47 protein-coding genes and 1 tRNA gene (2 of these 48 only partly in view) are annotated in these 57062 nt (G+C 60.4%); 23 read left to right on the forward strand and 25 right to left on the reverse strand.

Going from position 1 to position 57062, the window contains the following annotated elements:
- Positions 1-149: the 5' portion of an RtcB family protein gene (locus H4317_RS07615; RefSeq protein WP_185889529.1), read on the reverse strand. Its footprint begins 1282 nt before the window's first position; only the first 149 of its 1431 coding nucleotides appear in the window; it begins with the start codon at positions 147-149; its stop codon lies beyond the left edge, outside the window.
- Between the two features lie 218 nt (positions 150-367).
- Here H4317_RS07615 and H4317_RS07620 point away from each other — a divergent pair, with 218 nt between their 5' ends.
- On the forward strand, positions 368-1966 hold the full coding sequence (locus H4317_RS07620) for a protein adenylyltransferase SelO (protein WP_185889530.1): 1599 nt from the start codon (positions 368-370) through the stop codon (positions 1964-1966).
- Between the two features lie 76 nt (positions 1967-2042).
- Here the strand turns inward: H4317_RS07620 and H4317_RS07625 are convergent, their stop codons facing one another.
- From H4317_RS07625 to H4317_RS07635, 3 genes are all read right to left on the reverse strand, one after another.
- Entirely contained in the window at positions 2043-2744 is a 702-nt protein-coding gene (locus H4317_RS07625; protein WP_185889531.1) for a pirin family protein, read from the reverse strand.
- A 1-nt stretch (position 2745) separates the two neighbouring features.
- Positions 2746-3252: a hypothetical protein gene (locus H4317_RS07630; protein WP_185889532.1), complete on the reverse strand. Its 507-nt coding sequence runs from the start codon at positions 3250-3252 to the stop codon at positions 2746-2748.
- A 133-nt stretch (positions 3253-3385) separates the two neighbouring features.
- The gene (locus H4317_RS07635) at positions 3386-4090 is read right to left on the reverse strand and encodes a dioxygenase family protein (RefSeq protein ID WP_185889533.1); all 705 of its coding nucleotides are present in this window, start codon (positions 4088-4090) and stop codon (positions 3386-3388) included.
- 248 nt (positions 4091-4338) lie between these two features.
- Here H4317_RS07635 and H4317_RS07640 point away from each other — a divergent pair, with 248 nt between their 5' ends.
- Together H4317_RS07640 and H4317_RS07645 are read left to right on the forward strand one after the other, a co-directional pair.
- A complete protein-coding gene (locus H4317_RS07640) occupies positions 4339-5847 on the forward strand; it encodes an NCS1 family nucleobase:cation symporter-1 (protein ID WP_185889534.1) in 1509 nt (502 codons plus the stop codon).
- Between the two features lie 64 nt (positions 5848-5911).
- Positions 5912-7249: a protein kinase gene (locus tag H4317_RS07645; protein ID WP_185889535.1), complete on the forward strand. Its 1338-nt coding sequence runs from the start codon at positions 5912-5914 to the stop codon at positions 7247-7249.
- 119 nt (positions 7250-7368) lie between these two features.
- Here the strand turns inward: H4317_RS07645 and H4317_RS07650 are convergent, their stop codons facing one another.
- On the reverse strand, positions 7369-8286 hold the full coding sequence (locus H4317_RS07650) for a pirin family protein (protein WP_185889536.1): 918 nt from the start codon (positions 8284-8286) through the stop codon (positions 7369-7371).
- A 186-nt stretch (positions 8287-8472) separates the two neighbouring features.
- On the opposite strand from H4317_RS07650, the gene uvrA reads away from it, so the two are divergent.
- From uvrA to H4317_RS07670, 4 genes are all read left to right on the forward strand, one after another.
- Positions 8473-11016 (forward strand): excinuclease ABC subunit UvrA, encoded by a 2544-nt coding sequence (gene uvrA / locus H4317_RS07655; protein WP_185889537.1) that lies wholly within the window; start codon positions 8473-8475, stop codon positions 11014-11016.
- 31 nt (positions 11017-11047) lie between these two features.
- Positions 11048-11470 carry a nucleoside deaminase gene (locus H4317_RS07660; protein WP_185889538.1) on the forward strand — a complete coding sequence of 141 codons (423 nt, stop codon included), beginning with the start codon at positions 11048-11050 and terminating at the stop codon, positions 11468-11470.
- A gap of 80 nt (positions 11471-11550) precedes the next feature.
- A complete protein-coding gene (locus H4317_RS07665; RefSeq protein WP_185889539.1) occupies positions 11551-12342 on the forward strand; it encodes a HipA family kinase in 792 nt (263 codons plus the stop codon).
- Positions 12329-12706: a DUF3037 domain-containing protein gene (locus H4317_RS07670; protein WP_432805909.1), complete on the forward strand. Its 378-nt coding sequence runs from the start codon at positions 12329-12331 to the stop codon at positions 12704-12706. The genes H4317_RS07665 and H4317_RS07670 overlap by 14 nt, the downstream gene beginning before the upstream one ends.
- Before the next feature lie 87 nt (positions 12707-12793).
- Here the strand turns inward: H4317_RS07670 and H4317_RS07675 are convergent, their stop codons facing one another.
- Positions 12794-14896 carry an ExeM/NucH family extracellular endonuclease gene (locus H4317_RS07675; RefSeq protein WP_185889540.1) on the reverse strand — a complete coding sequence of 701 codons (2103 nt, stop codon included), beginning with the start codon at positions 14894-14896 and terminating at the stop codon, positions 12794-12796.
- Positions 14897-15363: 467 nt separating this feature from the next.
- On the opposite strand from H4317_RS07675, the gene H4317_RS07680 reads away from it, so the two are divergent.
- The 3 genes from H4317_RS07680 to H4317_RS07690 are packed head-to-tail and all read left to right on the forward strand — an operon-like array spanning position 15364 to position 16307.
- On the forward strand, positions 15364-15633 hold the full coding sequence (locus H4317_RS07680) for a hypothetical protein (RefSeq protein ID WP_185889541.1): 270 nt from the start codon (positions 15364-15366) through the stop codon (positions 15631-15633).
- An 18-nt stretch (positions 15634-15651) separates the two neighbouring features.
- Positions 15652-15993 (forward strand): hypothetical protein, encoded by a 342-nt coding sequence (locus H4317_RS07685; protein WP_185889542.1) that lies wholly within the window; start codon positions 15652-15654, stop codon positions 15991-15993.
- A gap of 38 nt (positions 15994-16031) precedes the next feature.
- Positions 16032-16307, forward strand: coding sequence for a hypothetical protein (locus H4317_RS07690; RefSeq protein WP_185889543.1), 276 nt, complete (start codon positions 16032-16034; stop codon positions 16305-16307).
- 94 nt (positions 16308-16401) lie between these two features.
- On the opposite strand, the gene H4317_RS07695 is transcribed toward H4317_RS07690, so the two are convergent.
- A complete protein-coding gene (locus tag H4317_RS07695; protein WP_185889544.1) occupies positions 16402-16884 on the reverse strand; it encodes a DinB family protein in 483 nt (160 codons plus the stop codon).
- Between the two features lie 195 nt (positions 16885-17079).
- Between H4317_RS07695 and H4317_RS07700 the strand changes: the two genes are divergently transcribed.
- Together H4317_RS07700 and H4317_RS07705 are read left to right on the forward strand one after the other, a co-directional pair.
- A complete protein-coding gene (locus H4317_RS07700; protein WP_349772193.1) occupies positions 17080-17892 on the forward strand; it encodes an alpha/beta fold hydrolase in 813 nt (270 codons plus the stop codon).
- Positions 17889-19082 carry a sensor histidine kinase gene (locus H4317_RS07705; RefSeq protein WP_185889546.1) on the forward strand — a complete coding sequence of 398 codons (1194 nt, stop codon included), beginning with the start codon at positions 17889-17891 and terminating at the stop codon, positions 19080-19082. Before H4317_RS07700 ends, H4317_RS07705 begins: the two co-directional genes overlap by 4 nt.
- A 247-nt stretch (positions 19083-19329) precedes the next feature.
- Here the strand turns inward: H4317_RS07705 and H4317_RS07710 are convergent, their stop codons facing one another.
- Together H4317_RS07710 and H4317_RS07715 are read right to left on the reverse strand one after the other, a co-directional pair.
- The gene (locus H4317_RS07710; RefSeq protein ID WP_185889547.1) at positions 19330-23604 is read right to left on the reverse strand and encodes a fibronectin type III domain-containing protein; all 4275 of its coding nucleotides are present in this window, start codon (positions 23602-23604) and stop codon (positions 19330-19332) included.
- Positions 23605-23919: 315 nt separating this feature from the next.
- Positions 23920-24270 carry a hypothetical protein gene (locus tag H4317_RS07715; RefSeq protein WP_185889548.1) on the reverse strand — a complete coding sequence of 117 codons (351 nt, stop codon included), beginning with the start codon at positions 24268-24270 and terminating at the stop codon, positions 23920-23922.
- A 299-nt stretch (positions 24271-24569) separates the two neighbouring features.
- On the opposite strand from H4317_RS07715, the gene H4317_RS07720 reads away from it, so the two are divergent.
- Positions 24570-25481, forward strand: a complete 912-nt coding sequence (locus H4317_RS07720; RefSeq protein ID WP_185889549.1) for an alpha/beta hydrolase — start codon at positions 24570-24572, stop codon at positions 25479-25481.
- 217 nt (positions 25482-25698) lie between these two features.
- On the opposite strand, the gene H4317_RS07725 is transcribed toward H4317_RS07720, so the two are convergent.
- Positions 25699-26715, reverse strand: a complete 1017-nt coding sequence (locus tag H4317_RS07725) for a J domain-containing protein (protein WP_185889550.1) — start codon at positions 26713-26715, stop codon at positions 25699-25701.
- Between the two features lie 231 nt (positions 26716-26946).
- The gene (locus H4317_RS07730; RefSeq protein ID WP_185889551.1) at positions 26947-27849 is read right to left on the reverse strand and encodes a histone deacetylase family protein; all 903 of its coding nucleotides are present in this window, start codon (positions 27847-27849) and stop codon (positions 26947-26949) included.
- Between the two features lie 717 nt (positions 27850-28566).
- Between H4317_RS07730 and H4317_RS07735 the strand changes: the two genes are divergently transcribed.
- Positions 28567-30093: a TROVE domain-containing protein gene (locus H4317_RS07735; RefSeq protein WP_185889552.1), complete on the forward strand. Its 1527-nt coding sequence runs from the start codon at positions 28567-28569 to the stop codon at positions 30091-30093.
- Between the two features lie 717 nt (positions 30094-30810).
- On the opposite strand, the gene H4317_RS07740 is transcribed toward H4317_RS07735, so the two are convergent.
- Entirely contained in the window at positions 30811-30990 is a 180-nt protein-coding gene (locus tag H4317_RS07740) for a hypothetical protein (protein ID WP_185889553.1), read from the reverse strand.
- Between the two features lie 373 nt (positions 30991-31363).
- On the opposite strand from H4317_RS07740, the gene H4317_RS07745 reads away from it, so the two are divergent.
- Positions 31364-32767 (forward strand): RtcB family protein, encoded by a 1404-nt coding sequence (locus H4317_RS07745; RefSeq protein WP_185889554.1) that lies wholly within the window; start codon positions 31364-31366, stop codon positions 32765-32767.
- A 560-nt stretch (positions 32768-33327) separates the two neighbouring features.
- Here the strand turns inward: H4317_RS07745 and H4317_RS07750 are convergent.
- Positions 33328-33555, reverse strand: coding sequence for a PID-CTERM protein-sorting domain-containing protein (locus H4317_RS07750; protein ID WP_185890107.1), 228 nt, complete (start codon positions 33553-33555; stop codon positions 33328-33330).
- Between the two features lie 91 nt (positions 33556-33646).
- A complete protein-coding gene (locus H4317_RS07755; protein WP_185889555.1) occupies positions 33647-38017 on the reverse strand; it encodes a DUF4394 domain-containing protein in 4371 nt (1456 codons plus the stop codon).
- Positions 38018-38463: 446 nt separating this feature from the next.
- On the opposite strand from H4317_RS07755, the gene H4317_RS07760 reads away from it, so the two are divergent.
- Both H4317_RS07760 and H4317_RS07765 read left to right on the forward strand, forming a co-directional pair.
- Positions 38464-39558, forward strand: a complete 1095-nt coding sequence (locus H4317_RS07760) for an NHL repeat-containing protein (protein ID WP_185889556.1) — start codon at positions 38464-38466, stop codon at positions 39556-39558.
- A 52-nt stretch (positions 39559-39610) separates the two neighbouring features.
- Positions 39611-40408, forward strand: coding sequence for a DUF2490 domain-containing protein (locus tag H4317_RS07765; RefSeq protein WP_185889557.1), 798 nt, complete (start codon positions 39611-39613; stop codon positions 40406-40408).
- A 53-nt stretch (positions 40409-40461) separates the two neighbouring features.
- On the opposite strand, the gene H4317_RS07770 is transcribed toward H4317_RS07765, so the two are convergent.
- On the reverse strand, positions 40462-40989 hold the full coding sequence (locus H4317_RS07770) for an MOSC domain-containing protein (RefSeq protein WP_185889558.1): 528 nt from the start codon (positions 40987-40989) through the stop codon (positions 40462-40464).
- Between the two features lie 276 nt (positions 40990-41265).
- Here H4317_RS07770 and H4317_RS07775 point away from each other — a divergent pair, with 276 nt between their 5' ends.
- Positions 41266-41952: a Dps family protein gene (locus tag H4317_RS07775; RefSeq protein ID WP_185889559.1), complete on the forward strand. Its 687-nt coding sequence runs from the start codon at positions 41266-41268 to the stop codon at positions 41950-41952.
- Positions 41953-42038: 86 nt separating this feature from the next.
- Here H4317_RS07775 and H4317_RS07780 read toward each other — a convergent pair whose 3' ends face one another.
- Entirely contained in the window at positions 42039-42515 is a 477-nt protein-coding gene (locus H4317_RS07780) for a low affinity iron permease family protein (protein WP_185889560.1), read from the reverse strand.
- Positions 42516-42786: 271 nt separating this feature from the next.
- Between H4317_RS07780 and H4317_RS07785 the strand changes: the two genes are divergently transcribed.
- Positions 42787-42868 (forward strand) — tRNA-Leu (locus H4317_RS07785).
- A 96-nt stretch (positions 42869-42964) separates the two neighbouring features.
- Here the strand turns inward: H4317_RS07785 and H4317_RS07790 are convergent.
- Entirely contained in the window at positions 42965-44554 is a 1590-nt protein-coding gene (locus H4317_RS07790; protein WP_185889561.1) for an NFACT RNA binding domain-containing protein, read from the reverse strand.
- A gap of 94 nt (positions 44555-44648) precedes the next feature.
- On the opposite strand from H4317_RS07790, the gene H4317_RS07795 reads away from it, so the two are divergent.
- Positions 44649-45131, forward strand: a complete 483-nt coding sequence (locus H4317_RS07795; RefSeq protein ID WP_185889562.1) for a hypothetical protein — start codon at positions 44649-44651, stop codon at positions 45129-45131.
- 18 nt (positions 45132-45149) lie between these two features.
- On the opposite strand, the gene H4317_RS07800 is transcribed toward H4317_RS07795, so the two are convergent.
- The 3 genes from H4317_RS07800 to H4317_RS07810 all read right to left on the reverse strand — a co-directional run bounded on the left by H4317_RS07800 (position 45150) and on the right by H4317_RS07810 (position 50538).
- Positions 45150-45920, reverse strand: coding sequence for an MBL fold metallo-hydrolase (locus H4317_RS07800; protein WP_185889563.1), 771 nt, complete (start codon positions 45918-45920; stop codon positions 45150-45152).
- Between the two features lie 94 nt (positions 45921-46014).
- The gene (locus H4317_RS07805) at positions 46015-46392 is read right to left on the reverse strand and encodes a response regulator (protein ID WP_185889564.1); all 378 of its coding nucleotides are present in this window, start codon (positions 46390-46392) and stop codon (positions 46015-46017) included.
- Positions 46393-46458: 66 nt separating this feature from the next.
- The gene (locus H4317_RS07810) at positions 46459-50538 is read right to left on the reverse strand and encodes a PAS domain S-box protein (RefSeq protein ID WP_185889565.1); all 4080 of its coding nucleotides are present in this window, start codon (positions 50536-50538) and stop codon (positions 46459-46461) included.
- A gap of 143 nt (positions 50539-50681) precedes the next feature.
- Here H4317_RS07810 and H4317_RS07815 point away from each other — a divergent pair, with 143 nt between their 5' ends.
- Entirely contained in the window at positions 50682-51821 is a 1140-nt protein-coding gene (locus H4317_RS07815) for a glycosyltransferase (RefSeq protein WP_221899188.1), read from the forward strand.
- Complete coding sequence (gene miaA, locus H4317_RS07820; RefSeq protein WP_185889566.1) at positions 51818-52732, forward strand: tRNA (adenosine(37)-N6)-dimethylallyltransferase MiaA; 915 nt, start codon at positions 51818-51820, stop codon at positions 52730-52732. The genes H4317_RS07815 and miaA overlap by 4 nt, the downstream gene beginning before the upstream one ends.
- A gap of 126 nt (positions 52733-52858) precedes the next feature.
- Here the strand turns inward: miaA and pfkA are convergent, their stop codons facing one another.
- Positions 52859-53830, reverse strand: a complete 972-nt coding sequence (gene pfkA / locus H4317_RS07825; RefSeq protein WP_185889977.1) for a 6-phosphofructokinase — start codon at positions 53828-53830, stop codon at positions 52859-52861.
- A 250-nt stretch (positions 53831-54080) separates the two neighbouring features.
- Here pfkA and H4317_RS07830 point away from each other — a divergent pair, with 250 nt between their 5' ends.
- On the forward strand, positions 54081-54518 hold the full coding sequence (locus H4317_RS07830) for a tellurite resistance TerB family protein (RefSeq protein ID WP_185889567.1): 438 nt from the start codon (positions 54081-54083) through the stop codon (positions 54516-54518).
- A gap of 104 nt (positions 54519-54622) precedes the next feature.
- Here the strand turns inward: H4317_RS07830 and H4317_RS07835 are convergent, their stop codons facing one another.
- From H4317_RS07835 to H4317_RS07850, 4 genes are all read right to left on the reverse strand, one after another.
- Positions 54623-55837: an aspartate aminotransferase family protein gene (locus H4317_RS07835; RefSeq protein ID WP_185889568.1), complete on the reverse strand. Its 1215-nt coding sequence runs from the start codon at positions 55835-55837 to the stop codon at positions 54623-54625.
- Positions 55838-55926: 89 nt separating this feature from the next.
- Positions 55927-56403, reverse strand: a complete 477-nt coding sequence (locus H4317_RS07840) for a hypothetical protein (RefSeq protein WP_185889569.1) — start codon at positions 56401-56403, stop codon at positions 55927-55929.
- 34 nt (positions 56404-56437) lie between these two features.
- Positions 56438-56899: a hypothetical protein gene (locus tag H4317_RS07845; RefSeq protein WP_185889570.1), complete on the reverse strand. Its 462-nt coding sequence runs from the start codon at positions 56897-56899 to the stop codon at positions 56438-56440.
- A 101-nt stretch (positions 56900-57000) separates the two neighbouring features.
- Positions 57001-57062 carry the 3' portion of an RNA polymerase sigma factor gene (locus H4317_RS07850; RefSeq protein ID WP_185889571.1) on the reverse strand. Its footprint extends 481 nt past the window's final position, so only the last 62 of its 543 coding nucleotides appear in the window; its start codon lies beyond the right edge, outside the window; it ends in the stop codon at positions 57001-57003.

Raw genomic sequence — 57062 nt, forward strand, 5'->3', positions numbered from 1 at the left:
TTAATTTTCTGGAGCAACGCCAGCGCGCTGCCTTTATCGAGGGTTTTGAGTTGGCGGTCTTCCAGAATGTTGAGTGCCAGCGTGGTGGCGCGGCCTTCGGGGAAGCCTATTTTGCGTAAGTCGTTGCCGCGCAGTTTGGAGGTGGCCATGGGAGAACAGGGGAGGGTGGAGCCTGTTGTAGCGCTGATTGGCGGCCCGGGGTTATGGACGAGCTACTCACCGGCCGCCCGCGCCGGCTGGCGCAAACCCAACCGAAACAAGCACCCTCGTTCTGCGTTGTCGAACTTGCGGCATAGCTTATCAGCCGTGGCCCATTGGCCGACCGGCGGCTGTGCCCGCATCAATCCTCTCGTTTTTTATGCCTGATATGTTGCAGTCTCTCGATAAAGCTTTGTTTCAGAACTCCTTCGTGGAGGAAATGCGCGGCGAAGCATCCATGGACCAAAGCCCACGCCAGGTGCCGGGCTACCACTATTCGCGGGTGCTGCCCACGCCCGTTGCTGATCCGCAGCTGCTGGCCTGGTCTGAGGAGCTGGCGGCTTTTCTGGGGCTGGAGCGGCCGCCGGAACGCGGCCCGGCTGTGGATGCGCTGGCCGGCAACCTCGTGACGGACACCATGAAGCCGTTTGCCGCGCGCTACGGCGGGCACCAGTTCGGTAACTGGGCCGGCCAACTCGGCGACGGCCGGGCTATGTCGCTGGGCGAGCTGACGGCTACTGATGGGACGCCGTGGGAAATTCAGCTGAAGGGAGCGGGCCCCACGCCCTACTCGCGCCGCGCCGATGGGCGCGCCGTGCTGCGTTCCTCGGTGCGCGAGTTTCTCTGCTCCGAGGCCATGCACTACCTCGGCGTGCCCACTACCCGCGCCCTAAGCCTGGTGCGCACCGGCGACATGGTGGTGCGCGACATGTTTTATGATGGCAACGCCCGTCCTGAGCCCGGGGCCGTGGTGGCGCGCGTAGCGCCCACGTTCGTGCGTTTCGGCAACTTCCAGATTCTGGCGGCCCACGGCGAAAAAGAGAATCTGCAGGCGCTGGCCGACTACGTTATTCGGCGCTATTACCCCGAACTGGGCGCGCCTTCGCCGGCCGTGTATGTGCAGTGGCTGGAGGAAGTGTGCCGCCGCACCGCCGTGATGATAGCGCACTGGCAGTCGGTGGGGTTTGTGCATGGCGTGATGAACACCGACAACATGTCCATCCTCGGCCTCACCATCGACTACGGCCCCTACGGCTGGCTGGAACCCTACGACCCCGACTGGACGCCCAACACCACCGATTTTGGCGGGCGGCGCTACGCTTTTGGGCAGCAGCCGCGCGTGGCCCTCTGGAACCTGATGATGCTAGCCCAAGCTCTGATTCCGTTGGTGGAGGACGTGCAGACGCTGCGCACCGCACTGGACCAATACGTGACTACCCTGAACGAAACCCAGCACCGCATGATGCTGCGTAAGCTCGGTCTTACCGCAGCAGCAGAAGCGGCCGAAGCAGATGGCGCGCTGCTTAGTGCCCTACCCGAAGCCCTGGCGGAAGCCGAAGCCGATATGACCCTGTTTTTCCGCCATCTGTCCCACGCGGCTCCGTCCTTGGTTACGCATCCAGCTATAGAAGAAGCCGTGCTGCAGGAACTGCTAGAAGCCACTTCTTATACCGAAGCGCCGGAGAAGCACCAGAAGCTGCGGGAGTGGCTGGGGCAGTATACGCTACGACTCCGGCAGGAAACCGCGCCGCCGGAAGAAATACGGGCCGGTATGCTTGCCGCCAACCCCAAATATGTATTGCGCAACTACCTCGCCCAGCAGGCTATTGAGGCCGCCGGAACCGGCGACCTGACGCTACTGAACCGCCTGATGCTGGTGCTCAAAAAGCCCTTCGCTGAGCAGCCCGAGCACGACGACCTAGCTGCCAAACGCCCGGACTGGGCCCGCGAAAAGCCCGGCAGCGCTACGCTTTCGTGCAGCTCGTAAACAGGCAGTAGCTACACAAGAGAAAGGCCCTGGCAATGCCGGGGCCTTTCTCTTGTAAATCAGGATGAATTACAGGTTACTGGGTGTTGTTTTTCAGCTCCAGCAGCAGCACCAGCGCATTGTTGCTCAGCGCTTCCAGCTCCACTTCTTCGGTGTGCCACAGCGCCAGCCCGTCTTTTTCGTGCAGCAGCCGGCCTTCCACCTCGAAAGCGCCGGCAATGACGAAGGTGAACAGCTGCGCCTTTGCGTCAAGCTGGTAATCGGCCTCATGGCGTCCTGCAAACCGGCCCAGGCTCAGCGAAAACAAGCGGGTGTCGGTGGCCGGAATTACCGTTGCAAGTTGGTTTTCCAGCTCCGGCAGGCTGAACGCAAAGGTTTGAGCCGCCTCCGGGGCGGCTGAGTCCCCATTCAGCCAGATATGCAGGAAGGTAATCTGCTCCTCGCTGTAAGGATTCGTGAAGCAGATGGTGCTGCCGGCGGCCACACGCAGCAGCTGAATTTCCTCTACCTGCACCTGTGTCTGCCGGCGCCCCACGCCAGCGCTGACTGTGCCGGTGATGGGCAGAATAAGTACCTGGGCATCCTGCTCCGCTGTGATTTTCAGGTGGCTGCCGCCGGCCAGCATTTCCTCGTTCAGCGCATGCAGGCGGCCAAACGGCCCTTTGTGCTCGTGGGCATACGGCCCGAAGCTGAAGGTGCTGTAGCGCCGGAACTGGCTGGTTTCGAGCAGGCCGCGCTGCTCCGCCAGGAAAATCTTGCCGGGTGTCTGCCGAATCATGCTATGCGGCCGGGTGAAGAGCGTGAATGGAAAGAAAAGGCTGGAGCTGCACCAGATGCGTTGGCACCTCCTGGCCCGCCGCCGTAAGCGCCTGCTCCGACACCAGCAAGTGCGTGCCGATGGTTTCGTGCCACACCAGCGGGTCGGAGTAGAAGTTGATGGCTACCTGGTGCCGGAATTTATCGGCGAGGTCGGAGTTGATGATTTCGAACTGAAACCGGCTGAATTTCAGAAAGTGCCGGCCCAAATTATCCGTCACGTCCGGCACCAGCCCCTGCAGCTGCGGCAGGTAGCCGCGCACCGCTGCACTCACCAGAAAATGCAGCTTTTCGGCACCGGGTGCATGCTGCAGCAGCTGCCCAAACGTGCGGTACTGCCCCTGCTGATTGAAGTATTGCGCCTGCATCCGAAATTCCGCGTACGTGTCCTCAAACACCAGCTTGTCCCACGGCTTGGTGGAAGCGGTATCAATGATTTTGCGGTAGCACAGCGTGATGATGCGGTTCATGAGGTAGAATTGCGGAATGGTGAAATGGTGGGCTGGTGGGGAGGAGGCTGGGTTCTGGCTTTTATAGGGACAAGCGAGAAGTAAAGCCTCCGCCTTTTCTATCCCGTCAACTCACCACTTTACCATGCTGTCTTTATGCCGGCACAGCCAGCGAAATCGACAGTTCGAAGCCGGCGCTGGTGCTGCCCGTGACGGTAGCCAGTTCCTGCGCTACCCCGTCGCTGAAGACGTTGTCCTGGGCGTTGGTGGTGTAGCCGTTCAGGCCTTTGGTATAGCCGTTTACAGCCGCTACAGCCGTGCCGGTGCCCTCAGGGAAGGCAATCTGCGTCACTTTCAGCGACTGGCCGCTGGCCGAATACACGTGCACATGAATGTGGGTGGCGCGGCCCGAGTACCAGCCGGGGAAGATGCTCGTGAAAGTTACCAGGCCATTAGCATCGGTGGTCTGGCGGCCGCGCAGGAAGTGCACGCTCTGGTAGTTGGTGCTCTGCATGCCGGTGCCGCCGTACTCCGAGTAGTTTCCTTCGGCGTCGCAGTGCCAGATATCGACCAGCGCGCCGGCCAGCGGAACGCAGCTGCTGTTCGTGATGGTGATTTTGGCGGCCATAGCGTAGCCCGACTTGTTGTCGCGGATGTCGCTACGCACGTAGGAGGCGGGTACTTTGGTCGGGAACGGACCTTCTGTTTCGGTAGGTGCTACGGTGCAACTGCCGGAGCCGGTGCCGCCTGTAGTATCGGGGGTAGGCGTCACGTCATCTTCTTTGCCGCAGGCAGAAAGCAGAACGGGCGTAGACATAGCGCCGACCAGCAGGCTTTTTAAAAAGTGCTTTCTTTCCATGAGAGTGAAGGGTTAGGTGTTGGAGTGAGTTGCTGTTCGAATTTGCGCCTATCCATCCGCACTACACCCCTGCAATCGACCAGCCGGCAGTTTGTGCCGATAGATGCCGTGCTTTTTTCGCCAGGCAAAGGGGCAGAATATCCTGCTATGAGCCAGCGCAGGCCGCAGCGGGAAGTTTCCGGCTGGTTGAGGGCCAAATACTTGCGCATTCTGCTTTATTTACTACCTCAACCCTTCGCGCCTCTGCCATGAACTCAACCCAGGACCTGGTGACCGACCAGCAGAGCGCCGGCCTGCTCAGCCCAGATCTGGCCCCCATTCCCACCGCCGGGCGCACCTGGACCACCGCCAACTATGCGGCTCTCTGGATCAGTATGAGCCTCTGCATCCCGACGTATATGCTGGCCAGCTCGCTGATTGAGGGCGGCATGAACTGGTGGCAGGCGCTGCTTACCATCTTCCTCGGCAACACGGTGGTGCTGGTGCCCATGCTGCTCAATGGTCACGCTGGCGCCAAATATGGCATTCCGTTTCCGGTGTTTGCGCGGGCCAGCTTTGGGGTGCGCGGGGCCAACGTGCCGGCCCTGCTGCGCGCCATCATTGCCTGCGGCTGGTTCGGCATCCAGACCTGGATTGGGGGCTACGCGCTGTATCAGATGGCAGTGCTGTGGTGGCCGGGGCTGGCTACGCTGCCGGCTGTGTTTCCGGCGGCCTGGGGCCTGGCAACGGGGCCGGCCGTTACGTTCGTGCTGTTCTGGGCGCTGAACATGTACGTGGTATATCTGGGCGTGGAAAGCATCCGGAAGCTGCTGGTATTCAAGGCGTTTTTTCTGCCCATAGCCGCCGTGGCGCTGTTGTGGTGGGCTATTTTGGCCGGCAATGGGCTGGGCCCTATTCTGGCGCAGCCGGCCAAATTTGCTTCTTCCGCTGAGTTCTGGGCGTTTTTCTTTCCGTCGCTCACAGGCATGGTGGGTTTCTGGGCTACGCTTTCCCTCAACATTCCGGACTTCACGCGCTATGCCACCAGCCAGCGGGCCCAGGTGCTGGGCCAGGCCATCGGGCTGCCGACTTCCATGACGCTGTTTTCGTTCGTGGGCGTGGTCGTGACGTCGGCGACGCTGGTTATCTACGGCCAGACCATCTGGGACCCGGTAGTGCTGGCCGGCAAGTTTGAGAGCCGGCTACTGGTGAGCGTGGCCATGCTGGCCGTGGCGCTGTCTACGCTGGCCACCAACATTGCGGCCAACATCGTGAGTCCGGCCAACGACTTCGCCAACCTCAACCCGGCGCGTATCAGCTTCAAAACCGGCGGCTACATCACCGGCATCATTGGCCTGCTCATTTTCCCTTGGAAGCTGATTGCCGACCCTTCCGGCTACATTTTCACGTGGCTGGTGGGCTATTCGGCGCTGCTGGGCCCCATCGGCGGCATCATGATAGCCGACTACTACTTGCTGCGCCATCAGCAACTCGACGTACCCGATTTATACCGCCACCAGGGCCGCTACACCTACCACAACGGCGTCAACTACCAGGCCATGCTGGCACTGGGGCTGGGCATTTTGCCCAATATTCCCGGCTTCCTGCAGGCGGTAGGAGCGTTGCCGGCCGGCTCGGTGTGGCCGTGGCTGGCCGGCATCTACAGCTATGCCTGGTTTGTGGGGTTCCTGTTGTCGGGTGGGCTGTACGTGTTGCTGATGCGGGCCCAGCACCGAAGCGCGCCGGCTTCGTCACGGGCTTCGGTGAAGGCAGTCTGAGCGGGAAATCTTCAGTATCAACTTAGCTGATGCTGTTTCGGGCGGTCCTGCCGACCTTTGGGGCATGCATACCCTTGAAGAGCTGCGGGCCGGCAAGTTGACCGGCACCACGCGCCTCGACCTTTCCGCCGGCCTGACTGAGTTTCCCGCCGAAATATTCGACCTGGCCGATTCGCTGGAAATCCTCAACCTCTCGGGCAATGCCCTGGCTGCGCTGCCCACTGACTTCGGGCGGCTCCGCAAGCTGCGCATCCTGTTTTGTTCCGATAACCGGTTTACGGAAGTGCCTGCGGTGTTGGGCCAATGCCCGGAGTTGAGCATGGTGGGTTTCAAGGCCAACCAGATTCGGACGCTGCCGGCCGCCGCATTGCCGCCGGCTCTGCGCTGGCTCATCCTCACCGACAACCAAATGGAAGCTCTGCCGCCCGAAATCGGGGAGTGCCGGCACCTGCAGAAGCTGATGTTGGCCGGTAACCGCCTCACGCATCTGCCCGAAACTATGATGGGCTGCACACAGCTGGAGCTGCTGCGCATTGCCGCCAACCGCCTCCCGGAGCTGCCCGCGTGGCTACTGCAGCTGCCGCGCCTGTCGTGGCTGGCGTATGCCGGCAACCCGTTTTCGGAGCAGGCAGAAGCCGCGGCGCTGGAACGGCACCCGATAGCCACTATCGACTGGGCACAGCTGGAGTTGCGGCAGCAGCTTGGCGAAGGGGCCTCGGGCATCATTTCGAAGGCGCGCTGGCACAATGAGAATGGCCGACCCGAACAAGAAGTAGCTGTGAAGCTGTTCAAGGGCGCCGTAACCAGTGACGGACTGCCGCACAGCGAAATGGTGGCCTGCATCAGCGCCGGCCGCCACCCCAACCTGATTACGGTGGAGGGCAAGATTGCGCACCATCCGGCCGGAGCCGAGGGACTGGTACTAGAGCTAATTGACCCGATTTTCGGCAACCTGGCCGGGCCACCCAGCTTCGCCACCTGCACCCGCGACGTCTATACTGCCGGCACCACGTTCAGCCTGCAGGCGGCTGTGCGCATGGCCCACGGCATAGCCTCAGCTGCCGCGCACTTGCACAAGCAGGGAATCCTGCACGGCGACCTGTACGCCCACAACATCCTCAACACGTCCGACGGCGCCTGCCTGCTCGGCGACTTCGGGGCCGCCTGCTTCTTCAATCCGGAGGAGAAGGAAACTGCGCTGGCGCTGCAGCAGCTAGAAATCCGCGCGTTTGGCTGCTTGCTGGAAGAACTGCTGGCGCACTGCAACGTGCCTGCCGGAGCGGAAGCTGCGCTGAGCGGCATGCAGGAACTGCAGCGCCAGTGCGTGCAGCCGGACACGGCGGCACGGCCCCTGTTTGCAGAAGTGGAGCGCAGGCTTGCCGCCATCCATCAGGGAATGTAGAGACGCGTATTCGCGTCGTGTCGTTAGCTCCGCTGACTTTCGGTTGTTGAGGTTGTTTGTGTAAACGGCGCTGTGTCAGTCGTTCAACGGCAAGAGGCGAGTACACGCCTCCATAGCAGCTACGACAGCGCCTGCGGGGGCGGGGAGGAGCCGGCGGGGCGCGAACGGTCTTCGGGCAGCGGCACAAATTCGGCGTTGTCGTTGGGCGGGAGGGCGATGCGGCCCGCCTGCCAATCGGCCTTGGCCTGCTCGATACGCTCCCGCCGCGACGACACGAAGTTCCACCAGATAAACCGTTCCCCCAGCGGCTCACCGCCCAGCAGCATCAGCGTGGAAGGCTCGTGCGCTACGATTATGGGATCCTGGCCGGCCGTGAATACCAGCAGCTGGCCTGCCGGATACACGCGCCCGGCCACTTCCACGCTGCCCTTGGCCACGTAGGCGCCGCGCTCCGGATAGCCCTTCGGCAGGCCAAACCGGGCGCCGGCCTGCAACACCACGTGCAGGTAGAACAGGGGCGAATGGGTTTTTACGTCGTTGCGCAGCCCGAAAGCGTCGCCGGCAATCAGACGCATCCACACGCCCGCGTCGGTGAAGATGGGCAGCTGCTCGGGTTGGTAGTTGGCGAAGCTGGGCGCGCTTTCCTCGGCGGCTTCGGGCAGGGCCACCCAGGTTTGCAGCATCTCCAGCTGCCCGCCCACCAGCGCATTTGGGTCCTCGAACCGCTCGGAATGCGCAATGCCGCTGCCGGCCGTCATCCAGTTCACCTCACCCGGCCTGATAATCTGCTCCACGCCCAGACTGTCGCGGTGCGTGACCTGGCCGCCGAACAGGTAGCTGACCGTGCTGAGGCCAATGTGCGGGTGGGGCAGCACGTCCATGCTGGCGGCCTGCGCGGGCGCCACGTGCACCGGGCCGGCGTGGTCCATGAAGATGAACGGCCCCAGCATGCGGCGCAGCCGGTAGGGCAGAATCCGGCGCACTTCGAAGCCGGGACTAAGCGCGGCCTGGCGCGCTTCAATGACCATGTCGAGCATAAGCAGAGAGGAAAACGGGAGCTGTGGTGCCGGGCGTAAGGTAGCAACTGCTGCGGGCAGAAGCGCCACCGTTGCCCGCCCGGCCCGGCGGGAAGCCGAAGTTTTTGAGGGTCTGGAATAGTTGCCGTGCCGCCGGCTGCGTATGCTGGTGCTAGTTTGCCGTTCCGAAATCTGCTCTTTCCCCACATGCCAACTCGTCCTTCCCAGCCTTCCTCCTCTGATTTTACCGGTTTCGTGCGGGTGCGCGGCGCCCGGGAGCACAACCTCAAAAACGTCGATGTAGAAATTCCGCGCGATGCGCTGGTGGTGTTTACCGGCGTGTCGGGCTCCGGCAAGTCGTCGTTGGCATTCGGTACTTTATATGCCGAGGCCCAGCGCCGCTACCTGGAGTCGGTGTCGCCGTATGCGCGGCGGCTGTTTCACCAGATGGCCGTGCCCGAAGTGGACAGTATAGAAGGCTTGCCGCCGGCCGTAGCGTTGCAGCAGCAGCGCGGCACGCCCACCACCCGCTCGTCGGTGGGCTCGGTTACCACGCTGTCGAACCTGCTGCGCATGCTCTACTCGCGGGCCGGCGACTACCCGGCAGGCCAGCCCATTGTGTACGCCGAAGGTTTTTCGCCGAACACCCCCGAAGGTGCCTGTCCCACCTGCCACGGCCTGGGCCGCACCTACGAAGTGACCGAGCAGAGCATGGTGCCCGACCCCACGCTTACCATCCGGGAGCGGGCCATTGCGGCGTGGCCCCAGGCCTGGGGTGGCCAGAACCAGCGCGACATCCTCGTGACCATGGGCTTCGATGTGGACCGGCCCTGGCAGGAGCTACCCCAGAAAGACCGGGACTGGATTCTGTTCACGGAGGAGCAGCCCGTGGTGCCGGTGTACCCCGGCTACTCGCCCCAGGAAACCCAGCGCGCCCTCAAGCGCAAGGAGCCGCCGAATTACATGGGCACGTTCACGGGCGTGAAGCGGCACGTGCTGCACACCTTCGCCACCACGCAAAGCCCGCTCATGAAAAAGCGTGCCTTGCAGTACATGATTAGCACTGAGTGCCCCACTTGCCACGGCAAGCGCCTGCGCCCTGAGTCGTTGGCCGTCACGTTTGCGGGCCTCGACATTGCCGATATGGCGCGGCTGCCGCTCAAGCGGGTAGCTGAGCTGTTGCGCCCCTTCGCCGACGGTACCGCCAAAGGCCTCCAACAGCACGACGCCGAGCACCCGGAGCAGGCCGAAGTAGCCCGCCGCATTGCCGCCGACCTGGTGGCGCGGCTGGCCGTGCTGCTGGACCTGGGGCTGGGATATCTGGCCCTGGAACGCAGCACGCCCACCTTATCGCCGGGCGAGCTGCAGCGGCTGCGGCTGGCCACGCAGCTGTATTCCAATCTGTTTGGGGTGGTGTACGTGCTGGATGAACCGTCTGCCGGCCTGCATCCTTCCGACACTGAAGCCCTGCTGCAGGCGCTGGCGAGCCTCAAGAAAGCCGGCAACTCGCTGTTCGTAGTCGAGCACAACCTGGACGTGGTGCGGCAGGCCGACTGGCTGGTAGACGTGGGCCCGGCCGCCGGCGAGCAGGGCGGCGAAATCCTCTACAGCGGTGCCCCGGCCGGCTTGGCGAAAGTGGAAGCCTCCCAGACGCGGCGCTACCTGTTCAACGATACCAGCAAGCCTACTTCCCGCACGCCGCGCACGCCCACGGGCTGGCTGAAGCTGGCCGGCGTCACGCGCAACAACCTTGAAAACCTGGAAGTAGCGTTTCCGCTGGGCGTGCTCACCACCGTCACGGGCGTGTCGGGGTCCGGCAAGTCCAGCCTTGTGAGCCAGGTGCTGGTAGAGCTGGTAGCCGAGCATCTGGGCCAGGCCGTGGAAGCCGAAGAGGAGCCGGACGCTGACCCCTTGACGCAGGCCGCCCCAACTGAAACCGGTGGCCGAATTGTGGCCGGCATGGAAAATATCAAGCGGCTGGTGCGCGTGGACCAGAAGCCGATTGGGCGGACGCCGCGCTCCAACATGGCCACCTACACCGGCCTGTTCGACCACGTGCGCAAGCTGTTTGCCGCCACGCCCGCCGCCCGCCAGCGCCGCTACGATGCCGGCCGGTTTTCCTTCAACGTGGCCAAGGGCCGCTGCGAAAATTGCCAGGGCGAAGGGTTCGTGATGGTGGAGCTACTGTTTCTGCCCAGCGTGTATGCGCCCTGCCCGGTCTGCCACGGCACCCGCTACAACGCCAAAACCCTGGAAGTCACTTATCAGGACAAGAACATTGCCGAGGTGCTGGGCCTGACCGTGGACGCGGCCTGGGAGTTCTTTGCCGAAGAGCCGGCCGTGCACCGGGCCCTGACGGTGCTGCGCGAAGTGGGCCTGGGCTACCTGCGCCTCGGCCAGCCCGCCACCGAGCTGAGCGGCGGCGAAGCCCAGCGCATCAAGCTGGCTACCGAGCTGCAGCGCATCGGCCGCGGCAACTCGCTCTACGTCCTCGACGAGCCCACCACCGGCCTGCATCCGTCCGATGTCGAAAAATTGATGACGCAGCTCGAAGGGCTGGTGGAAGCCGGCAACACAGTTATCGTGGTGGAACACGACATGCGCGTGGTAGCCGGCTCCGACTGGGTGCTGGATATGGGCCCCGGCGCCGGCGACGAAGGCGGCCGCATGGTGGCGCAGGGGCCGCCCGCCGAAGTAGCGAAAGTCAAGGCCAGCAAAACTGCCCCGTATCTGGCGCGTTTTCGGCGGTAGATACAAGGCTTGCCTTACTTATCTTGTGCTTATGGAAAAAAGCTCCGATGCCGTGTTCATGGCTAGGTGCCAGCAACTGGCAGAGCACGCAGCCGCGCAGGGAGAAAGCCCGGTGGGCGCGCTGCTGGTCTGCGGCGGCAAAATAATAGCGGCTGAGTCGGAGGCTACGCGTCGGCTGGCTGCCATTACGGCGCACGCTGAGCTACTAACGTTGCAGGCCGCGCGCCAGAAACTGGGCCGCATCGACCTGTCGGACTGCACGCTGTATTCTACACACGAACCATGCGTGATGTGCGCCTACGCTATTCGCTACCATCGTGTCCGGCGGGTGGTGTTTATGCAGCCGAGTTCCTACCTGGGGGGCACTTCCGCCGTGGGGTCGCTACTGACTACTCCGCACGTACCGCCGACCTGGGCGGCACCGCCGGAAATAGAGCAGTGGCAGCCGCAGTAACAAAACCCAATGCACACGTGTAGCGCGAAACTGGCCGCATTGTACGTCCTTTGCGGCACTCATTTTTGATTCTGGTGCCTATGCCGGCTGATGCCCTTTCGCTGAGAACTGTAGATGTAACGCGCTACGTGACGCCCCTGCGTGAGGGTGGTTCGTTGCCTGCGCTGGTAGAGGCCAACGACGACTTTCTGTACGTGGTGAAGTTTCGGGGCGCCGGGCAGGGCCCCAAGGCTCTGATTGCCGAGTTGATTGTCGGCGAGCTGGCCCGGGTGTTGGGGTTGCGCGTGCCCGAGCTAGTGTTTATTGAGCTGGACGAAGCCTTCGGCCGCACCGAGCCCGATGAGGAAATCCAGGATTTGCTGCGCGCCAGCACTGGCCTCAACCTGGCCCTGCACTACCTGGCCCGCGCCAGCACCTTCGACCCGCTCGTGACCACCGTGGACGCGCGCCTGGCTTCGCAGGTCGTGTGGCTCGATGCTCTTACCCTCAATGTAGACCGCACCGCCCGCAACACCAACATGCTGCTCTGGCACAAGGAACTGTGGCTGATTGACCACGGCGCCGCCCTCTATGTGCACCACACCGCACCCAACTGGGCCGAGCAGCAACGCCGACTTTTTCCGCAGATAAAAGACCACGTGCTGCTGCCCCAGGCCTCCGAGCTGACCGCCGTGGATGCTGATAGCCGCGCCCTGCTCACGCCGGAGGTTATCCGCGCCATTGTGGCACTGGTGCCCGATGCGTGGCTGCTGGAGCCGGACTTGTCGGTGGAGGCGCAGCGTGAGGCCTACGTGCGGTTCCTGGAAAGCCGGCTTGCTGCGTCAGAAACCTTTGTTCAGGAAGCCAATGCTGCCCGCCATGCACGTGTTTGAGTATGCCGTGGTGCGGGTGGTGCCGCGTGTGGAGCGGGAAGAATTCTGCAACGTGGGCGTAGTGCTTTACTGCCGCGACCAAGGCTTTCTGCAGTGCCGCTTCGGGCTAGATGAAGCTCGTCTGCGCGCCCTAGGTGGCCCCGACCTAGACCTAGAGGAGCTGCAAGCCCGCTTGCAAGCCTTCGAAAGAATTTGCCAGGGCCGACGGCAGGGCGGCCCCATCGGACAGATGGGCATAGCCGAGCGGTTTCGCTGGCTCACGGCTACCCGCAGTACCGTCGTGCAGACCTCCGCCGTGCACCCTGGCCTGTGCACCGATGCCGCCGAAACGCTGGCGCGCTTGTTCAGCCAACTCGTAGAGTAGATGTTGATCCGGTAGTGTAAAAACGAACAGGGCTCCGGTACTACCGGAGCCCTGTTCGTTGAGCGGCGCTTGTGCGGCGTCCACTGCCTATTGCTTCATGACGCGCTGCGTTTTGTCGAGGCCGCGGCCCTTGATGCGCAACACATAAATGCCGGGCGCCAGATGCGAAGTGTAGCGGTTGAGCTGGCTTTGCAGCAGCGGGCCAGAGCCCTGCAGGCGCAGAATAGGAGCCCCCTGCGGCAGGTTCACTTCCAGCGAAACCGGACCAACATTGGCCGGCAGCTCGGGCAAGCTGAATGCCCGTGCGCCACCCTCCGGATTGGGGTACATATACAGCCGCGCCGAAGCGGCGTTGGAAGGTGCCAGCCCCGAGAAGTTGATGCCGATAAGTACCGGGTCATGGTCGGAGGAGCGGAAAGGGCTAGCTACGTCGGTGGCAGCGCCAGCCGCGTCGTACTGCAGAAACGGAGGCTCTCCGGAATTGATGTTCCACTTGTGCACGTCGATGATACCCACCATGTTGGGCGTCACGATGCAATGGTCGAGAGAGCCGGTAAGGCCTTTGAACACGTACGAGGCGCTGGTTGGCGGCGTAACAGTCACTAGGCCGGCAGCCCGCAGAATATCGATGGGGTCTTCCTCATAGTTGGCGTTGTAGTCGCCGATGCACACCACGTGGCGGGCTCCGGCAGGCTTCACCTTCTGGTTGATGAACTGCACCAGTTCCCGAGCCTGCTCGCGGCGGCGCTGGTTGGAGCCGCCCTGGCCGTCGTTTAGGTCAGCATTGGGGCCGCTGCCGCTTCCCTTCGATTTGAAGTGGTTAACCACCAGCGCCAGCGTGTCGGGGCGGGCCGAGCGGCGGGTGATAAAGAGCTGCCCCAGCGGGGGGCGTTCAAACACGCCCGGCGTCATATCAAGCAGCGCTGGGCCCAGCGGCGTTACAGCAGCTGGCTTATATAGAATAGCGCACCGAATCACATCGGTATTGTTAGGCTGCTTAGCAGAACCACCGTCATTTATTATGGCATACGTGCCAGCGCCCAGCAGCTGGTTGAGGCCGTTGGCCAAGTCCTGAAGCGCAGAGTTGTCGCCGTTGCCGTCGTTTTCCATTTCGCTGAGCCCAATGATATCGGGGTTCATGCGCGCCAGCCCGGCCATGATTTTACTGCGCTGGCGGGCAAAATCCTCTGCCGTTTTGGCTCCGCGCGGAGTAGGGTAGCCGCCTCCAGCCCCGTCGCCGTTGAAGTAGTTGAGCACATTAAAACTGGCAATTTTCAGGTCGAGGCGGCCGAAGGTGGGCACAGGTGGGCGCTTCACATCAAAGGAAGGAGCGTCCGAACCGGGCAAAGGCTGAATGCGCCATTTGTTGTAGGCGTAGCCCATGATGCCGCGCAGCTTCGGGATAGTGCTGCCTACACGAACGGTGCGCAGTTGTGGGTCGAGGAACGGAACGGGAGAGGGGTCGGAGGCGGCGCTGCCATCATCAAGCACCACGGACCGTTCTAGGTTAGCCGTCTGGTAGGCATTGATGGCGGCTAAATTGCTGGTGCCGGTGCTGCTGGTGCCAGTGGCCGGGTTGTCGTTCGGGTCGATGAACTGGGTGGGTTGGTAAAGCGTGCCGCCAGTGGTCAGAATCAACTCACCGCGGCGCTTGAGGCTGTATACATCGGCTACCGTGAGTGACACCGGAAACTGCACGCGCATGCCTTCAAAGTGCTCCAGATCAGCAGACGAATACTGGCCGGCCGGCAGCACAGAAAAGTCAGGTAGCTGATTTTTAGGCCACAATACCTCCACTTTGGGGTCTGTCAGGACTGCCTGCGTAAAGGAAGGGCCGGCGGCACTTTCCAGCACTGTACCTGTGATGCGCACATTGTCGCCGATGTTCACTTTGGCGTCGGGCTGCACCACGTAAAGCGCGTCGGAAGTGGCGGGGTTGCCATCGGAGGCCGAGGCTACCTCCTGCACGTAGAAGCCGGCCGGGCTAAGCCCAGGATATACGCCCGTCACTACTGCTTCGATGGTGTAGGTGCCAGGCGTAGCCGTGGCTCCACTGCCCTGAATAGCGCCGATATGGGTGAATGGTACCGCCGGAGCATCGGGGGCTGCCTGGGCGCTGGCAGGTGTGGTGTGGGGTAGAATGCTGAGCGTTAGAAGGGAGGTGCAGAGGGCGGCGGATTTTGAAGCCATGGATGGCGCGGGCAAGAGAGCAAAATGAGGAATAATGAATTATAAAAGTACCATGATCAGGCGTAATAATTACATGCCTTGAAAAGGGATTTTATCCGAACAAGGGGAAAAGCAGGATGAATGGGCCATGATACCCGGCAGGACTAGCGCTACTGGCCGCGCCGTGGCTGGCTTCGGCGCCGCTCAAAAGGAAATAACAGGGCATGCTGCTGGAAGTAAAAAGGAGAATGCCAGTTAATAATCGGTACTTGCAGCTGCGTACCGGACGCCCACCCCTGCCGCCAGCCCCGTGCGGCTCCGGTATCGTGGGTGGTGCCGGCCCGCGAATGAACTTAACCGTTCGGGCAATCCTTGACTGAAGTACCGATAGTAGTGGTAGCGCACTGATGACGGTTGCAGATGAGCCTTTCTGCGCCTAGTAGCTTACCGCATGGCGCTCTGCTTTGCGCCCTTCCCCGGTTCTTCCCATGTCTTCCTTCTACCAGCCATCTGCCGAGCTGCTGCACGCCTTTGGGTTTGTGCGGTTTGCTTCGCCGCCCGGCCAGGTCCGCTATAGCCGCCCCAGTGACTGTGGCCAGGAAACCATTGTGCTCTACGACGATGACGAGCTGACGCTGCTCGAAAATGTGAACAGCCAATTGCTCTACAGCTTTCAGGGCCGGCTGGCTTCGGAAGCCGAATTCCGAGTGTTGCTCCGGCAGGTAAACTGGCCTGCCGAAGTGCTGCGTTCCTCCTGATATTTTCTTCCCACTACCATGACAGATTCTTACCTGCGAAGCCTCGGCTTTGCCCCCACGGAACAGACCCAAAGTGCTATCCGGCCTGCCTTTAGTGCCGCGTGGCGCTACCAGCACGAACACATGGCCCAAGACGGAGCCTTGCTGTTTATCGAGCATCCGCTGGGCATTGATAGCTGCCGCCTGAGTGCTATGGAGGCGCCGCTGGCTGCCACTGATGTATTTGCGGCAGTGCCCCTACAGGACCAGCCGGCTCTGGAGCAAGCAGTAGCTTCCTACTTCACGGCGCATGGTGGCGTGGGCGAGGTTGTTCCGGCTTTTGTGCCGCATACCTACCTGCCTTACCGTCGGCAGCGTTAGGCGTCGGCCAGCGCATTTCACTCTTTTCTATTGTAGTTATGGACAAAGACTTACAACTCAGCCTCGCCAACAACGCAAAGGAATGGCTGGCTCTTTCGCTCTCCATTTCCTCGGCGGAGAAAATTTCTTTTGATAAGATCCACGACGGTTTTTTCTCTACCTACGGGGCTCACTTTATGGCGCATGTATACCGCGACACGTTTGAGCGGGTGCTGCAGAACACGCCGGAAGCTGAGCGCAACAAGCTCATTGTATCGTTTCGGGAATCGATGGACAAAGCTATTGACGACCACTACGCTACTAGCCAGGAATAACGGCTAAGGCGCAGAACCTTTCTATAAAACACAGCAAGGGGCCGTATCTGCCAGATACGGCCCCTTGCTGTGTTCTGAGCAGCGGAGCATGCTTCTACTCCCAGTCGTGTAGGAGGCGGCGCAGCAGTATAATCTGGCCGGTGTGGTACGCCGCATGGTCGGCAATCAGGTGTGCTTCGCGCAGGAGGGTCTGGCCAGTGCCGTGCGCAAGCGGAGCCAGTAAATCCTGCGTTTCGTCGTTGAGGAGCGCCAGAAAACGGGTGCGGTCTTGCCGGATGTGGGCAAGTGTTGCCTGCCACCGGGCGCTGCTAGCCGATTCGTGCGGAGCGGGCCAGTAGCCCTCAGGCCATTTCGGCGACTCGTGGTGTGCGTGCAGGCAGAACTCCACGATGTCCCACTGGGCAATGCGGACGTGCTCGGCCACTTGCCAGATAGTGTACGGCAGCCCTGGCACTTGCTTGTTGAGCAGTTCCGCCGGAACGTCGGTGCAGGCGTCCTCGAAGGGAACGTGGGCGTTGCCTTTGGTGAGCAGCTCCTGCAACTCATACACGAGGCGTTGGCGAGTGGTTGGATCCATAGCGAGGCTATACGGGAACAGGGCCGACATGGGGACGTTGCTTGCCGTTTGCTGGGGTAGCGCCGGCCGGTTTGGAAAATACAGCGGAAACTTCGTGCTACCGGGCACGGCCAGACTTGCTACCTTAGCAAAGTAGTAGTGCTCCCGGCTCGGCAGAGGGCCGGCCCCTGCGGGCTACTGCCAGATTAGATGGCTATGCATGTATTAGAGCGAAATAATGTAACGGTTACCGGGTTGGGAGGTCAGGCAATAGTGTTTGTACACGGCTTTGGCTGCAACCAGCGCATGTGGCGGCTGGTAGCACCGGCCTTTGAAGCGGATTACCGGGTGGTGCTGCTGGATTTGGTAGGCGCCGGCAACTCAGACCTGACCGCCTACGACCCCACCCGCTACAGCACGCTCCAGGCGCATGCCGAGGATATTCTGGAGGTGATGCAAACGCTGGAGTTGCACGAAGCCGTGTTCGTGGGCCACTCCGTGAGTGCCATGATAGGAGTGCTGGCGGCCGTGCAGGAGCCGGCGCGGTTTTCCCGGCTGGTGCTGGTGGCGCCGTCGCCGCGCTTTATCAACGATAAAAACTATACCGGCGGCTTCGAGCCAGCCGATATTGAAGAGCTGCTCGATGCCATGGACAGCAACTACCTGGGCTGGTCGGGAGCTATTACGCCGGTGATAATGGGCAATCCGGACCGGCCGGAGTTAACGCAGGAGCTCAGCAGTAGCTTTTGCAGCACCGACCCTACCATTGCGCGGCATTTCGCCCGGGTGACATTTCTGGCAGATAACCGCGCCGACTTGCCCCAGCTGCATACGCCGGCCCTCATCCTGCAATGCGCCCAGGATATGCTGGCCCCGCTGGCGGTTGGGCGTTACCTGCATCAGCAGCTCCCCGACAGCCAATTAGTGGTGCTGGACACATCGGGTCATTGCCCTCATCTGAGCGCGCCCGAAGCTACCATTGCGGCAATCAGACAGTTTCTGGAAGTCGCGCGTATGCCAGTAGTATGAGCGACGACAACCACGAGCTGCTGCCAGGCCTTGATTTGCGCCTGACCGAAAGCAACCTCGACGACCTCTACGACCTGGCACCCTGTGGGTATTGTTCCTGCCTGCCCGATGGTACGCTGGTCCGGCTCAACCAAACCTTGCTGAGCTGGCTGGGCTACCGCCGCGAAGAGTTGGTAGCCCAGCGGTGCCTGCAGGAGCTGTTTACGATAGGCGGGCGGCTGCACTACGAAACGCATGGCGCCCCACTGCTGCTACTCCAGAATCAGGTGCGGGAACTCAGCTATTTGCTGCGCCGCAAGGACGGCAGCACGCTGCCGGTATTGATGAACGCCGTGCTGGTGCGTACCGCCGAGGGCCAGCCGCTGGTTATCCATGCCACCCTGTTTGATATTACGGAACGCCGCAAATATGAGCAAGAGTTGCTGCGCACCAAGACGTTGGCGGAAGAGCAGCGCGAGCAACTGGCTCGCGCCAATGAGCAGCTGGTCAGCAAAAACGAACAGCTTACGCGCATCAATGCCGATCTGGACAGCTTCGTGTACACGGCCTCTCACGACCTGAAACAGCCCATCGACAACATGGCGGGCCTGTTTGAGGAATTGAAGGGCGCCGCGACCTTCCACGACCCCGAAGCTGCCCACATGATGACCATGTTTGAGGAGGCGCTACGGCAGATTCTGAGCACCATTCAGGGCCTGACGGCTGTGGTGCAGCAGCAGCGCCAACTTGAGCAGATGCCGGCCGAGGAAGTAGCGCTGCAGCCGTTTACGGAAGAAATAATTCGGAGCCTGCAGCCGATGCACGCCCCGCATGCCACCCCGTTTGTCCTCGATTTCAGGGCGCAGCCTACGCTTCGGATGGCTCGCTCCAGCCTGCACAGCATGCTCTACAACATGCTCAGCAACGCCCTGAAATATGCTATGCCCGGCCGGCCGCCACAGATCCGGATCAGCACGGAGCTGGCGGACGGCATGACGGTGCTGGTGGTGCAGGATAATGGCCGGGGCATCGATCTGACGCGCCATAGCAAGGAGCTGTTTCAGCTGTTCCGCCGCTTTCATCCGGACGTGGATGGCTCAGGCATGGGGCTTTACCTCGTCAACCGGCTCGTGCACCAAGTGGGGGGGCATGTGGAAGTAGAAAGCACCGTGGACCAGGGTACCACGTTCCGCATCTACCTGCCCCGGTAGCAGACAGCTAAACTTCCGAGCCGGCAGTCGGCCAGACGTAAGCACCGGAGCCAGAAGGATAAACGAAGCGGAAAATGCTGCCGACTGAGACTTCCAGAACCCGGGTAGCGTAGGCCGGAAACCTGTAAAACCTTGCTCGAAGACTTCGGCCTATAGCACAGAAAAGCCCCCACAACTACGGCTGTGGGGGCTTTTCTGTGTTGCTGCCTGCGGTACTGAGTGAGGGCAGATTACGGCAGGCAAGCTGCTATTCTACCACTAGCCGCTTGATAAGCACTCCTTCACTGGTAGTAAGATGCAGGGAATATACCCCGCTCGGTAGCTCGGCTACTTCGAATGCAACCTTGGTAGCCGTAGAAGTGGCTGGCAATGTGCGCTGCAGAAGTAGCTGGCCCACGCTATTGTGAAGCGTTACAGCCACCGGTTTGCGGGTGAGAGAAACCGGCACTTCCAGCCAGAACAGACGCTGTGCCGGATTGGGGTACACGCTTACTATATCGGCCAAGGCTGCGTGGCGGGAAGCCAGCGGCCCGGTGCTGAAGACCACGCTAGCCGTAGCCGGCGACGTAGCTCCCGCTGCACAATTGCTGGTAATAGTCAGCGAGTAAGTGGTGCTGGCGCTGAGGCCCGTAAGCGTTACGGGAGAAGCCGTGGGGGCCGGCGTAACCGTCGTGGCCGTGCCGCCTTGGGGCGTGTAGGTCACGGTGTAGCTCGTCGCCGTGGGGCTTGGCGTGAATGTGACCGTAGCTGTAGTGGCCGTGATGCCCGAAACAGCAGTGTTTGTAGGAGCTACGCACGCTACCGGCGTGGTAAACGTGACACATACGCCCGGCTGGGAAGCCCCGCTGCTGCAATTGGCCGCTACACACACCGAATACGTGGTGTTGGGTGCGAGGCCGGTAAGAGCCACCGGTGAGCTGGTAGGCGTTGGCGTTACTACCACTGGCAGGCCGCTTCCGGTCTGGTAAGACACCACATAGCTGGTGTTGCCGGCGCCGGGCGTGAAGCTTACCGTAGCCGATGAAGTAGTGATGTTGCTAACCAACACAGCCGTAACAGGCGGACAAGGTGCTGCCAGCGTAGTGAACGTGAGGGTTCCTACCGACGAAGTAGGATTGTTTGCGCCGCTACAGTTGTTGGTCACCGTCACGGTGTAGTTGGTAGCAGGCAGCAAACCTGTAAGAGCCACCGGCGAGCTGGTAGGAGCCGGGCTGATGGTAGTAGCCGTGCCGCCCTGCGGCGTATACGTCACCGTGTAGTTGTTGCTGATGCCGGCTGCCGGCGTGAAGGTCACGTTAGCCGACGTGCTGGTAACGGACGTAGCGGCCAGATTAGTAGGTGGGTTGCAGGGCGGGGCTGGCTGCGTGGTGAAGGTCGTAATGGCGGCAGGCGACTGGAACGGGCCACAGTTGGTGACTACACTCACAACATACGTGGCACCTGGTGTGAGGCCTGTGAGGTTTATAGGCGCTCCGGTAGGGTTGGGCGTCAGCGTGGTTGTGACGCCGTTGGTGGTGTAGCTTACGGTGTAGCTGTTGCCGTTGCCCAGGCCGAAAACCAGCTGTGCCGAGGTCATGGTAATGTTGGTGGCCGCCAGCGTGGAAGGTCCTGCACAGCCACTGGTAGTAAATGTCGTGACAGCTGGAGCAGAAGTTTCGCCGGGGGCGCAGTTGCTGGTCACACTCACCGTGTAGAGCGTACCCGGCGTGAGGCCGGTGAGGGCCACCGGCGAGGCCGTGGGAACAGGCGTGACAGTGGTAGCAGTGCCACCCTGCGGCGTATAGGTCACGGTGTAGCTGGTGCCGGCGCTGGGTGCTGCAAACGTCACGTTGGCCGAGGTAGGTGTAATCGTGGACACGGCCAGATTCGTCACGCTGGGGCAGGGTGGGTCGGTGGTGGCGCATACCGTAAACGCGCCGCCTGTGCCGCCGCCAATCTGCCACACGCGGGCATACACTGTGCTGCCAGGGGTGAGGCCGGCGGCCCGAACCTGAGAGTAGTTGTTGCCGCCAGAATTGTCGTTGCAGCCTAGCGAAGAGAGGCTGCCGCAAGTGCCGGAGTAGAGTTGCAGGCCAGTATCGGCTACGGAGCTACCACTGCTGGCGCCGGTGCTCACAATGACTACACCATTGGCGGGTACCACTGCGCTGAACCAGACGTCATTCACAATGCCGTTGCCGCAAGTAGGGGCGGGCACCGGCGCGGCCGAAGCCGTGGCTCCGAGAGTAGACGACGTAACCGGGGTGCAGCTAGCGCCAACAGTGAGGGCCGTAGGCGTGGCGCAATTGTCGTTGGCCGGTGCCGGGGCCAGGGTCGTGAAGGTGAGAGCCAGCGGCAGGCCGGACCCCGCCGGGCAGTTCGACTGAATAGTGGCCGTATAGACAGTATTCGGGGTGAGGCCGGTCAGGGCAACTGGTGAGGCACCGGGGTTGGGCGTAACCACCGTAACGGTGCCACCCTGCGCCGTGTAGGTCACGGTGTAGCTGGTAGCGCTGGCGCTGGGCGTAAACGACAGGCTGGCCGAGGTGCTGCTGATGTTGCTGATGGCTAGGTTGCTCACGCTGGGGCACAGCACATCCGTCTGGGCGCAGATGGTGAAGTCGCCGGTGGCGGCTGTGCCAAAACGCCACACGCGGGCATACACGGTGCTGCCGGGCGTGAGGCCCGTGCGGCGCAGCAACGAGAAGTTGCCATCCGGCGAGCTGTCATCGTCGCAGCCCAGCAGGGTGAGGGTACCGCAGCTGCCGGAATACAGTTCCAGGCCGGTATCCGTGAGCGTATTGCCGGCTACCCGGCCGGTTTCTACCTGCAGCGTACCACTAGCCGGCACTACCACGCTGAACCAGACGTCGCGGGCGACGCTGCCGGCGCAGCTGGACGCAAGTACTCCGCTCGAAAGCGTAGCGCCAGTGATGGTGCTGGTTATCGGCGCGCCGCAGGTGCCTATGCCTACACTGGTAATGGGGGTGGCCCCGGCGCAATCGTCGTTGGACGGTGTGCCGGCAGTAGCCGTGAAGATGCGGGTCAGAATGGAGCCTACGCCGGCCGGGCATACGCTCTGCAGCGTGACGGTGTATGTAGTGCCGGACGTGAGGCCCGTGAGCGTGGCCGGTGAACCCGTGACGGTGAGGGTGGTGGGAGTGCCGCCGATGGCCGGCACATACGTGACGTTGTAGCTGGTGGCGTTGCCGCTGGGCGTAAAGGTGAGGTCAGCGGTGGTGGTGCTGGTGCTGACGATGGCCAGGTTGGTAGGGTCGGGGCAGGCGGCGGCTCCCGTCACACAGATGGTGAAGGTGCCGCGGATGCTGTTGTCGTTCTGGCCGGCCACCAGCACATAATAGGTAGTGCTGGGCGTGAGCGTGGTGGAGCTGAGCGGCAGGGCCGGGCCGGTGGCACTTTGCGAGCAGCCAAGCTGAGTAAGTGGGCCGCTGCAGGAAGCAGCCGAGAACAGCCGGATCTGGCCGGCGGCATTGCCCGCTACGGTAATGGTGGCGCTGGTGCTGGCCCCACCCGTGGCGGGAGTCGTGAAGCTGTACCACACGTCAAGCGGGCTGGCGTCGAGGGCGCAGCCGGGGTTGGCGTAGCCGTTGGGGGTGGTGGTGCTGGCCCCGAAGGTGGTGCCGGAAGTGGGAGAGCAGGTGCTGGTGATGGGCAGCGCAATGGCGCCGCAGGGGTCATCGTTGAGCAGCGGCACCGTGAAGCTGAAGAAAGGCGAGGTGAGCGTGCTGCCGCCACACTCGGTGCGGACGGTGGCGAAGTAGGTGGTGCCGGGTGTAAGGCCCGTGAAGGTGGCGGGCGAGGTGGCGTTGTTGATGGTCTGGCCCCCGTTGAGCGTTACGGTGAAGGTGGTGTTGCCGGGGCCGGCCGTGAAGGCCACGGCGGCTGAAGTAGGCGTGGGGAACGTGACACCCAGCACGGCCGGGGCGCCGCAGGTGGGCGGGTCGGTGATGCAGATGGTGAACTGGCCCTGCGTATCGGTGGAGGTGTAGCCGGCGACCTGCACGTAGTAGGTGGTGCTGGGCTGCAGGGCCCCGGTCACGAGGCGGGGGGCGGCGGTGTTGCTGGCGTTGGAGGCGCTACAGCTGATCTGGGTGAAGGTGCCCGAGCAGGAAGCAGCCGAAAATAGCCGGATGAGGCCGGCCGGGTTGCCGGTGACGGTGATGGTAGCGCCCGCGCTGGCGCTGCCGGTAGCGGCCGTCGTGAAGCGGTACCAGACGTCTTTGGGAGTAGTGTTGTTGAAGGCGCCACAGGTATTGGAAACAGTGCCGTTGACGGTAGTGGTGGTGGCCCCGGTATTGGTTCCGACGGTGGGCACGGTGCACAGGCTGCCATTGAGCGTGAGCGGCTGGGCGCTACAGGGGTCGTCGTTGGCGGGGGCCTGCGCCCGGGCTGTGAGGGCCGCCAGGCAGAAGCCTGCCAGGAGCAGCACCCAATGACGCGGGGTGCGGGCGGGGGTGGCGGCAAGGCGGAACAGCCGCAGCAGCTTTGGTAGTAGCTGCGGAGCGAGTAGGAGTGGACGCATAGAGGGTGGAAAAGGTGGAGGAAAGGAATTAGGAGAAAAGGAGGTAACAGGCTGAGCCGTTGGGTGAATGTAAAAAAGTAAATGTATACTATCACAATTACTATATACCTAGATTTCGGGGTGCCTCAGGCTAGCACGGAAACGGCTTTTGGAGTAAGCACGAGAGGCTTCAGCACCAGCCGGCCAAAACGGTAGAGGCTAGCTGCGGGAGCTTTGGGAATAGCCGCCGCACTGGTCCTGTAGGGTTCGGTCGGGTTAGGTGTTTTCAGCACGGTGTTGGGTGGCGGCCTGCGGGACAAGCACCCATTACACTCATCACTGCAGCAGCCGGTCGAGGCCGTGGAGGATGATGAAGTCCTGGGGAGTCGGGGCGGGGTAGCGCACCATGACTTTCTGGCCCTTGATGAAGCGGCCGGCGCGGCATTTCTCGGAGCCGCGCAACGTGAACCACTGGCCCTGGGGTCCGGGAAACCGCACGATGGGGTACTCGTCGAGCCAGCGCAGGTCGTCGGTTTCGAGGCCGACGACGGTTCCCTGTACCACAATACCGGGGTGGCGCAGGCCCTGGCGGCGCACGTAGTAGCGGCGCAACCACACCAGCGCCCCGATAACAAGACCGAGGTGCACGAGAACGAGCAGGGTGGGCAGAACGTGGGAACTGTTCATCGGACAGATGCTGTAGCAGCCGGTGGGCCAGGCGTTGCTCCTGAATTGGGTAGCAATATAGGGCAACGCGGGTAGTCAGAGCTGTTCGCAAGTTGTTTCATGTGTGGGAGTTGCCGGAGGGAGCGGGGCTTTCTTTAGCCGTTGCGGCTGATACACGTTTGGTGTCGGCTGCTCAACGGCGGGCGGGGGCAAGCCCCGCTCCCAACAGTCACCACTTTGGGAGGTGATGAGGTAGCAAGCATGATGCGCGGTTACCGGGGCGGCGCACATCGGGCAGTGGTGCCGATATTTGCGGGCATATGGCGACACCTGTTGATTCTTCGGCTCCTGCCTCTTCTCCTGCTACGGCTACACTGGTAGCGGCTTTGCCACCCGGTATCGGGCTGCTGAGGCTGAAGTTCCGGCTGCTGGCGGCCTTCTCGACGGAGTTGGCGTTTGGGGCAGCATGGCGGCTATTCACGACGCCGCGGCAGCTTCCGCCGAAGCATTGGGAAGCGGAGTCGCTGGCCGGGGCCCGGCAGTTCTGGGTACCGACGCCGCGCAGCCAAGTGGCGGCGTACGAGTGGAATCCGGCTGGCGCCCACACGGTGCTGCTGGTGCACGGCTGGGAGCATCGGGCCAGTTTCTGGGGCTATATGGCGCGGGGACTGGCGGCGGCCGGGTTCCGGGTGGTGGCGCTGGACGGCCCGGCCCACGGGGCCTCGCCGGGCGAGCGGACCACGCTGCCGGGGTTCGGAGCGGCGGTGCAGGCGGTGGCCGATGCGGTGGGGCCAGTGCACGGCGTGGTGGCGCACTCGTTTGGGGGCGCGGCCACGGTAGGTATTCCGGTACGGTTCAATCAGGACGCCGATGGAACGCTGCCGCGTCTGGTGCTGCTGGCGGTGCCGGCCAGCACAACGGCGGTGGCGCAGCGTTTCGCGGAGCTGCTGCAGCTACCGGCGGCGGTGGTGGCGCGCATGAACCGCTACGTGCAGGAGCAGCATGGCCGCGACGCGGAAAGCTTTAGCCTGATTCATACGGGCCGCACGCTGCCGGTGGGCCAAGCGCTGCTGCTCCACGACCACGACGATGCGAGTATTCCGTTCGGGGAGGCCGTGGACATTGCGGCGAGCTGGCCGGGGTTGGAGTTCCGGCCGACGAGCGGGCTGGGCCACAACCGCATTCTGCGTGATGCAAGCGTGATAGAGCAGGTGGTAGCGTTTCTGACGTAGGAGCGTGCGGCCGTTTCAGGACGGTGTGCAGCATGAGAGGTGTAGAGACGCATAGGTGCGGCGCATCGTTGAACGGTACCAGTTATGATGGCGCGGCTATCAGATACAAGGCTGCCGAACCGACAAAAACAGATTCTTTCAACGGCCCACGGGTGTCGTTCAACGATGCGCCGCACCTGTGTGTGAGTCTCTATGCCTCTCATGCTGAGGACTAAGCCTAGACAGTTTCGTGGCCGGCGGCGGCGAGCTGGCGCAACACTTCGCGCAGGCCATCGGGCTCTTGCACGAGGTGGTGGATGTGGTGGAGGTAGTCGGCTTCGGCCCGGAGGTGGCGCTTGAGCTGGCGAATTTCCTGCTCGCGTTTTTTGCCGGTGCTGCCGAAGAAGCCGTTGGTGCCGAATTTCAACTCGTTGAGCTGCTGCTTGAGCTCCGTCTGCTGCTGGTGCAGGGCCTGGGTGTAGCGGGCCAGCACGGTGTCGTCGGCTTGGTCGGTGGGGGCGGCTTCAGAGAGGAGCTGAAGCAAGGTGTAGAGGTCATTGGCTTCGTAGGCTTCGGTGATGCGCTGCATCAGGGCCGTTTTGTGCTGCTGGGCGGTTGGGTCGCGCTCCAAGTCGGGGTGGTGGGTGCGGGCTAGCTGGCGGTAAAGCGTTTTGGTGTTCGACAGCAGGGCCTGCTGCTCTTCGCGGGCTTTCTGCTCGGCGGCGGCCTGGGCTTTTTCGGCTTTGGACTTGCGGCGGTTCTGGGCGTGGGCGGCGGCCTGCTCGTGCGGGGGCCGGCTGTCATCTCCGGAGCCTGGTGTCGGGGTAGCAGGTTCGTCGTTCCCGTTCCCGTCCTCGTCTACGCGGCGGCGCGGCGCGTATTTGCGCAGGATGTCAGCCGCATCTTCCCCAAACCGGTCCTGCAGCGCCCGTGCATTCCCGACGAGCAGGACCGTAATCTGCTGCTCTTCGAGGCGGTTGAAGTAGCGCAGGAGTAGGGCTTCTTCCAGGGGCGCGAACAGGGCGCGGCGGGCCTGCACCACGGTTTCGGCGGCGGGGCCCACCTGCTGCCAGTAACGGCGCCGGGCTTCGGCCTGCTCTGCCTGGGTTTCGCGCAGGCGCTGGCGTAGCCCTTCCACCTGCTCCACGGCCGCCCGAAACGCCTGCTGCGCGGGCGTGCCCGGCGCTTCACCCGACGAAGGAACGGGTAGAGAATTAGCGGCAGGCAGGTCGGTGGTGGGGTTGTGCAGGTTCATGGGGTAAAGGTAGGGGAGGTGATGTGGGGATGAAGTGAATGGGGTGAGTGGTGGTGGGAGATGGAAGACGTTATGCTGAGCGCAGCGGAGCGGAGTCGAAGCATCTCGCTAGTGGGTCATTACCATTGCAACCTCAGCACGCGAGATTCCTCGGCTACGGCTGCGCCTTCGCTCGGAATGACGTTCTTTTTAGCCCCTTATTACCAAACACCATTCACCTCATCCCCTTACTCACCCAAACACCTCATACGCCACCCGAAACGTATTGCAGTGGGCATCTACTATGTCGCGGAGCTGCTCGGAGTAGCCGCCACCCATACTGACGGCCACAGGCAGGCGGTGCTGGTGGCAGAGGCGCAGCACGTACTCGTCGCGCTGGCGGCAGCCGGCTTGCGTGAGAGCCAGCTTGCCCAGCTTGTCGGTGGCCAGCACGTCTACACCGGCCTGGAAGAACACGAAATCGGGCTGTACCTGCGCAATGAGGCCGGGCAACGTGTCGTGCAGGATGCGCAGGTAGGAGGCGTCATCGGTGCCCAAGTCCAGCGCAATATCCAGGTCCGACTGCTCTTTGCGCAGCGGGTAGTTGGCGCCGGCGTGCATCGAGAAGGTGAATACGCGGGACTCCTGGTGGAAAATGCTGGCCGTGCCGTCGCCTTGGTGTACGTCCAGATCTACTACCAGTACTTGTCGTGCCAGGCCATAGTGCAGCAGGTGGGCAGCGGCCACGGCTATGTCGTTGAGCACGCAGAACCCTTCGCCCCGGTCCCGAAACGCGTGGTGCGTGCCGCCTGTTAGGCTCATACCAATACCGTCTCGCAGTGCCCGTAGCGCCGACTGCACCGTGCCGGCCACGCTGCTCAGGGAGCGGCGCACCAGCTCGGGGCTCTGCGGCAACCCCAGGCGGCGCACTTCGGCGGCCGAAAGCTGCAGGTCACGGACCCGGTGCCAGTAGTCAGGGGAGTGTATGCGCAGGATGTCCTCTTCGCTGGCCAGGCCGGGGTCGTAGAAGTCGTGGGGCGGCGCGATGCCCTGCCACAGCAGCTGCTCCCGAATCAGCTCGTATTTGGCAATAGGAAAGCGGTGGCCGCTGGGCAGGCTGATGCTGTAGCGTTCGGAAGTGGCAAGGCAGGGCATAGGCTGTGCAAGTACGCACCGCAGCGCCGGAGGGTGCGCATCCTTCCAGATGCTTATATACTTTGTAGAAGTGTGTAATGTGCCACGTGTTAATTGTCGGTGGTGGTAGACGGTGATATTGTTCGTGTTTCTGCTTTATAAAGCAGGATGCTATTTGCTTGAGTAACGTCGCTGAAAAAAAATATTTATAAAAATTTATTAAATAATTTGGTGACTAAAAAAACTTCTTTCATATTTGTCACACCAAACACAACAACTCCATGCTGCGCCACATCAATACCACCTTTAAGCAAGACGATTCGAAGCCGAGTGCTTCGGGTTTGGTTCGGTATAGCTAAAGTAGCAGCAGATTCTCTCTGACACTTCCGCAACCCGAACCCAGAAGGTTCGGGTTGTTTGTTTTACAGCCATTTACACCCTTCGGCCATGCATCTGCCAGCAGATTGCTTTATGCTCCAACTCCAGAACAAACGGCGTGTCAGCCGCGAGTGGGATTGGTATGGCCGGGATTTTTTGTCGGAAGATTCGCGTAGGTAAATTCCTCGTGTTGTATCCGTGAAAAAGCCCGGCTTCCCCTCAGGAGTCGGGCTTTTTTCATGTTAATTATCTGATTGAATAAATTAATTTTTATTCGAAACAGGATAGATGTGTCTACTTATCACTGACTGAAAATTAATTAGTACTTTGCTTTTCTTCATTACCATTAAATTAATTTTTATGCGCTTCAATTTACCCTTCCGCAAAACACAGCCCACCACAACCAACCACGAAGGGGCAGCGGCTTTCACGCTTACTCCAGAGGTGGAGCTGTATGCTGCCGTGGCAACTGCAGCACTATCAGATCAGTTTTATGAGTCGGCGGAAACGCGGCTGGTGCGCCTGCGGGAATTGGTGGCCCAGTGTGAGCCGGTATTTGTAGCCCGGCTTGCCGTGTACGCCCGTGAGCGGATGTACCTACGTTCGGTGCCGCTGGTGCTGGCCGTGGAGCTGGCCCGCCAGCACCGCGGCAACAGCCTTGTAAGCCGCTTGGTGGCTCGCATTGTGCAGCGCCCCGACGAAATAACGGAGCTGCTGGCCTTCTATGCGCAGGCCAACCAGCGGGCGGGCCGCAAAACGCTCAACCGCCTGTCCAAGCAGTTGCAAAAAGGCCTGGCCCTCAGCTTCAACCGCTTCGACGGCTACCAGCTGGCCAAGTACGACCGGGCCGGGGCCGTGCGTTTGCGCGACGCGCTGTTTCTGGTGCACCCTGCCGCCAAAAGCCTCGAGCAGCAAGCCTTGTTCGACCAGCTGGTGGCCGGTACCCTGCCTACGCCCTACACTTGGGAAACCGAGTTGTCGGCGCTGGGGCAGGTGCAATACGCTACGCCGGCAGAGCGCGCCGCGGCTTTCCGCCTGAAATGGACGGAGCTGATTGGCAGCGGCAAGCTGGGCTACATGGCCCTGCTGCGTAACCTGCGCAACATTCTCGAAGCCGACGTGTCGGCGGAGACGATGGTGGACGTGTGCGCCGCGCTGGCCGACCGGTTTGCCGTGGCGCGCAGCAAGCAGCTGCCGTTCCGCTTCCTGGCCGCTTACCGCGAGGTAAAGGCCTTGGAAGGCGGGCACGTGTCGGCGGTGCTGGCGGCCCTGGAAGATGCCATTGCGCATAGCGCTGCCAACCTGCGTGGCTTCGGCCCCGAAACCCGCGTGGTCATTGCCTGCGACGTATCGGGCTCGATGCAGCAGCCGGTGTCTCAGCGCAGTAAAGTGCTGCTCTACGACGTGGGCCTGGTGCTGGGTATGTTGCTGCAAAGCCGCTGCCAGCACGTAACGGCCGGCATGTTCGGCAACACGTGGAAGCGCCTGAGCCTGCCTCGTGGGCCAGTACTGCGCAACGTGGACGAGTTCTACCGCCGCGAAGGGGAGGTAGGCTACAGCACCAACGGCTACCTCGTGCTCGAGGACCTGCGCCACCGCCGCGAGGTGGTCGACAAGGTGATGATGTTCACGGACTGCCAGCTCTGGAACTCAAACTGCAACGGCAGTTCGGTGGCGAAGGAGTGGGCAGAGTACCGCCGCACGGTAGCACCGCAGGCCCGCCTGTACCTCTTCGACCTGGCCGGCCACGGCACTGCTCCCCTCGACGTACGCGCTGAGGAGGGAGTGGCCCTGATTGCCGGCTGGTCAGATAAGGTGTTTGAGGTGCTGGCCTCGCTGGAAAGCGGCGGCTCGGCCCTCACCGAAATCAATACCATTGACTTGTAACTCCTGCCGCCCCGGAAGTGGCCAGAAACCATACAAAGCGGCGGCCACTTCCGGGTCACGGTCAGATAACTTTCCTTCAGGATACAATAATCATGTTCTCAACATCGTAAAACTCTTGGGAAGGCGGCTGACCACTACATAGCAGCCGTCGGCCGGAACGGCGGGGCGCCGGGGCACTGTGGCTCCGGCCAGCCGTTCCAAACCGGCTGAGCCACCGTTCGGGTGCCGTAGGCGGGCGTTACGGGTTCGAGTTCCGCGCCTGTGCTGCGGCACCAGCAGGAAAACATACGTCGGCCGCTCGTTGCCCCGAACCGGTGGTTTCAGCCGGATATTATAACCCTACCGGGTGCCGTCGGAAAGCATTCCTTCGGGTCATACGTTCGAATCGTATCAGTCGGGCTTACAGGCCTGGTTGTAGCTCAGATGGTAGAGCAGAAAGGCTTCGGCCGCCGCTTTTCACCAGTTGCCCCGGTAGTGTAGTTGTTTATTTCCAGCGTAGGTGCCGTAACCGGGCCATACTTCGCCATCCAATAGGTTCTGTCGCGGGTTCGACTCCCGAAGTCATGCTGCAAGGCGTGACGCCTGAAAATGGTAGGGCAGACCAGTTAGCCGGGTGCCTGTTGCCCTACGCCGAAAATCAAACAGGAAAGCGGGTGCCGTAGCCGGGCCATACTTCGGCTGTCCAGGTCGTGGGTTCGATTCCCGCCGGTAGCTGCCTCAGGGCAGTGGTCGTAGCTCAGTCAGGTAGAGCAGGATATAAGAGGCCTGGCGTCTGTTGCCCCGCACTTTCTTTACCTGGCCGGTGCCGTAGCGAAGCCCTACTTCGTTTAGGTTGATGGGGTCGTGGGGTCGCGGCCCACCTGCCGCAGGGCAGTAGCTCAGTTGGTTAGAGCACATATGGGCTTCGCAGCTTATTGCCCGGTCAGGTTCGTTTCAGGATGCCGAAAAGTGGCGTAAGAAAGTCATACTTCGGGCTGCAGTGGCCGAACAGGCCATTGTGGCAAAGCAGATTCTCTGGCTGGTTCCCTTTTCTGTGTCCTTTCTCAGCTCCGGATGCCGTAGGTCCGCGTTACTTCGACCTGTCTAGTCCCTTGGCCCTCTTCTGGGCCAGATGCGTGGGCCACCTGTTGCTCCGGAACCTAAGAAATAGTTGTTCATCAACCAATCTGCAGCGGCGTGGCCGTGGCAGTCTAACCCTTCTGTTCTCATGCCTGATCGAGCCAATCCAACCGGAACAATTCAATATTAGTCAATCAAAAAGACCACGTATATGGCCTCACAACTACGGGGCAACGACCTTCGCCAACTTGGATTTCCCGAAGGCCGTGCCATTGGCTTGGCGCTGGCTCAATTGCAGCGCAAGCATCTCAAAAAACTTTCACAAACCGACCAGCTCACGCTACTCAAAGACCTGTTGGATACCCCAACGAACTACCTCACACACCTCGACTGGAGCCATACAGCTGCTGCGCTGCTGCCCGCGCCCAGCCGGCACATTGCCCTGGCCGCCCGCAAAGACTACGCCGTGTTCGGGGCCGAATACATCGAGCAAGGCGCCATCCATCAGATGGAAACGGCCATGAAACTGCCCGTCACGGTGGCTGGGGCTCTTATGCCCGATGCCCACCACGGCTACGGCCTGCCCATCGGGGGCGTGCTGGCTACTGATAATGCCGTGATTCCCTACGCCGTGGGTGTGGACATCGGGTGCCGGATGGCGTTGTCGGTGTTTGCGTTGCCGCCCAAGCACCTAGAACAGCGGGTGCAGGAGCTACGCAAGCTGCTACTGGAGCATACTCGTTTCGGCAACAAGCAGGGTTTCCAGCGCGGCCAGAAACTAGACCATGCAGTGCTGGAGCGCGACGAATTCCGGGACATCGGGTTTCTGCGCAACAAGCAGGCTACTGCTGCCGAGCAGATTGGCACCTCCGGCGGCGGCAACCACTTCGTGGAGTGGGGCGTCGTCGACATCACCGACCCTTCAAACGAGTTGGGGGTGCCGGTGGGCCAATATCTGGGGCTACTTTCGCACTCCGGCTCCCGGGGGCTAGGCGCGAGTGTGGCTAACCACTACACCAAGCTCGCCAAAGATGTGTGCCAGCTGCCTGCCGAAGCGCAGCACCTGGCTTGGCTTTCCCTGGAAAGTGAGGCCGGGCAGGAATACTGGGCGGCTATGAACTTGGCCGGTGACTACGCTTCGGCTTGCCACCACCAGATTCATCAGCGGCTGGCTAAAGCCTTGGGCGAGCGTCCGTTGGCGAAAATGGAAAACCACCACAACTTTGCCTGGAAAGAGCACCTCGCCGACGGACGCAAAGTCATTGTGCACCGTAAGGGCGCTACGCCGGCCGGCAAAGGCGTGCTGGGTATCATTCCCGGCTCGATGACGGCTCCCGGCTTTATTGTGCGGGGGCGGGGTGAGGCGGCTTCGCTGTCGTCGGCTTCGCACGGGGCCGGCCGGGCTATGTCCCGGACTCGTGCCAAACTGGAGCTGGGCGAAGCCGAAGTCCGGCGCTACCTGCAGCAGCACCATATCGAGCTGATTGGCGGTGGCGTTGACGAAGCTCCGCAGGCCTACAAGGACATCCGGGCCGTGATGGCCAGCCAGACAGAACTGGTGGATGTGCTGGGCTCTTTCACGCCGCGTATTGTGCGCATGGAAGGTGGCTCCTGAACCACTACGACAAATAAAAAAGGCCCGAACTCTCGTTCGGGCCTTTTGCCTTTTACAATGCTGCACGGCGACGATGGCGAAAATGACTTAGTGCTCTGGAATGTCTACCGTTGTGAATCGTATTTTTCTTGGTGGAGTTCATCGCCGTATCAGGGCTGGAGCTGGTAGCCACCAGAATAGAGGAAGTAGTGAGCAATCCGCCGGCAAGTAGCAGCAGCGCTACGGCCGTAGTGGACAGAGACGGGGTGTGGGCATGTGGTTCCATACGAATGAAAATTCGTGGTGAGAAAACTACTCAATGGAACCTGAAGCAGGTGTGAGCTGCAGGTGTACTCGGAAAAAGGGCACGTACGGTAAAGCAGGTAGCGCTGTGTTGCGGCAGGCTACGGTGGTCTGCTTAGCAGATTTTACGCAGAAGCCATAGCGCATGGTTTGCGGGCAACAACCAATTCTACTCCCTCGCTTCTGTATGCATTGATTGTCAGGAGACTATTTTTACACAGAAGCCTGCCCCCGAGGCTTCGGAAGCAGGCTTGAGGGGAACGGTGGCAAATGGAGCGCTACCGACGACGGCGCTGGTCGCGGAGTTTTTTCAGGCCGAAACCAACCCCAGCCGCCAGCAGCAACGAAGCACCGCCATCAATGGGGACAGCCGTGGGCTGTTGCGGATCGGGCTCGGGGCCGCCGGAACCGGGGCCCTGGGCCTGTACCAAATTGGCTCCGCCAGCCAGCAGAAAAAGGCCGGCAGTAGCAAAACTCAGTCGGAGAAAAGAGGCAATGTTTTTCATATCAAGCTGAAATAGGCTAAAAGCAAGAAAGAGACAGACGGCGGCCAAACCCCGGCTGCCTTCAACGCAACCGGGGCCGGAAGACCGTTGGTTATTCAATCACGAGGCGTTTGTTGATGCTGCCTTCGGCAGTTTGCAGACGCAGCGTATATACTCCCTGCGATACTCCAGACAGAGAAATCGAGCGGGCCTGCGTCGTGCCAGCTGGCAGCGTAGTCCGCAGTACCGTCTGGCCCAGCGAGTTCAGCAGTTGCACCTCAGTGGCCTGGCGGGCCAAGGCGGCAGGAAGGCTGACGGAAACCGTGCTACGCGCCGGGTTCGGGAATACCGACACTTGTTGGCTGAGGGCTGCCGGAGCATTGGCCAGAATCCGTTGCTGGGTCAGGAGCAGCGTGAAGCGGCCAGTAGCGGTGCCTGCCGCAAGCTGGAAGCTGTATTCAGGCTGAGTTGCCAGATCTACCACAGTACCGGTCTGGGCGTCGCGGAGGTAGGCAAAGGTGCCGGCTGGCAGATTCTGCAGCTCCACGGCCCGCAGCGTGTGGGTGCCTGGCTGGCTGGCAGCTACGTGCAGCATAATAGTCCGGTCAGCAGTAGTCAGGTTCGGTAGGGCATTGATGGCAAGGCGCGTCGTGGCGTTCAGTTCGCTGGCCAATACGGGCGTGCTGCCGGCCAGGAGCTTATATGCATCCATTGTTGCATCGAATCCGGCAGTGGCATTCGGGTCGAAATACACTACGGTTTCATCAGCTGGTCCGGAAGCCGCCCGCAGGTCGAGGCGAACGAGCGGGCCGTTGATGGCCGTACCGCGCTGGAAGGTCGGGCTGGCATACGTCGTCAGGCGGGCCGCATTGGCAAAGGAAACTTGACCGTTGGTGCTGCCTGGTGTGCTCACTCGCACGAAGAACCCCTGGCCCGAGCCGATGATGTCCGTGCCACCGTTCGTGCCCGCGCCATTTGCTACATAGCTGGAATAGGTACCGGCATACGTACCTGTAGAGCGATACACATACACGGCAGCGTCTACGTTGGTACGGCCTACCAGGTCCCAGTCAATTGGGGAAGGATAGGGGTTGCCCAGCAGCTGCCAGCCCGACTCGGTCTGGGTGCCGCGCGACAGGCCGCTGGCCGTAACGGTGCCGTTGTTGAGCGTGCCCACGAAGTCCACGGTCTGCGAAGCCGGAATGTTTACGGTGTAGCCCCGGCCCACAACCAAGGGGCTGCCAGTGGAAGCAGGGGAGAAGAAGCCTTTGTCGAAATCCTGTGGCGCGGGGTTGCCGCTGGTAGTCACGCGGGTTTCATCGTAGCCGAACACCGTGGGGAACGGCGTAACGGCGCTAGGCACAGCGGCCGTATTATAGGCCGGATTCACAACCGGCGAGTAGCCGCTGGTAGCCAGGTCGGCCACGCTGGAACCAGACACCGGGGCGGAATAATGGCGGTAGCCGCTGCCGCTGTTCAGGCTGCCATCAATATAGCGCTGCACGGCGGCGTTGCCGTTCACTACGCCTCCGTTGTTCACTACATGGGCTGTGCCGGTAGCGTTGGAAAGCAGCGTTAGGTTGCCGTTGGAAGTCAGGTTGCCATTGAGCAGCAGCACGCGCTGCACTTGCACCGCACTGGCGGCCGTCACGCCCGCCGGGCCGGCTGTCAGGTTGTTGATGAAGGTAGTGCCTGTGCCGCCAATGGTTTGGGCAGCCGGACCGGTAAAGGCAATGGTGCCCGTGCCACTACCCAGCGTAGAGCCACCGTTGTTGGTGAAGTTGCCATTCACGGTGAGGGTGCCGCCATTGGCCGTTGTTAGGGTAGCACCCGAAGCCAGCGTCACGCTGTTAGCTTGCTGGGCGTTGCTCACCACTGGGTCATTAGCGACATTCGGAATAGTGACGTTGTCGGTAGCTGTAGGCACCTGCATGGGGCTCCAGTTGCCGGCTACGCCCCAGTCGGTGCTCACTGCTCCGGTCCAGGTCAGGCCCGAGAAGACAGGGGTGAGGAAGGCAGCGAGGCCAGTCAGGTTAGAGCCACTGCCGATACGGCCGGCCGAGGTGGCGGCTCCGCTGGACAAGTCCACGGTATACAGGTTGTCGGCGGTAGAGCCTGTAGGCGACGCAGATAAATAGGCCGTGTTTACCGGAGCCGCTGGGGTGGCCAGATCGGCGAAAATGTCGAATTCTGCTCCTGGATTTATGCTGATGCCCGTGCTTCCCTGGTCAACGTAAGTACCCGCGTTGGCATCAGTGGAGCGCAGCAGCACATTGCGCGCCTGGTCGTAGCCGTAAAGTGTGGTTCCGGTGGCGGCGTTGGTGTCATTGTTGGTGTACGCTACGCCGGACAGTGCAGGCGCACCGCTCGGGTTGCTCAGTGTCCCGTCCGTGATGTAGGTGGCGTCGTCCGGATTCATGCGCAGGTTGGCCTGGTTCGAGGCCGACGTGATGCGGATACGGTCCGGAACCGGGTTGAAGTCGAAGCCAATGTTGGCAGCAGAAGTGCCCAGCGCCAGCCCCTGCAGGCCCCCCACAGCACTCAGGGCGCCGGTCGTCAGGTTGAGGGTGTAGAGCTGGCCTTGCTGAAGCGCGGCATCGTAGCCCAGCGCATAGAGCATGCCATTTGCCGGCCGGAAGTCGCTGCCTACCAATACCTGCGAGCCATTGACCGGCAGACCGGTGATATTGACAGCAGTACGAATCACGCCGGGGTTGCCGGAGTCGAACGACACCAAGTTGCCACCGGCAATGCCGTAGAGCAACCGGCCACTGAGCCCCGCCGAAGCATCGGCGCCGTTCAGCACAGCCGCTACATCCCGCACCGGAATACCCAGTCCGATGGCGCCCACCAGTGTCGGATTGCCCGAGCCCAGGTCGAGGGAGTAGAGGTTGCTGGAGGCCTGGCCCCCAGGGTTTGCCGTCAGGAATGCCCGGTTTATAGAGCTGCCCCGGTCGAAGTAGATATCCAGGTCAACCAGCGCATTGCTGCTACTCAGTGTCAGGCCGGTGGTGTTGCCTACCGTGTTCAGAGTACCGGCATTCGGCGGGTTCTGAATCGCCAGAATGCTCAGGGCCTCGTCAATATCGTAGAGGGTGGTGCTGGTGCTGCCGGGGTAGCTATTGGTGTAGCCTACCGAGCCGATGCGCGGCGTGGCGGCCGCGTTCTGGTCGGTGGGGGCGTAGGTGAGCTGGCCGTCGGTGGCGGCCAGGGCGCCGTTGTTGGGGTTGAGGCGGAAGTCGGCGCGATTGGTGCTCACTACCCGGATACGGTCCACCGTCGGGTTGAAATCGAAGCCGATATTCTCGGTAGGGCCGCCCAGCTCCAGCCGGATAGCTGCTCCTAACGACGTGGCTACCCCCGTGCTCAGGTTGATGGAATATAGCTCCGAGTTAGCACCGGCAGTAGTGGCATCGTAGCCCATACCAATCAGCTGACCGGTATTGGGGCGAAAATCAGTGCCTACCAGCGTCTGGTTAGCTGTGATACCTGTAATGGCTACTGCCGAATTGATGTAGCCCGGCGTGCCCGAATAGAAGGAGAGCAGCGTGCTGTTGGTGCTAACCGCATAGAGGAGCTGGCCGCTCGGGGCAGGCGTAGTCCGTTCGATACCAAATGCAATGTCATCAATACCCACTCCTGCCTGACCCGTCATTAACACGGAGGCTGTGCCGGTTGCTAGGTCCAGGGTATAGAAGGTAGTGGTAGGGATACCGCCACTGGTGCGCGTAACAGTGAGAAGGGCCACCTGCGTACGGGTGGCCGGATCGGTGTAGATATCCAGGTCGGTCTGGTCGCCGGCTTGTAGCAGGTTGGTGCTGAAGCGGGTGATGGCCACGGGGGTAGCCAGGGTGCCGTCGTTAGGCGGGTTTTGGATATAGAGCGTCGAACGGCTTTCGTCGATATCGTAGAGAGTGGTGCTAGCCGTCCCGATGAAGCTATTGGTGTAAGCCGCAGTGCCCACGGCCGGCAGGCCGGTGCCGGCTCCGGTCCCGAACGCCAGCATGCCGTCCGTGGCGGCCAAGGCACCGTTGTTGGGGTTGAGGCGGTAATTGGCCCGGTTAGAGCTCGTCACCCGGATGCGGTCCACGGTCGGGTTGAAGTCGAAGCCGATGCCTTCGGTGCTTGTTCCCAAAGCCAGAGGCAGCGCGCCACCCACGGCGGTAGCGGCGCCAGTAGTTTTGTTGATAGTATACAGCTGAGCCGAGCCGGCACCATTGTAGCCTAGCGCAAATAGCTCGCCGGTGGCCGGCCGCGAGTCAAGTCCTACCAAGGTCTGGCCGGCCCCAACGCCCGTAATCGGTTGGAAAGTAGGCGTGCCTCCCCCGACGAAGGAGGATGTTGTGAGCAGGTTGCTGGTCCGGTTGAGGCCATACACAGTCTGGGCCTGTGCGCTCACGCTACTCAGTAGGCTCATGCCGATGGTCAGGCCCAGCAGGCTGCGGTTGAAGGGCGGAAATGGAGAACGTATGGGTGCTTTCATCACGAAGTATGTAGTGAAATGAACAAGGCCGACCCGCCTGGCAGTTGTACTATACTAATCCTAAACTGGGTCAGAGACACAAGCCATACGCTAGCTCAAGAATAAACGGATTGACAAAATGGGTTAAAAATTCATTAAAAATTATATTGTTATATAATTATGGCGCAGAGCAAACCTGCTTATTACTAATGCGTTTACGCCCGGTCAAATAGGAGTAGGGCACGTTGCGCAGGTTCTGTTAAATAGTATCCCTTGTACTCATCTGGCAGCACTACGGTCGGTTGTACAGTACTAAGTACCTGAGCCATAGGAGCAGCGCAGTAGCTGCGGTTGGTGTTGCGCTGCAAAGAGGAAATTGTACGGTCACCTTTTGCATTGCTGCGCGGAAAACCGGCGAGCCGTATTTGCTGGATGTGTAACTTCGCCGTGCAAATTCCAGGTAACTAATGATTCGTTTTGCTACCCGTTTAGCTTTATTCACGGTACTGGCAGGTATTGCCGGCTGCGAGAAACCCACACCTCCGCCACCCGCTGCTGAGGTTCCCACCTACACAATCAGTGTCTTTGCGGGCACCAACAGTTCCGGTGGCTTTGCCGATGGCACCGGTAGCCAGGCCGAGTTTAACAATCCGGAGGGGCTGGCCGTGGATGCCCAAAACAACGTGTACGTAGCGGATTTCCTGAATCACCGCATTCGGAAAATAAGCCCTGCGGGCGTAGTAACCACGCTGGCTGGTAGCGGACCAACAGGCACTCAGAACGGAGGCTATGCTGATGGTCTTGCTACAACTGCCCGGTTCAGCAGCCCGGCAGCCGTGGCCGTAGATGCGCAGGGCACGGTGTATGTAGCCGACTTCGGCAATGCCCGAATCCGCAAGATCAGTACGGCAGGTGTGGTGAGCACGCTGGCTGGCAGCGGCGTGCGGGGCGGGGCCGATGGGCCGGCTGCCGTGGCTCAGTTCGACTTGCCTACCGGCCTGGCCGTAGATGCGCAGGGCACCGTGTACGTAGCGGATGGCGGGAATTACCGGATTCGTAAAATCACGACGTCGGGCGTCGTCAGCACGCTCGCGGGTTCTGGCGTAGCCGGCTACGCCGACGGCACAGGAGCTGCCGCGCAGTTCCAGTATGTAACGGGGCTGGCGCTCGACGGGCAGGGCAATGTGTTTGTGGCTGACCTGCAGAACCATCGAATTCGCAAGGTGTCTCCGGCCGGTGTCGTGACTACGGTAGCGGGCAGTGGCACCAAAGGCTACACCGACGGTCCGGCGGCAGCCGCCCGCTTCAACGCTCCGGCCGGGGTAGCTGTGGATGCCGAAGGCACTATCTATGTAACGGACGGCGAAAACAACCGCATCCGCAAAATCAGTGCGGGTGGCGAAGTCAGCACAATTGCCGGCACCGGCGAATTGGGCTTTACCAACGGTTCGGGCAGCACTGCCCAGTTCATCCTGCCCTATGGTATTGCCTCCGATGCGCAAGGTACCCTCTATCTAACGCAGCAAGTCGGATCGTACATCCGCAAGGCAACGCGTGACTAGCGTGCTATAGCCTAGCTAACCAGCTTTCTGTTTGCCTGAGCCGGCCATCACCATGCAACACAACGTGCTTTCCCGGATACTCCTCACCCTGCTGGCCGCCGCGTGGTGCGCTGCAGCCCATGCCCAAACGCCTGCCAACCCTGTGCAGCCCTGGGGAACCTGGTTTATTGGCACGGTGCAACTGCCCGGCAATGCTACCCACAAGTTTGGGGGCTTCGCGGAAGTGCAAGCTCGGACCAATGGCCTGTTTAAACAGTATTTCTACAACGAGTTGAAAGCCGGGGGGAGCTACGATATCGACCCTAATTTCACGGTAACCATAGCCGGCGGGCGCTATTCAACTTCCGACTACCGTGACCTGGATGCGCCGCCCCTGAACACCGAAAAGCGACTCTGGGAACAACTCACCCTGACGCAGTACTCGAAGCGGCTGAAGCTGGAGCACCGCTACCGCATTGAGCAGCGTTGGTTCAATTTCCGCGACGACAGCACCGGATTCCGGCAGCGGTTTCGCTACCGCCTCAATGCGTTTCTGCCTCTCAACAATACAACTATATCGGCCGGTACGGTATTCCTGGCCGCTTACAATGAAATATTTCTGAATCCGAAAGGCCCAGTATTTGAGCGTAACCGCGTGTACGGAGGTGTTGGCTATCAGGTAAACTCGCACGTTGCTGTGCAGATTGGCTACGTCAACCAAGCCAACTACAACTACACGGCTCGGCAAGGGCAGTTTATCCTGCAGAATACCGCCGCCAAGAACAACATTGTAATGGCCTTCACCTACCGTATCATTCGCCCATCTACTACGCTACCTGCCGTTGAGAAACTGCCGTCGCAACAGGACTAGGCAGAGGACACTGGAATACTGAAACCCTGCGCCTGCAGACGCTTGTAGGTGGATTACGCGCTGCTCTTTTCCAGCACACGCACCTCGTCGCCCACGCGAAACATGCCTCCCTGCACGATGCGCGCCGTGAGGCCGCCGTGCCCACGCATGGCATTGTAGCCGCCGGGCCCCAGTTCTTCTTCCATTCTTGAACAGGGGTGGCACTCCCCCGTTATTTCCAGAACCACCTCCGCCCCGATTTGTATCTGACGGTTTTTTAGAGCCAATAAATTCAGGCCGCTGATGGCCACATTGCGGCGCAGACGGCCCGGAGCCAGGGGCATAGCCAGGCCTAAAAATCCGGCAACGGCGGCCAGGTGTTCATGTTGGATCAGCGTAATTTGGCGCTTGCCGCCGGGTTTGGGCCGAGCATGGTCGCCGGTCAGGTGGCGGTCTGTTTCGGCAGTGGCTTCTTCTACCGTTAGAAGTTGTTCCCGCCGGGCAGGGCGCAGGCCAATCCACTCCACCCGGCCGGTCTGGGGTAGAGTAGAGAGCAGCCGGGCAATAGTCGATTTGTCGTCGCCGAAAAAAGGAAAAGGCATAGTAGAGGAGGAGATAAGGCGCGCTTGTGTCTACTGCCTGCGCATACGGATGGTTGCTGCATGCCTACAGCGGGCTGTATAGGAGACCCAATGAGCTACCACTGCCTCAAGCCAGTCCGCTTAGGCCTCACGTCGTTTGTTGCGTCTGGCACTGAGAAAACCTCAGAACTAAATAAGGCAGGTTGCTAACCTCAAACGGGTTTCCGGCGTATTGGTGCAGGTTGCCGGCTTACTCAAGCCAGCACCTTTCCACCGATTTTTTTGCTCCTCCAGACCATGGCTAAAGCTCCTGCCAAGAAACCCGCTGCCGCCTCCAAAGCCCCGGTAGCTTCCTCCAAAACTCCTGCTGCCCGTAAAACCGCAGCGCCTGCCGCTTCCAATGGCCATTCTGCTCCCAGCGTGCAGCCTGTCCTGAATCAGCAGTTTCACGCTCCGGCACCCCTGCAGAAGTACGGCACTGTGTCGCAGCGCCTCCCCATTGGCCTCGATGAAAAGACCCGCCAACAGAGCGTAACCAACCTCAACCAACTGCTGGCCGATACCATCACGCTACGCGACCTGTACAAGAAACACCACTGGCAGGTAGTAGGCCCCACATTTTATCAGCTGCATCTGCTCTACGACAAGCACTACGAAGAGCAAAGCGCGCTGGTAGACACCATTGCTGAACGAATCCAGATTCTGGGCGGCGTAGCCGTTGCTATGGCCCATGATGTTGCCGAGCTGACCAGCATTCCACGGCCGCCCCGCGACCGGGAAGAGGCTCCAATTCAGGTAGGCCGTCTGCTGGAAGCCCACCAGATAATCCTCAAGAATGCCCACAAATTCGCCAAAGAAGCCGATGACTCCGGCGACGATGGCACGAATGACTTGGCCGTGAGCGACGTAATGCGCCTCAATGAATTGCAGGTTTGGTTCGTTTCAGAGCATGTAGTAGATACGCCACTAGCCCGCGCTGAATAATCCCACTCGAGACCTACAGGCACACAAAAAGCCGGTCCTGTTTCCTTCGCTGGAAGCAGGACCGGCTTTTTGTAGCTAGGAGCTAGCTAATGGGGCTTGTGACGCGCGGCCCGCTTACTCACATGGTTTTCCTCCGCTTCTTCCACGCTGTGGGTACGGCCTAGGTCACGGTCAAGCGCCGCTTTTTCAGCCAGAATATCGAAGTACCGGTGCAATACATGGATTTCTTCTTCTGAGAAGTCCTGCGCATTTATCAGGCGGTTGCTGGCTCCTTTGTGGGCTGCCAACAGCTCGTTGAGCTTGAGGTGAAGCACCAGGGAATCTTTGTTCTGCGCGCGCTGAATCAAGAAAACCATCAAAAAGGTAATGATGGTAGTGCCCGTATTGATAATCAGCTGCCACGTTTCGGAATAGTGAAACACAGGCCCGGTAAGGGCCCAGAGCAACACGATGCCTAGCGCTAGACAGAAGACAAGTGTAGAGCCTGCCCACGCTGTAATACGTTCAGCGAAGCGGGCAAATAAGTTAGAGCGGGCAGAATCTGTGGGCAGAAAAGGTACCATACGACAGGAAGGAAGAAGAATAAACAGTGAGTTGCGGCGCTACCACTCGAAATATATTGACCTCATTCTGAACGCTGGATGAGGTGGTTTGGAGCTGAGCCTGAGCTTACAAGCACTAGCGGCCTTGTCATTGGTAGCAAAACGCCACAAAAAATACCTTCGGAGGCTTGCACCGCCCAACCAGAGTCCCTACTTTTGCCCTCGCTTTACCACCTCAGTAAAGCCGAAAGCTTTGTCTTTCGCTAGTGAAACAGGAGTGCTTGCCGTCTCTGCGCACGTGGTGAAACTGGTAGACACGCCATCTTGAGGGGGTGGTGCCTTCGGGTGTGGGAGTTCGAATCTCCCCGCGCGCACTCTAAACCAAAAACAGCCTACTGTAGCCCTGCTGCAGTAGGCTGTTTTTTTATGCCACCGTTCAGCGGTGAACATATACCCAGTCCGCTAATGAATTAGCCTACCCGCTCAAATGGGTTGGCGGGCACAACCAACACCACCTTCTCGCGCTCTACCAGCACTTGGCCGGGCAGTGCACCCTTGGGCTTACGGACAAATTTCTTGGGCGTGACGGTCACCGGACAAAGGGAGTCGTTCTGGCGGCGCGAGTACCAGGCAGCCAGTTGCGCCGCCCGCTCTATCACCGGTTCTGGCACTGGCTGGCCGGCCCGATGCCGCACTACCACATGAGAACCGCTTACATCTTTGGCGTGCAGCCACAGGTCGTCTTTGTGGGCATAGCGCTGCGTAAGCAAGTCGTTGTTCTGGGCGTTGCGTCCCACCAGAATTGTGAAGCCACTATCCTCAAATACCTTGAAAGGAAGCTCCTGCGAGGCTTTGGCTTTGGTTTCTGGCTCCAGTTGGTGCTGCTTGCGCCACTGGCGCAGGATACGAAGGTCCAGGGGCAATGCAGCAAGCTCTTCCAGCCGCTCCAAGCACCAGAAAGCTTCCGTTTCGCGCCGCTCTGCACGCTCTGCCAACTGCCTGGTTTCTATCTGTTGGTTCTTGGCCTTGCGGTATAAATTCTGGGCGGTGCGTTGCGGCGTTTCGGTAGGCTTCAGCTTGATCAGGCGCGGCTGGTTGTCCTGGTAAAAGTCCACAACCTCAACCTGCGTAGCTCCGGCCGGAATCTGGCTCAGATAGGCCATAATGAGGTCAGCAGTCTGGCGGTAACCGGCAGTGTGTTCCAGCGCATGCAAGCGGGTGCGGGCCATACCTGCACTGGTAGCTGCCTCTTCGGCTCGGCGCTCTAGCGTTTGGCGAAGCTGCCGTAGTTCTAGCTCGTAGGCCCGGCGGCTGAGGGCTAGCGGAACAAACGCCCGGAGTGCTGCAATGGCATCCGCGGGAAGAGTACGTACTATTTCGCCAAGAGGTAGCAGGCTCAGTCGGGTGCGGCCTTCCAGCGTAATAATAAATAGCTCCTCAGGATTCTCCAGTCGCTTAATAAGCTCTTGTATCTGCTGTTCCTTGGCCTCGGGTGGGGCAGCGTCATAGCCATGGGTACGCAGGTAGCGGGCGGGCAGGTCAGAAAGAGCCGGGTAGCGTTTGAGCGGATTAGTGGCGCTATCGGGCGCTACGGCTTGGGGCAGCGCGGGTTCGGTAGGCTGCTCGGTGGCCAGTGGCCGGATATCGGCATCAGGCGTATAGCGCTGATGAAACAGCTCAGCCGCCCCATCATCGGTGAGGCGGAAAATGGCGTTGGGGCGGGAGCTATATAGCTTGAAAAGCAGCGTCGCGCCGCTCCGGAATCGGAATTGCAGCACCCGGTCCTGAGGCAGCACGACTACCTGCTGCACCTGCTGTCCCAACAGGTCAGGCATTAGGTCCACGGAATTAGCACGGGCCCGGTGAAAAGTTTCGGGCAATGCCAGCGCCGGAAAGGCGGCCGAAAGCTGGGCTTTTAGCCAGAACTCCGCCGTACCGTTGGTGAGGCCAATCACCAACTCGTCCTTCTCCTGCGAAAAGCACGTCACTACTTGGTAGCCGGCCAGTTGCTGCGTGAGAGCTGGGGCGAGCAGGCGCAGAAAGTAGTAGTTAGTGTGCATGGGTAAGCAAAGAAAACGAAAGCAGTATATAGGCCAATGCAACCAAGTTTATAGGGAGTTGCTCCTACGTGCAGAACTATCTCGCATCCATGTTATGAAAAACTACTTACTGCTTATGTCTGTTGGCTTGGGCCTGCTCGCCTGCCAGAAATCAGACCAAGACGCGGTTGCGTCGCCTAAGGCTATTTCAACTGCCTTCGGACAGGATTTCACCCTGGCCTACCAGCAGTCGGCGCACTTGCCTTCTACCCAGCAGCCCGAGTTAACCATAAACGTAGCGGATATTAAGTACACCTACTGTCCGCCAGTTTCCTGCTCTAATAATCCTTCGTTGACCTGCCTAGTCGGTACCTACGTGTATCCAGTGCTGTCCATTATGGATGCAGCAGGCCGTACGCAGCAGGTGCAGCTTCCGGCAAACCAACCAGCCGCTACCACTCCGGCTTGGCTCGATACAACCAGCGTGCGAGCAAATGGCCGGCGCTATTTGCTGCATTATGTGAATTGGCAGTTGAATACCTGTAACCCCCAGCGCGAGGATATAGCGGTAACGCTACGCGTCACGAGCCCTTTGTAGGTGCTAGTTGCTAGTAGTTTAGTTTACCTCTAGTCGCAGCCCATCATACGCCAGCCGGATAAAGTCCGGCAGAGTGGCTTCCACGTCGCGGTGGCGGCCCAGCAGATGGCTGATGTGCGTGAGGTAGGCGCGGCGCGGGGCCAGTTCTTCCAGTACAGCCACTGCCTCCGACAGCGAAAAGTGCGAAATGTGCTTTTCGTGGCGCAGCGCATTCAGCACCACCACGTCGGAGCCTCGCATCTGGTCCAGCGCGGCCGAGGAAAGGTGGTTGGCATCCGTCACGTAGCTGAAATTGCCGACACGGAAGCCCAGCACCGGCAGCTTGTAATGCAGCGCCCGGATGGGCTGAAATGCTACTCCCTGCACATCGAACTGCTCGGTGTCGCTGAGGATGGGCACAGTTTGTACCTGGGGCACGCCCGGGTACTTGTGCTCAGCAAAGATATAGGCATACTCGCGCTTCAGCTGCTCCAGCACCCGCGGCTCGGCGTACACGGGCATGTCCTGCTGCTGCTTGAAGTTGTAGGCCCGGATATCATCCATGCCGGCTGTGTGGTCTTTGTGCTCGTGCGTGAAGACCAGTGCATCCAAGTGGTCGACATGCTCACGCAGGACCTGCTGCCGGAAGTCAGGACCCGAGTCGATGATAATGCTCTTGCCCTGCGTCTGCACGTGCACCGACACCCGCAGGCGCTTGTCGCGGTAGTCGAGAGAGCGGCATACCGCACAATGGCACCCAATCACGGGCACGCCCTGCGACGTGCCCGTGCCGAGGAAAGTAACAGTCATTAATGTGCTGATTGGTTGCTATGCTGATGTGCTGATGAAGGTAGACTACTGAGGTTCTTCAATCAGCACATCAGCACATTATTTCATCATCACGTTACCCAACATACTGTTTTACTACGCGTACCAAAGCGTCGAAGTCGAGGGGTTTGGGCAGGTAGTCCGTCACGCCGGCCTCCCGAAACTGCTCCATGGAGTAGTTGTTGGCATTGCCCGTGATGGCAATAATCGGAATGTGCGAAATCCGCTCGTCCTTATGGGCGCGAATTTCACGGGTGCACTCCATGCCATCCTTCACCGGAATGTTGATGTCCATCAGGACGCAGTCAATCGGCTGGCTTTCTACCTGCTTGATGACTTCACCACCATTCTTGGCCGAAACGATGCGGTACTTCTGCAACTCGAGAATCTTTTTGGTCAGGTTCAGGATAACAGAACTGTCTTCGGCAATCAATATTGTTTTCGCGTCGCTCATGGGAGAGAAAGAAGAAGAGTAGGTTGGGAGGGCGAATGAGACAGGCTGGGTCGCCGGACAGCTCGGTTAGGAGTCGCCGGTTACGGAAGGGTATAGAATCTTAAACTGAGCGAAATAACGCAACAAATTCTGGAAATTCTGCTCTATGTTGCCAAAGTGCCCTAGTTTCAGTTCATGCTCCAGCAGCTTGGCACATTCTGCCAGCTCTGTGAGGCCTAAAGTGAAGCCGGTACCCTTTAGCTGGTGCAAATGTGGTAAAATCTGTTCGTACTGTCCGCTTCGTACCAGAGTTTCGGCTTCTTCGAGCAGTTGGCCGGCTTCCATTTCAAAGTCCTGATAGAGTTGGGCGGCAAATTCGCCGCCACCCAGCTGGCGAAGCTGCTCCAGAACTTCGGCGTCAATAACCAGCGGCGGCAGAGCGCCTTCGGTTGTAGAAGTGGTGGCTGCAGCAACTGCCGCCGCGGGCTCCGGCAGAGCGGGCGCAGGCGGCTTGGGTGCCTCCAGCGGGCCGGCCATTACCCACCGCCGCAATACGGCGTGCAGGTCCTGGCTTTTCACCGGCTTCGACACGTAGTCGTCCATGCCTTCATTTACAAACCGCTCAGCATCCTCTTTCATGGAGTACGCCGTCATGGCCACGATAGGGGGTGTGGCCTTGCCCAAGCGCCGCCGGATTTCGTGCATGGCCGTGAGGCCATCCATTTCCGGCATCTGAATGTCCATGAAAATTAAGTCGAAGACGGCATTGGGTGCAGTAGCTTTGCTGATGGCCTCAAACCCATTGTCGGCCATGGCAATGTCGCAGCCGAGCTTGTCGAGCAGGCGAGTGGCTACCTTCTGGTTGATGGGGTTGTCATCGACGAGCAGCACCCGCGGGGCCACATCAAAGCGGCTGATATCGGAAGCCCGCTCCCGCGACGCCAGCCGCTCCTGCACAATCTCCTCCTCATTGTAGGCAGCGCGGCAGCGAAGGGTAAACCAGAATGTACTACCGTCGCCTTCGTTGGAAAATACCCCGATTTCTCCGCCCAGCAGCTCGGCCAGCTGCTTGCTGATGGCCAGGCCCAAGCCTGTGCCCCCAAACGACTTGGTCGGCGTGGTGTCCAGCTGGGTGAAGTTGGTGAACAGCAGCTTGGCATTGTCTTCTGAGATGCCGATACCCGAGTCCTGCACGGCAATCCGCAGCGTGTAGTCGTCACCTTCCCGCGTCATCGTCGAAACAACGATGCTGACCGTGCCCTGCGCCGTGAATTTGATGGCATTGGAGGTCAGGTTGCTCAGCACCTGTAGCAGGCGCGTTTCGTCCGTGATGATGAAGCGCGGCGTGTTAGGCGCAATATGGTAGGTGAAGGTGAGGTGTTTCTGCTGGGCCCGGTTGGCAAACAGGGAGTGAATCTTATCGAGGGTGTAATGCAGGTCCATGCCTTCCTCGTTGAGCTGGAGCTTGCCCGCCTGGATTTTCGACAGATCCAGAATATCGTTGAGAATAGCCAGCAGCGCATCCGACGATTTACGCAGCGTATCCACGTACTCTTCCTGCTCCTCCGATGAGACGGTTTGGTGCAGCAGGTCAATCATGCCAATGATGCCATTCATGGGCGTGCGCAGTTCGTGGCTCATGTTGGCCAAGAACAGGGTTTTGGCCTCCAGTGCCGTTTCGGCAGCATCTTTGGCCCGGCGTAGGTCGTCCTGCATCTGTTTTAGGCCCGTAATGTCGCGCCCGATACCTTCCGTGCCCATACCGCCTTCTACCGACCGCGCATTTACGAGCACACTTACTGAGTGCCCATCACTGTGGCGCATGGCAATTTCGAAGTTGCGCGCCTCGCCATACTTCTGCACGCTCTTAATCAGTGCTTCGCGCTCCGTCGGATACACGTAATAGTCACCGATGTAGTGGCCCGTTACTTCCTCGGGCGTGTAGCCCAGCATATCCTGCACCGAGGGACTCACCAGCGTCAGCTTGCCGGTGCCATCGGTGCGGTAGTACACATCCTGAAACGATTCGAAAATGGCCCGGAACTTCTCTTCCTGTGCCGCCAGCTCCAGCTGCCCGCGCTTCTTTTCGGTGATGTCGTGGGCAATACCCGAAATTTCCTCAAACGAGCCATCATCAAGGTAAATCGGGTTAAGGAAGATTTCGCGCCACGAATCCATGCCGCGGGCATCGCGCAGGCGCACCTCGAAGCGCTGCGGGTGGCCCTGAAAGGCTTTGCGGTAGTTGTCGACGAACAGGTCCCGCGCATCCTCTTCCATCATGGCCAGGTCGGCCTGGAACAGGTTGACGTTGGGAGTCGGATACACCCCGTTGCGGCGCAGGAAATACGCGGCGTAATTGCGGTTGAAGCTGGTGAGGCGGGAGTGCGTATCCACGCTCCACATCAAGTGGGAGCCGCTCTCGAAAATGGCGTTCAGGCGGGCGTTCTGCTTCTGAATTTGAACCTCGTTGCGCTTGCGCTCAATAGCCAACGCCACCTGGTTGGAAATAAAGTGCAGAATTTCCAGATCGGTAGGCGCATAAGCGTCGGCCTTGTAGTAGTCCTGCACGGCAATCACGCCGATAATCCGTTCCCCTATACTGAGCGGTGAGCACAGCATTACTTCCGGCATCAGCCCATAGGCCGTGATGGTGCCGTTGCTGATAAGCTCCTGTAACTCGTGGCGCAGCATGTACTGCGGCCGCCCGGTCCGGATAATGTACTCCGACATACCCGACGAGAATGGCCGCGACACGGCCCCTACTTCGCCCTGCGTGTTCTGGTCGACGAAGTAGGCGAACTGCAGCTGGGTGCGCGCCTCGTCGCAGAGGGCAATGTAGAAGTTGTTGGTTTCGATGATCTTGCTCAGTTCCCGATGAATGGCCCCGTAGAGCGAGTGCAAATCCTTGGAGCTGATGGCCAGGTTGGCAATGCTGTAGTACACTTTCTGCAGTCGCTCGGCCTTGATACGGTCCGTAATGTCGTGCAGAATGGCGCGGGTGCTCACCGGCTCGTCGTCCTGCCAGGAGCAGGAAATGGAGCCGATGAGATGGACGGGTTTGCCGGTTTTGGTGAGGAACACCGTTTCCAGCTTGTTCACTTTCTCCCCCTTATACAGGTTGCGCAACTGGTAGAGCAGCTTGGCCTTGTAGTAGGGGTGCACCACGTCGGAAAGGGTGAGGTGGGGCAGGTCTTCGTCCTCGTAACCTAGCTTTTCCTTCCAGGCTTTGTTCACAAACAGCAGCCGGTTATCAATGCTCAGATTCTGAATCAGGTCGTGGGCATTGTCGAGGAAATCCTGTAGACGGTTGCGGTTGTCGGTAAGGGCACGGGCTGCTACATGGCGCTCCGTAAAGTCGCGCCCAACTACCAACAGGCCTGTAATCTGCCCATCGGGGCCATATGCAAACTCGGCGTGCCAATACACCATGCGCGACTGTCCGCTTTTGGTGATGAGGGCCCGCTCGTAGAAATCGTGCAGACGCTCTTCCCGAATACAGTTCAGGTAGGACTGCTGCCGCACTTCCCGCTCCGCCGGGGGCGAAAACAACTCGTGGTACTGCTTGCCAATAACTTCAGGTCGGGTATATTCAGTGAATTCCAGAAAGAAGTCGTTCACGTCCAGGATGATACCTTCACGGTCGGCCAGCACATAGCTGAGTGTGGTGCGCGAAAGAAGGTCGCGTAGCTGCCGCTGCGTGGTGTCGATTACCAGTTTCTGGTTTTGCAGCTGCTGATTATGAGTGGTTTGTGTCGAGTCGCGCAGGATAAGTTGCACGCGCACCACGCCTTCGGGCAGCACAAGGCGGTGCAGTGTAACCCAAGCCGTGAGAGGACTATGGTCTGGGTAGCGGCCGTACCACCAGCGCGAGGCCGGCTCGCCGGTGCGGGCCGTGTGTTGCACGGCTTCGCGCAGTAGCTCCTCGCTAGACCAGTATTCCTGATGGGTGGATGCCGCCGCCGGTACCGCCAGCGCCATAAGGCCAGTAGCACGCAGGCTAGCACAGGTAGTGCCTAACAGGCGCTGCGCGGTGTGGTTGCAGTCGGTGAGGTTACCCTGCTCGTCATAGAGAAGCTGGGCGTCATAGGCCTCCTCGAACAGGGCACGGTATAAATCTGTCGGCGGGGCCAGAGCGGAAGTGGCCAGCGGGGCAGCGGATTGCGACATCGGGGAAGACAATGGCCAGCGGTAGTGGAGGTGCAAAGTAACTAGCGCCGGTGCCAGGTTTAACCGTTAAATTTGTCGAAAATATCCCAAACCCCCGTGCTTTTCGTGTCGGCCTTTTCTGGCTGGCCTGCCCGGTTCCCCCTATGTCCGCACCGCGCCTGCTCTTCACCGTCACAACGGACCTGAACTACGACCAGCGCATGCAACGCATTTGTGGCTCGCTGGCCCGGGCTGGCTACGATGTACTGCTGATAGGGCGGGAGTGGAGCACCTCGCGGCCCCTCACGCCGCAGCCCTATGGGCAGCACCGACTGCGCTGCCACTTTCAGCGCGGTAAGCTGTTTTATCTGGAGTTTAATCTGCGCCTGCTGCTATACCTACTGGGCCAGCGCGCGGCAGCCTGGTGCGCCATCGACTTGGATACGGCCCTGCCCATGTGGCTGCGGGCGCGGCTGGGCGGCCAGCCGCTGGTGTACGATGCGCACGAACTGTTTACGGAGGTGCCCGAAGTAGTAGCGCGGCCGGCTATACAACGCATCTGGCGTAGAATAGAACAGTTTGTTGTGCCGCGGGCTCAGCTGGCTTATACCGTGGGGCCAGCCCTGGCGAAGGTGTTTGAGAGCCGCTACGGCCGCCCATTTGCAGTCATCCGCAATATCAGTCGGCTGCAGCACAACACCTTGCCACCAGCACCCGCTGCTGCACCAGCCTCGGGCTATATTCTGTACCAAGGCGCCCTCAACGCTGGCCGGGGTCTGGAAGCGCTGCTGGCTGCCATGCCGCAGGTAGCGGGCCGGCTGGTTATCTGTGGCGAAGGCGACCTGTCGGCGGAACTGCGGGCGCAGGCTGCCGCACTGGGGCTACTGGAAAGCGGGCAGGTAGAATTCCGGGGCTTTGTGCTGCCGGATGAGCTGCGCGAAGTGACGCGTCAAGCTGCTCTAGGGCTGAATCTGCTGGAGAATCTGGGACTGAGCTACTATTATTCGCTGGCCAACAAATTCTTCGACTACCTGCACGCCGGCATCCCGCAGGTAGTGGTGGATTTCCCCGAGTATCGTGCCCTCAACGACGAGTACGCCGTGGCCGACCTGGTGGCTGACCTGCAACCAGCTACGTTGGCAGCGGCTCTCAACCGCCTGCTGCGCGATGAGCCCGCCCACTACCAAGAGCTAGCCGAAAATTGCCGCCGTGCCCGCCCGCTCCTAAGCTGGCAGCATGAGGAAAAGCGGCTTCTCGCACTGTATGTCGCACTGGTTGGCGCACCGCATCCCGTTTCTGTATGAGCATTCTTTCTGACCTGATAACTTCCCTCGGGCCTGAGCTACATAGTGGGCAGCCGACGCTGCTGGTAGTAGCGGGCCCCACGGCTGTAGGCAAAACGGCCCTGAGTGTGCAGCTGGCGCAGCACTTCCAGACCGAAATAGTTTCGGCTGACTCGCGGCAATTCTTCCGGGAGATGAGTATCGGGACGGCCAAGCCCACGCCGGAGGAAATGCAGGGTGTGCCGCACCATTTTGTCAATTCGCACACTATTAGCGAAGACTACAGCGCCGGCCGCTTCGAAACCGACTGTCTGCAGGTGCTCGACGGGCTGTTTCAGCGCCATCCGGTGGTCATCCTTACCGGCGGTTCGGGCCTGTACCTGCAGGCCGTAACGGACGGCCTCGACGAGCTGCCACCTGCCGACCCCGCTATCAGGGTGCAGCTGCAGCAGGAGTTGGCCGAGTTTGGGCTGGAGCATCTGGTAGCCGAACTAGCCCGTCTCGACCCGGTGGCTTATGCCCGTATTGATAAGCAAAACCACCAACGGGTAGTGCGGGCTGTAGAGGTGTGCCGCGCCACCGGACAGCCCTTCAGCAGCTTTCATACGGGCCGGAGTGCGGTGGCTCGTCCGTTTCGGGTTGTTAAGGTGGCCCTCAGCCGCGAACGAGAAGAGCTGTATGAGCGGATCAACTACCGCGTGGACCAGATGCTGGAGGCAGGACTGCTGGCGGAGGTGGAAGCGCTGCTGCCGTACCAGCACCACAATGCTCTGCAAACGGTAGGCTATCAGGAAATCTTTGGCTTTCTCGATGGCCTCTACGATTGGCCCGAAGCCGTGCGTCTGCTCAAGCGCAACACCCGCCATTACGCCAAGCGCCAGCTTACCTGGTTGCGCCGGGATAGTGAGTACCGCTGGATCGATTTATGGTAAGCAGAAAACAGGAACGTCATGCTGTGCGGCACCGAAGCGTCTTTACCGACCAAGCAATAATTACTTCCCGGTAGAGACGCTTCGGTGCCGCACAGCATGAGGGCCGGATATATTCTCCTTCTGATTCTAAACCGATAGGATTTCCACCATCCGCATGAAGCTCTGGTTGATGAGCTTCTTCTTGTTGATGGTGTCTGTGAAGGGCGTATACACGAGTTTTCGGTCTACGATGCCGGCCATAACGTTGCGCATGCCGTTCAGTAGGCCTTCCACGGCGGCAATGCCAATCTGGGAGGCAAGGAGCCGGTCGGCGGCCGATGGGGCCCCACCGCGCTGGATGTGGCCGATAATGGTCACGCGGGTATCGAGTTCCGGAATGGCTTCCTTCACGCGTTGCGCCACGGTGTGGGCGTTGCCTTCTTCCTCGCCCTCAGCCACCACCACAATAAACGAGGTTTTGGAGCGGCGCCAGCTACTTTTCAAGGACTCAATCACCGCTTCCGTCGACATCTGCGTTTCCGGAATCATCACAATTTCGGCACCGCCGCCAATGGCGCAGGGCATGGCAATATAGCCGGAGTCGCGGCCCATTACTTCCACGAAGAAACACCGGTCGTGCGAGTCAGCCGTGTCCCGAATCTTGTCAATGGCCTCCAATGCCGTATTTACAGCCGTGTCGTAGCCGATGGTATAGTCGGTGCCGTAGAGGTCGTTGTCGATGGTACCGGGGGCACCTACCGTCGGAATTCCGAACTCCTGCTCGAAGAGGGAAGCACCTGTGAATGTGCCGTTGCCACCGATGGCAACGAGGCCTTCGATGCCATTGTTAACAAGCTGATCGAAAGCTTGCTGGCGACCTTCCTTGGTCAGGAATTTCTGGCTGCGTGCCGATTTGAGGATGGTGCCACCCTTCTGGATGGTATTGGCTACCGAGGCTGAGTCGAGGCGAACAAATTCGCCTTTGATCATGCCGCTGAACCCGCGCATGATACCATAAACCTCAATGCCGTGGTAAACGGCCGTACGCACGACGGCCCGGACGCAGGCGTTCATGCCGGGTGCATCGCCGCCGCTGGTGAAAACTGCTATACGCTTCATCATACTGCTTCTCGAAAGTCATTCCTGCACTCACCTGGAGTACGGAACTGGCAAAGGTGGCAAATCAATGCCGAAAACCCGCTTATTTCTGCTTGCCAGGCGAAATTTTGGAGGGGAAGACTAGCTGTTTTTTTTGGGTGTACGTAAGCAGACCTGTTGGAAACCAGCACTCAGACGAGTAACTTCCCCTTTCGGCCTTGTGCCGAGCCGCTTTCTCGTTCTTTTTCCGCTCCCTACTCCGTGCCCACCTATGTTTGGTTTTTTTGAAAACGAGCAGACCCGCAAAATCAGGAGTCACATCCAGAACCTGGCGGCGCTAGCTAAGGCAGATGGCCATCTGGACGAGCGGGAAATGAGCTTTATCGTAGCAGTGGGCAAGAAAAACGGCATGCGGGCCGACGAAATCCGCAACATTGTGGCCAGTAGTAGCACCAACCGCTTAGTAGTGCCCGACAATGACTCAGAGCGGTTCGACCAGATTTTTGATATGGTGGACATGATGCTGGCCGACGGCGTAGTGGACGACAGCGAAATGAACTTCTGCACCGTTATGGCTGAAAAGCTAGGCTTCCGCAAGGACGTAGTAAATCTGCTGGTGAAGCAGATTTCGCAAGGCGTGAAAGACGGAATGGACCGGGAAACTATCAAGTCCGAAACGCAGCCATTTCTTAAGAGCATCAGGCAATAGCCAGCAACGGAAACACCTTTGGGGCAGCGTCCCGGCCAGGCCATCAGCAGAGGATGGACACTGGCCGGGGCGCGCTGTTATAAGGCAGTAGCGGGATTTTTTCCTTATTGGGCCAACGCCGGCGACCCGTCACAAACTGCTGAAATAGCCCGGAGAAGTGCTGCGCAGGCCTCATCTATTTCCGTGTCTGTGATAACAAGCGGGGGAGCCAGCCGCAGAGAATTGTCGCAGAACAGAAACCAGTCGGTGAGGATGCCTTCGTGCTCAAGGGCTTGGTCGATGATGGGCTTAAGCACCTCAAACGAGTCGAACTCAACCGCCATCAGCAGGCCGCAGCCCCGCACCGCCCGGATGGCTGGATGCACCAACTGCCGCCGGAAGCGGGCTGCTTTTTCGGCTACACCCGCCAGCAGGTTTTCTTCCTGAATGACCCGCAGAGTAGCCAGCGACGCCGCGCACGACACCGGGTGCCCGCCAAACGTAGTGCAATGGCCCAGGATGGGGTTGGTTTTGAAACCAGCCATGATTTCCTGCGAGGAAATGAAGGCTCCGATGGGCATGCCGCCGCCCATTCCTTTGGCACACAGCAGAATGTCTGGCTCGATGCCAAACTGCTCGAAGGCCCAAAAGCTCCCGGTACGCCCGAAGCCACACTGAATTTCATCCAGAATTAGTAGCGCTCCTACCTCATTGCAGCGTTGGCGCAGGGCGGGCAGGTAGCCCGGTTCCGGCACCCGTACGCCCGCCTCGCCTTGTACTGTCTCAATAATGACGGCCGCGGTGTGCTCGTCAATCAGGGCCAGGTCGTCGAAGCTGTTGTAGCGGAAGTGCCGGACATCGGGCAGCAGCGGGCGGTAGGAGTTCTTAAACCCCTCGGCCCCCGTGATGCTGAGCGCGCCGTGTGTGGAGCCGTGGTAGGCATTCAGGCAACTGATAAAGCCTGTGCGGCCAGTGTGGCGCTTGGCCAGTTTCAGAGCGCCTTCTACCGCCTCGGTGCCGGAGTTGGTGAAATAGACCGTATCGAGGTGCTGCGGCAGCGTTTCGTGCAGGGCCTGGGCCAACTGAGCAGGTGGCGCCTGCACCAGCTCCCCGTACACCATCAGGTGCAGATACTTGTCTACCTGGGACTTGATGGCCTCGACTACGCGCGGGTGGCGGTGCCCTACGTTGCTGACGCCGATACCGGAAATCAAATCGAGGTAGCGGCGGCCATCGGGCGCATACATATACACGCCTTCAGCCCGCTCAATTTCCAGCAGCAGCGGAAAATCAGAGGTTTGGGCCTGATGACGCAGGAAAAGCTGGCGAGTGGTAAGCATCCGGCAAAGGTACGGACGCCGGGGCCATGCGTGGCACCCTATGGCACCCTGCTGGCCAACAAAAACGGCCGCCGAAGCAGCCGTTTTACTTAGTCCTCAAGGCCAGGGCCATTGGGTGGCATGCCACCCCGCCGGTCGGCTACACGCTTCAGCACTTCTTTGGTAAACTGCCGCTCGGCCACGAACAGCTTGCCTACCTGCCGGATGCTGAGCACCTTCTGAAACTTATCGAAATACTCTTTCTCCAGGTTCACCTCCTGCTGGCGCAGCGCCAGCGCCTGCGTAAGGTTTTCCTTGATCTGAACATCGGAGAGGCCGTCGGGATTGTCGGTGCGCAGGGTGCGCATGCGCCGGTTCAGGTCGCGGCGTTTGGCTGTAAACTCGTTGTAAACCGGCCAGAACCGCTGGGCTTGATCCTGCGTGAGGACTATTTTTTCGGTGATGTAGGCAATCTTGGCGTTTTCGAGCTGGCTCAGGCGGCCCCCCTGGCGGCCCCCATTCTGAGCCATAGCCGGTGCGGTGGCCAGGAGGCAGAGCAACAGCAGAGTGCGGAGAAGATTATTCATGGGAGAGAGAATCGAAAGAAAAGGCAAAAAGTACTTACAGATATATGTCTTCGGTGGGTTGGGTGTCCAGCAAGTCCTGCACCTCTGCTGGCGAGGCGCGCAGGTAGGCTTCGGGCAAGGCCTGCTCAGTGGCGGGCAGCTCAGCCAAGTCGCTTAGCGTAACACGCTGCTCGCTGGCCAGCAGGTATTCTACCAACTCAGTGCGTGGCACATTGGCCAGGGAACCGGCCGTGCTGGCAGTGGCGGGCGAGGTGCCAGGTTGATTGAGAAGAAAGGAAGCCGCAAAGCCACCCAGCACCACGCCGGCTGCCAGCGCCGTGCGCAGCGGCGCCGACAGAGCGGCCAGCCACTCCGGTACCGGCAGGCGAGTAGCTGCAGAAGCGGGCTGCACACGCTGCATCACGCGCATCGGCAATTGATTGAAATAGCCGTCCGGGGGCGAAGCCAACGGCTGGGGCCGGCGGGGGTGGTCGTCCAGACGAAAGGGAGTTTTCATGGCACTTAGAAGCGGCCGGAGCCGCAAGGTTTAATCAGGTAAGAGACGCTGCTGGCTGGTTGTGGTGGAGTAGCAACTGCTTGCCACCTTGCTCGGTCAATTCAATCAGACTGCGTGATGTAGTGTTCTATTTTTTTTGCGGCGTGGTGGTAAGAGGCTTTTA

The sequence above is a fragment of the Hymenobacter sediminicola genome (genome assembly GCF_014250515.1).
GTDB classification, from domain to species: Bacteria; Bacteroidota; Bacteroidia; order Cytophagales; family Hymenobacteraceae; genus Hymenobacter; species Hymenobacter sediminicola.

Bases quoted from the DNA above. Each gene is read 5' to 3' on its own strand.
- H4317_RS07620 (WP_185889530.1), top strand. From the start codon at position 368: ATGTTGCAGTCTCTCGATAAAGCTTTGTTTCAGAACTCCTTCGTGGAG.
- H4317_RS07625 (WP_185889531.1), bottom strand. From the start codon at position 2,744: ATGATTCGGCAGACACCCGGCAAGATTTTCCTGGCGGAGCAGCGCGGC.
- H4317_RS07630 (WP_185889532.1), bottom strand. From the start codon at position 3,252: ATGAACCGCATCATCACGCTGTGCTACCGCAAAATCATTGATACCGCT.
- H4317_RS07635 (WP_185889533.1), bottom strand. From the start codon at position 4,090: ATGGAAAGAAAGCACTTTTTAAAAAGCCTGCTGGTCGGCGCTATGTCT.
- H4317_RS07640 (WP_185889534.1), top strand. From the start codon at position 4,339: ATGAACTCAACCCAGGACCTGGTGACCGACCAGCAGAGCGCCGGCCTG.
- H4317_RS07645 (WP_185889535.1), top strand. From the start codon at position 5,912: ATGCATACCCTTGAAGAGCTGCGGGCCGGCAAGTTGACCGGCACCACG.
- H4317_RS07650 (WP_185889536.1), bottom strand. From the start codon at position 8,286: ATGCTCGACATGGTCATTGAAGCGCGCCAGGCCGCGCTTAGTCCCGGC.
- uvrA (WP_185889537.1), top strand. From the start codon at position 8,473: ATGCCAACTCGTCCTTCCCAGCCTTCCTCCTCTGATTTTACCGGTTTC.
- H4317_RS07660 (WP_185889538.1), top strand. From the start codon at position 11,048: ATGGAAAAAAGCTCCGATGCCGTGTTCATGGCTAGGTGCCAGCAACTG.
- H4317_RS07665 (WP_185889539.1), top strand. From the start codon at position 11,551: ATGCCGGCTGATGCCCTTTCGCTGAGAACTGTAGATGTAACGCGCTAC.
- H4317_RS07670 (WP_432805909.1), top strand. From the start codon at position 12,329: ATGCACGTGTTTGAGTATGCCGTGGTGCGGGTGGTGCCGCGTGTGGAG.
- H4317_RS07675 (WP_185889540.1), bottom strand. From the start codon at position 14,896: ATGGCTTCAAAATCCGCCGCCCTCTGCACCTCCCTTCTAACGCTCAGC.
- H4317_RS07680 (WP_185889541.1), top strand. From the start codon at position 15,364: ATGTCTTCCTTCTACCAGCCATCTGCCGAGCTGCTGCACGCCTTTGGG.
- H4317_RS07685 (WP_185889542.1), top strand. From the start codon at position 15,652: ATGACAGATTCTTACCTGCGAAGCCTCGGCTTTGCCCCCACGGAACAG.
- H4317_RS07690 (WP_185889543.1), top strand. From the start codon at position 16,032: ATGGACAAAGACTTACAACTCAGCCTCGCCAACAACGCAAAGGAATGG.
- H4317_RS07695 (WP_185889544.1), bottom strand. From the start codon at position 16,884: ATGGATCCAACCACTCGCCAACGCCTCGTGTATGAGTTGCAGGAGCTG.
- H4317_RS07700 (WP_349772193.1), top strand. From the start codon at position 17,080: ATGCATGTATTAGAGCGAAATAATGTAACGGTTACCGGGTTGGGAGGT.
- H4317_RS07705 (WP_185889546.1), top strand. From the start codon at position 17,889: ATGAGCGACGACAACCACGAGCTGCTGCCAGGCCTTGATTTGCGCCTG.
- H4317_RS07710 (WP_185889547.1), bottom strand. From the start codon at position 23,604: ATGCGTCCACTCCTACTCGCTCCGCAGCTACTACCAAAGCTGCTGCGG.
- H4317_RS07715 (WP_185889548.1), bottom strand. From the start codon at position 24,270: ATGAACAGTTCCCACGTTCTGCCCACCCTGCTCGTTCTCGTGCACCTC.
- H4317_RS07720 (WP_185889549.1), top strand. From the start codon at position 24,570: ATGGCGACACCTGTTGATTCTTCGGCTCCTGCCTCTTCTCCTGCTACG.
- H4317_RS07725 (WP_185889550.1), bottom strand. From the start codon at position 26,715: ATGAACCTGCACAACCCCACCACCGACCTGCCTGCCGCTAATTCTCTA.
- H4317_RS07730 (WP_185889551.1), bottom strand. From the start codon at position 27,849: ATGCCCTGCCTTGCCACTTCCGAACGCTACAGCATCAGCCTGCCCAGC.
- H4317_RS07735 (WP_185889552.1), top strand. From the start codon at position 28,567: ATGCGCTTCAATTTACCCTTCCGCAAAACACAGCCCACCACAACCAAC.
- H4317_RS07740 (WP_185889553.1), bottom strand. From the start codon at position 30,990: ATGTGCTCTAACCAACTGAGCTACTGCCCTGCGGCAGGTGGGCCGCGA.
- H4317_RS07745 (WP_185889554.1), top strand. From the start codon at position 31,364: ATGGCCTCACAACTACGGGGCAACGACCTTCGCCAACTTGGATTTCCC.
- H4317_RS07750 (WP_185890107.1), bottom strand. From the start codon at position 33,555: ATGAAAAACATTGCCTCTTTTCTCCGACTGAGTTTTGCTACTGCCGGC.
- H4317_RS07755 (WP_185889555.1), bottom strand. From the start codon at position 38,017: ATGAAAGCACCCATACGTTCTCCATTTCCGCCCTTCAACCGCAGCCTG.
- H4317_RS07760 (WP_185889556.1), top strand. From the start codon at position 38,464: ATGATTCGTTTTGCTACCCGTTTAGCTTTATTCACGGTACTGGCAGGT.
- H4317_RS07765 (WP_185889557.1), top strand. From the start codon at position 39,611: ATGCAACACAACGTGCTTTCCCGGATACTCCTCACCCTGCTGGCCGCC.
- H4317_RS07770 (WP_185889558.1), bottom strand. From the start codon at position 40,989: ATGCCTTTTCCTTTTTTCGGCGACGACAAATCGACTATTGCCCGGCTG.
- H4317_RS07775 (WP_185889559.1), top strand. From the start codon at position 41,266: ATGGCTAAAGCTCCTGCCAAGAAACCCGCTGCCGCCTCCAAAGCCCCG.
- H4317_RS07780 (WP_185889560.1), bottom strand. From the start codon at position 42,515: ATGGTACCTTTTCTGCCCACAGATTCTGCCCGCTCTAACTTATTTGCC.
- H4317_RS07790 (WP_185889561.1), bottom strand. From the start codon at position 44,554: ATGCACACTAACTACTACTTTCTGCGCCTGCTCGCCCCAGCTCTCACG.
- H4317_RS07795 (WP_185889562.1), top strand. From the start codon at position 44,649: ATGAAAAACTACTTACTGCTTATGTCTGTTGGCTTGGGCCTGCTCGCC.
- H4317_RS07800 (WP_185889563.1), bottom strand. From the start codon at position 45,920: ATGACTGTTACTTTCCTCGGCACGGGCACGTCGCAGGGCGTGCCCGTG.
- H4317_RS07805 (WP_185889564.1), bottom strand. From the start codon at position 46,392: ATGAGCGACGCGAAAACAATATTGATTGCCGAAGACAGTTCTGTTATC.
- H4317_RS07810 (WP_185889565.1), bottom strand. From the start codon at position 50,538: ATGTCGCAATCCGCTGCCCCGCTGGCCACTTCCGCTCTGGCCCCGCCG.
- H4317_RS07815 (WP_221899188.1), top strand. From the start codon at position 50,682: ATGTCCGCACCGCGCCTGCTCTTCACCGTCACAACGGACCTGAACTAC.
- miaA (WP_185889566.1), top strand. From the start codon at position 51,818: ATGAGCATTCTTTCTGACCTGATAACTTCCCTCGGGCCTGAGCTACAT.
- pfkA (WP_185889977.1), bottom strand. From the start codon at position 53,830: ATGAAGCGTATAGCAGTTTTCACCAGCGGCGGCGATGCACCCGGCATG.
- H4317_RS07830 (WP_185889567.1), top strand. From the start codon at position 54,081: ATGTTTGGTTTTTTTGAAAACGAGCAGACCCGCAAAATCAGGAGTCAC.
- H4317_RS07835 (WP_185889568.1), bottom strand. From the start codon at position 55,837: ATGCTTACCACTCGCCAGCTTTTCCTGCGTCATCAGGCCCAAACCTCT.
- H4317_RS07840 (WP_185889569.1), bottom strand. From the start codon at position 56,403: ATGAATAATCTTCTCCGCACTCTGCTGTTGCTCTGCCTCCTGGCCACC.
- H4317_RS07845 (WP_185889570.1), bottom strand. From the start codon at position 56,899: ATGAAAACTCCCTTTCGTCTGGACGACCACCCCCGCCGGCCCCAGCCG.